The organism is Leisingera sp. ANG49 (assembly GCF_059694505.1).
In genome coordinates this window covers 837,317-891,525 of record NZ_JCATZN010000001.1, presented here as the reverse complement: position 1 = coordinate 891,525, position 54,209 = coordinate 837,317, and the positions used below count along the sequence as shown (strand labels likewise).

Annotated in this window: 55 protein-coding genes and 1 tRNA gene (2 of these 56 running past the window's edge); 18 read left to right on the top strand and 38 right to left on the bottom strand. The window is 63.7% G+C overall.

What is annotated here, in order from left to right; translation table 11 throughout:
* Positions 1-902, bottom strand: the 5' end (the start) of a protein-coding gene (gene thrS, locus AC58NV_RS04410) for a threonine--tRNA ligase (protein WP_497226041.1). Its footprint begins 1,045 nt before the window's first position; the window shows 902 of its 1,947 coding nt (coding positions 1-902); the start codon lies at positions 900-902; the stop codon falls past the left edge of the window.
* Between the two features lie 279 nt (positions 903-1,181).
* Between thrS and AC58NV_RS04405 the strand changes: the two genes are divergently transcribed.
* Positions 1,182-1,430: a hypothetical protein gene (locus AC58NV_RS04405; RefSeq protein WP_497226040.1), complete on the top strand. Its 249-nt coding sequence runs from the start codon at positions 1,182-1,184 to the stop codon at positions 1,428-1,430.
* A gap of 86 nt (positions 1,431-1,516) precedes the next feature.
* Here AC58NV_RS04405 and AC58NV_RS04400 read toward each other — a convergent pair whose 3' ends face one another.
* Positions 1,517-2,521: an Lnb N-terminal periplasmic domain-containing protein gene (locus AC58NV_RS04400; protein ID WP_497226039.1), complete on the bottom strand. Its 1,005-nt coding sequence runs from the start codon at positions 2,519-2,521 to the stop codon at positions 1,517-1,519.
* A 132-nt stretch (positions 2,522-2,653) separates the two neighbouring features.
* On the opposite strand from AC58NV_RS04400, the gene AC58NV_RS04395 reads away from it, so the two are divergent.
* The 4 genes from AC58NV_RS04395 to AC58NV_RS04380 all read left to right on the top strand — a co-directional run bounded on the left by AC58NV_RS04395 (position 2,654) and on the right by AC58NV_RS04380 (position 5,700).
* Positions 2,654-3,403 carry an alpha/beta hydrolase gene (locus tag AC58NV_RS04395; protein ID WP_497226038.1) on the top strand — a complete coding sequence of 250 codons (750 nt, stop codon included), beginning with the start codon at positions 2,654-2,656 and terminating at the stop codon, positions 3,401-3,403.
* The gene (locus tag AC58NV_RS04390; RefSeq protein WP_497226037.1) at positions 3,403-4,392 is read left to right on the top strand and encodes an alpha/beta hydrolase; all 990 of its coding nucleotides are present in this window, start codon (positions 3,403-3,405) and stop codon (positions 4,390-4,392) included. The genes AC58NV_RS04395 and AC58NV_RS04390 overlap by 1 nt, the downstream gene beginning before the upstream one ends.
* Entirely contained in the window at positions 4,392-4,817 is a 426-nt protein-coding gene (locus AC58NV_RS04385) for a VOC family protein (protein WP_497226036.1), read from the top strand. Before AC58NV_RS04390 ends, AC58NV_RS04385 begins: the two co-directional genes overlap by 1 nt.
* A gap of 121 nt (positions 4,818-4,938) precedes the next feature.
* On the top strand, positions 4,939-5,700 hold the full coding sequence (locus tag AC58NV_RS04380) for an alpha/beta fold hydrolase (protein WP_497226035.1): 762 nt from the start codon (positions 4,939-4,941) through the stop codon (positions 5,698-5,700).
* Here AC58NV_RS04380 and AC58NV_RS04375 read toward each other — a convergent pair.
* Positions 5,691-6,263: a DUF6151 family protein gene (locus AC58NV_RS04375; protein ID WP_497226034.1), complete on the bottom strand. Its 573-nt coding sequence runs from the start codon at positions 6,261-6,263 to the stop codon at positions 5,691-5,693. The genes AC58NV_RS04380 and AC58NV_RS04375 overlap by 10 nt on opposite strands.
* A 4-nt stretch (positions 6,264-6,267) precedes the next feature.
* The gene (gene phaZ / locus AC58NV_RS04370; protein ID WP_497226033.1) at positions 6,268-7,545 is read right to left on the bottom strand and encodes a polyhydroxyalkanoate depolymerase; all 1,278 of its coding nucleotides are present in this window, start codon (positions 7,543-7,545) and stop codon (positions 6,268-6,270) included.
* A 133-nt stretch (positions 7,546-7,678) separates the two neighbouring features.
* On the opposite strand from phaZ, the gene AC58NV_RS04365 reads away from it, so the two are divergent.
* Both AC58NV_RS04365 and AC58NV_RS04360 read left to right on the top strand, forming a co-directional pair.
* The gene (locus AC58NV_RS04365; RefSeq protein ID WP_497226032.1) at positions 7,679-9,481 is read left to right on the top strand and encodes a PHA/PHB synthase family protein; all 1,803 of its coding nucleotides are present in this window, start codon (positions 7,679-7,681) and stop codon (positions 9,479-9,481) included.
* Positions 9,482-9,613: 132 nt separating this feature from the next.
* Positions 9,614-10,063, top strand: a complete 450-nt coding sequence (locus AC58NV_RS04360; RefSeq protein WP_497226031.1) for a phasin, PhaP — start codon at positions 9,614-9,616, stop codon at positions 10,061-10,063.
* A 95-nt stretch (positions 10,064-10,158) separates the two neighbouring features.
* Here the strand turns inward: AC58NV_RS04360 and AC58NV_RS04355 are convergent, their stop codons facing one another.
* The gene (locus tag AC58NV_RS04355) at positions 10,159-11,907 is read right to left on the bottom strand and encodes an adenylate/guanylate cyclase domain-containing protein (RefSeq protein ID WP_497226030.1); all 1,749 of its coding nucleotides are present in this window, start codon (positions 11,905-11,907) and stop codon (positions 10,159-10,161) included.
* A gap of 114 nt (positions 11,908-12,021) precedes the next feature.
* Positions 12,022-12,891: an NAD-dependent epimerase/dehydratase family protein gene (locus AC58NV_RS04350; protein ID WP_497226029.1), complete on the bottom strand. Its 870-nt coding sequence runs from the start codon at positions 12,889-12,891 to the stop codon at positions 12,022-12,024.
* A 195-nt stretch (positions 12,892-13,086) separates the two neighbouring features.
* On the opposite strand from AC58NV_RS04350, the gene phaR reads away from it, so the two are divergent.
* Positions 13,087-13,644, top strand: a complete 558-nt coding sequence (phaR, locus tag AC58NV_RS04345; protein ID WP_497226028.1) for a polyhydroxyalkanoate synthesis repressor PhaR — start codon at positions 13,087-13,089, stop codon at positions 13,642-13,644.
* A gap of 95 nt (positions 13,645-13,739) precedes the next feature.
* On the opposite strand, the gene AC58NV_RS04340 is transcribed toward phaR, so the two are convergent.
* The 18 genes from AC58NV_RS04340 to AC58NV_RS04255 form a co-directional block, all read right to left on the bottom strand.
* On the bottom strand, positions 13,740-13,934 hold the full coding sequence (locus tag AC58NV_RS04340) for a hypothetical protein (protein ID WP_497226027.1): 195 nt from the start codon (positions 13,932-13,934) through the stop codon (positions 13,740-13,742).
* Between the two features lie 53 nt (positions 13,935-13,987).
* Complete coding sequence (locus tag AC58NV_RS04335) at positions 13,988-14,509, bottom strand: hypothetical protein (protein ID WP_497226026.1); 522 nt, start codon at positions 14,507-14,509, stop codon at positions 13,988-13,990.
* Between the two features lie 93 nt (positions 14,510-14,602).
* Positions 14,603-15,808, bottom strand: a complete 1,206-nt coding sequence (locus AC58NV_RS04330) for a DegT/DnrJ/EryC1/StrS family aminotransferase (protein ID WP_497226025.1) — start codon at positions 15,806-15,808, stop codon at positions 14,603-14,605.
* Positions 15,809-15,956: 148 nt separating this feature from the next.
* Positions 15,957-17,267 carry an NAD(P)/FAD-dependent oxidoreductase gene (locus AC58NV_RS04325; protein WP_497226024.1) on the bottom strand — a complete coding sequence of 437 codons (1,311 nt, stop codon included), beginning with the start codon at positions 17,265-17,267 and terminating at the stop codon, positions 15,957-15,959.
* 105 nt (positions 17,268-17,372) lie between these two features.
* Complete coding sequence (locus tag AC58NV_RS04320) at positions 17,373-18,731, bottom strand: glutamine synthetase family protein (protein ID WP_497226023.1); 1,359 nt, start codon at positions 18,729-18,731, stop codon at positions 17,373-17,375.
* Positions 18,731-19,411: a type 1 glutamine amidotransferase gene (locus AC58NV_RS04315; RefSeq protein ID WP_497226022.1), complete on the bottom strand. Its 681-nt coding sequence runs from the start codon at positions 19,409-19,411 to the stop codon at positions 18,731-18,733. Before AC58NV_RS04315 ends, AC58NV_RS04320 begins: the two co-directional genes overlap by 1 nt.
* Before the next feature lie 85 nt (positions 19,412-19,496).
* Positions 19,497-20,816 (bottom strand): glutamine synthetase family protein, encoded by a 1,320-nt coding sequence (locus tag AC58NV_RS04310; RefSeq protein ID WP_497226021.1) that lies wholly within the window; start codon positions 20,814-20,816, stop codon positions 19,497-19,499.
* A gap of 194 nt (positions 20,817-21,010) precedes the next feature.
* Positions 21,011-21,817 (bottom strand): ABC transporter permease, encoded by an 807-nt coding sequence (locus AC58NV_RS04305; RefSeq protein WP_366662074.1) that lies wholly within the window; start codon positions 21,815-21,817, stop codon positions 21,011-21,013.
* Positions 21,814-22,698: an ABC transporter permease gene (locus AC58NV_RS04300; protein ID WP_497226020.1), complete on the bottom strand. Its 885-nt coding sequence runs from the start codon at positions 22,696-22,698 to the stop codon at positions 21,814-21,816. Before AC58NV_RS04300 ends, AC58NV_RS04305 begins: the two co-directional genes overlap by 4 nt.
* Positions 22,699-22,809: 111 nt before the next feature.
* Positions 22,810-23,517 carry a transporter substrate-binding domain-containing protein gene (locus AC58NV_RS04295; RefSeq protein ID WP_366662076.1) on the bottom strand — a complete coding sequence of 236 codons (708 nt, stop codon included), beginning with the start codon at positions 23,515-23,517 and terminating at the stop codon, positions 22,810-22,812.
* Between the two features lie 38 nt (positions 23,518-23,555).
* Complete coding sequence (locus AC58NV_RS04290; RefSeq protein ID WP_174146657.1) at positions 23,556-24,335, bottom strand: ABC transporter ATP-binding protein; 780 nt, start codon at positions 24,333-24,335, stop codon at positions 23,556-23,558.
* Positions 24,336-24,470: 135 nt separating this feature from the next.
* Positions 24,471-25,244, bottom strand: coding sequence for a phosphate/phosphite/phosphonate ABC transporter substrate-binding protein (locus AC58NV_RS04285; protein WP_497226019.1), 774 nt, complete (start codon positions 25,242-25,244; stop codon positions 24,471-24,473).
* Entirely contained in the window at positions 25,241-25,681 is a 441-nt protein-coding gene (locus AC58NV_RS04280; RefSeq protein WP_497226018.1) for a tellurite resistance TerB family protein, read from the bottom strand. Before AC58NV_RS04280 ends, AC58NV_RS04285 begins: the two co-directional genes overlap by 4 nt.
* Entirely contained in the window at positions 25,681-26,142 is a 462-nt protein-coding gene (locus AC58NV_RS04275; protein WP_366662109.1) for a tellurite resistance TerB family protein, read from the bottom strand. The genes AC58NV_RS04280 and AC58NV_RS04275 overlap by 1 nt, the downstream gene beginning before the upstream one ends.
* A 41-nt stretch (positions 26,143-26,183) precedes the next feature.
* On the bottom strand, positions 26,184-26,492 hold the full coding sequence (locus tag AC58NV_RS04270) for a DUF1330 domain-containing protein (protein WP_366662079.1): 309 nt from the start codon (positions 26,490-26,492) through the stop codon (positions 26,184-26,186).
* Positions 26,493-26,676: 184 nt separating this feature from the next.
* Complete coding sequence (locus AC58NV_RS04265) at positions 26,677-29,748, bottom strand: valine--tRNA ligase (protein ID WP_497226017.1); 3,072 nt, start codon at positions 29,746-29,748, stop codon at positions 26,677-26,679.
* A gap of 321 nt (positions 29,749-30,069) precedes the next feature.
* Complete coding sequence (locus AC58NV_RS04260; protein ID WP_497226016.1) at positions 30,070-30,894, bottom strand: 3-methyl-2-oxobutanoate hydroxymethyltransferase; 825 nt, start codon at positions 30,892-30,894, stop codon at positions 30,070-30,072.
* Between the two features lie 69 nt (positions 30,895-30,963).
* On the bottom strand, positions 30,964-31,965 hold the full coding sequence (locus AC58NV_RS04255; RefSeq protein ID WP_497226015.1) for a sterol desaturase family protein: 1,002 nt from the start codon (positions 31,963-31,965) through the stop codon (positions 30,964-30,966).
* Positions 31,966-32,101: 136 nt separating this feature from the next.
* Between AC58NV_RS04255 and AC58NV_RS04250 the strand changes: the two genes are divergently transcribed.
* Positions 32,102-32,983, top strand: coding sequence for a LysR substrate-binding domain-containing protein (locus tag AC58NV_RS04250; RefSeq protein WP_497226014.1), 882 nt, complete (start codon positions 32,102-32,104; stop codon positions 32,981-32,983).
* A 3-nt stretch (positions 32,984-32,986) separates the two neighbouring features.
* Here AC58NV_RS04250 and AC58NV_RS04245 read toward each other — a convergent pair whose 3' ends face one another.
* Positions 32,987-33,424 (bottom strand): Lrp/AsnC family transcriptional regulator, encoded by a 438-nt coding sequence (locus tag AC58NV_RS04245; RefSeq protein WP_366662084.1) that lies wholly within the window; start codon positions 33,422-33,424, stop codon positions 32,987-32,989.
* A gap of 105 nt (positions 33,425-33,529) precedes the next feature.
* Between AC58NV_RS04245 and AC58NV_RS04240 the strand changes: the two genes are divergently transcribed.
* From AC58NV_RS04240 to AC58NV_RS04230, 3 genes are read left to right on the top strand one after another with little or no spacing between them, the layout of a single operon-like run.
* Positions 33,530-34,681 (top strand): type III PLP-dependent enzyme, encoded by a 1,152-nt coding sequence (locus AC58NV_RS04240; RefSeq protein WP_497226013.1) that lies wholly within the window; start codon positions 33,530-33,532, stop codon positions 34,679-34,681.
* A 48-nt stretch (positions 34,682-34,729) separates the two neighbouring features.
* Positions 34,730-37,027: a xanthine dehydrogenase family protein molybdopterin-binding subunit gene (locus AC58NV_RS04235; RefSeq protein WP_497226012.1), complete on the top strand. Its 2,298-nt coding sequence runs from the start codon at positions 34,730-34,732 to the stop codon at positions 37,025-37,027.
* Entirely contained in the window at positions 37,005-38,081 is a 1,077-nt protein-coding gene (locus AC58NV_RS04230; protein ID WP_497226011.1) for a T6SS phospholipase effector Tle1-like catalytic domain-containing protein, read from the top strand. The genes AC58NV_RS04235 and AC58NV_RS04230 overlap by 23 nt, the downstream gene beginning before the upstream one ends.
* A 64-nt stretch (positions 38,082-38,145) precedes the next feature.
* On the opposite strand, the gene AC58NV_RS04225 is transcribed toward AC58NV_RS04230, so the two are convergent.
* The 3 genes from AC58NV_RS04225 to metF all read right to left on the bottom strand — a co-directional run bounded on the left by AC58NV_RS04225 (position 38,146) and on the right by metF (position 40,170).
* Positions 38,146-38,664 carry a DUF2867 domain-containing protein gene (locus AC58NV_RS04225; RefSeq protein WP_497226010.1) on the bottom strand — a complete coding sequence of 173 codons (519 nt, stop codon included), beginning with the start codon at positions 38,662-38,664 and terminating at the stop codon, positions 38,146-38,148.
* A gap of 87 nt (positions 38,665-38,751) precedes the next feature.
* Positions 38,752-39,237 carry a PaaI family thioesterase gene (locus tag AC58NV_RS04220; protein ID WP_497226009.1) on the bottom strand — a complete coding sequence of 162 codons (486 nt, stop codon included), beginning with the start codon at positions 39,235-39,237 and terminating at the stop codon, positions 38,752-38,754.
* Positions 39,238-39,300: 63 nt separating this feature from the next.
* Positions 39,301-40,170: a methylenetetrahydrofolate reductase [NAD(P)H] gene (gene metF, locus AC58NV_RS04215; protein WP_497226008.1), complete on the bottom strand. Its 870-nt coding sequence runs from the start codon at positions 40,168-40,170 to the stop codon at positions 39,301-39,303.
* A gap of 98 nt (positions 40,171-40,268) precedes the next feature.
* On the opposite strand from metF, the gene AC58NV_RS04210 reads away from it, so the two are divergent.
* Positions 40,269-41,174, top strand: coding sequence for a LysR family transcriptional regulator (locus tag AC58NV_RS04210; protein WP_497226007.1), 906 nt, complete (start codon positions 40,269-40,271; stop codon positions 41,172-41,174).
* Between the two features lie 96 nt (positions 41,175-41,270).
* On the opposite strand, the gene curA is transcribed toward AC58NV_RS04210, so the two are convergent.
* On the bottom strand, positions 41,271-42,290 hold the full coding sequence (curA, locus tag AC58NV_RS04205) for an NADPH-dependent curcumin/dihydrocurcumin reductase (RefSeq protein WP_497226006.1): 1,020 nt from the start codon (positions 42,288-42,290) through the stop codon (positions 41,271-41,273).
* A 191-nt stretch (positions 42,291-42,481) separates the two neighbouring features.
* On the opposite strand from curA, the gene AC58NV_RS04200 reads away from it, so the two are divergent.
* A complete protein-coding gene (locus AC58NV_RS04200) occupies positions 42,482-43,267 on the top strand; it encodes an inositol monophosphatase family protein (protein ID WP_065266592.1) in 786 nt (261 codons plus the stop codon).
* 94 nt (positions 43,268-43,361) lie between these two features.
* Here AC58NV_RS04200 and AC58NV_RS04195 read toward each other — a convergent pair whose 3' ends face one another.
* The 3 genes from AC58NV_RS04195 to putA all read right to left on the bottom strand — a co-directional run bounded on the left by AC58NV_RS04195 (position 43,362) and on the right by putA (position 48,300).
* Entirely contained in the window at positions 43,362-43,739 is a 378-nt protein-coding gene (locus tag AC58NV_RS04195; RefSeq protein ID WP_497226005.1) for a GFA family protein, read from the bottom strand.
* Positions 43,740-44,062: 323 nt separating this feature from the next.
* Entirely contained in the window at positions 44,063-44,833 is a 771-nt protein-coding gene (locus AC58NV_RS04190; RefSeq protein WP_497226004.1) for a rhomboid family intramembrane serine protease, read from the bottom strand.
* A gap of 53 nt (positions 44,834-44,886) precedes the next feature.
* Entirely contained in the window at positions 44,887-48,300 is a 3,414-nt protein-coding gene (putA, locus tag AC58NV_RS04185) for a bifunctional proline dehydrogenase/L-glutamate gamma-semialdehyde dehydrogenase PutA (protein WP_497226003.1), read from the bottom strand.
* 126 nt (positions 48,301-48,426) lie between these two features.
* Here putA and AC58NV_RS04180 point away from each other — a divergent pair, with 126 nt between their 5' ends.
* From AC58NV_RS04180 to AC58NV_RS04165, 4 genes are all read left to right on the top strand, one after another.
* Positions 48,427-48,897, top strand: a complete 471-nt coding sequence (locus AC58NV_RS04180; protein ID WP_497226002.1) for an Lrp/AsnC family transcriptional regulator — start codon at positions 48,427-48,429, stop codon at positions 48,895-48,897.
* 54 nt (positions 48,898-48,951) lie between these two features.
* Positions 48,952-49,551, top strand: coding sequence for a tetratricopeptide repeat protein (locus tag AC58NV_RS04175; protein WP_497226001.1), 600 nt, complete (start codon positions 48,952-48,954; stop codon positions 49,549-49,551).
* 105 nt (positions 49,552-49,656) lie between these two features.
* A tRNA-Leu gene (locus tag AC58NV_RS04170) sits at positions 49,657-49,742 on the top strand.
* Between the two features lie 181 nt (positions 49,743-49,923).
* The gene (locus AC58NV_RS04165) at positions 49,924-50,655 is read left to right on the top strand and encodes a helix-turn-helix domain-containing protein (protein ID WP_497226000.1); all 732 of its coding nucleotides are present in this window, start codon (positions 49,924-49,926) and stop codon (positions 50,653-50,655) included.
* Here AC58NV_RS04165 and AC58NV_RS04160 read toward each other — a convergent pair.
* The 6 genes from AC58NV_RS04160 to AC58NV_RS04135 form a co-directional block, all read right to left on the bottom strand.
* The gene (locus tag AC58NV_RS04160) at positions 50,632-51,318 is read right to left on the bottom strand and encodes a hypothetical protein (protein ID WP_497225999.1); all 687 of its coding nucleotides are present in this window, start codon (positions 51,316-51,318) and stop codon (positions 50,632-50,634) included. The two genes, AC58NV_RS04165 and AC58NV_RS04160, sit on opposite strands and share 24 nt — an antisense overlap.
* 237 nt (positions 51,319-51,555) lie before the next feature.
* Positions 51,556-52,020 (bottom strand): preQ(1) synthase, encoded by a 465-nt coding sequence (queF, locus tag AC58NV_RS04155; protein ID WP_019295560.1) that lies wholly within the window; start codon positions 52,018-52,020, stop codon positions 51,556-51,558.
* A 17-nt stretch (positions 52,021-52,037) separates the two neighbouring features.
* Positions 52,038-52,745, bottom strand: coding sequence for a 7-carboxy-7-deazaguanine synthase QueE (gene queE, locus AC58NV_RS04150; protein ID WP_497225998.1), 708 nt, complete (start codon positions 52,743-52,745; stop codon positions 52,038-52,040).
* Positions 52,742-53,095, bottom strand: coding sequence for a 6-carboxytetrahydropterin synthase QueD (queD, locus tag AC58NV_RS04145; RefSeq protein ID WP_497225997.1), 354 nt, complete (start codon positions 53,093-53,095; stop codon positions 52,742-52,744). The genes queE and queD overlap by 4 nt, the downstream gene beginning before the upstream one ends.
* A complete protein-coding gene (queC, locus tag AC58NV_RS04140) occupies positions 53,095-53,796 on the bottom strand; it encodes a 7-cyano-7-deazaguanine synthase QueC (RefSeq protein WP_497225996.1) in 702 nt (233 codons plus the stop codon). Before queC ends, queD begins: the two co-directional genes overlap by 1 nt.
* Before the next feature lie 163 nt (positions 53,797-53,959).
* Positions 53,960-54,209, bottom strand: partial view of a LysR family transcriptional regulator gene (locus AC58NV_RS04135; protein ID WP_497225995.1) — the 3' end only. 641 nt of this gene lie beyond the right edge of the window; the window shows 250 of its 891 coding nt (coding positions 642-891); its start codon lies off the right edge, out of view; the stop codon is at positions 53,960-53,962.

Sequence of the window (54,209 nt, the reverse complement as noted above, 5' to 3'; positions counted from 1 at the left end):
TGCGGGGTGTTCACCTCGACGTAGCCGCCCTTGCGCTGCTGGCGGCGCATGTAGTCCTGCAGCTGGGTGTAGACGGTCCAGCCGTTCGGGTGCCAGAAGATCTGGCCCGGCGCCTCTTCCTGCATGTGGAACAGGTCCATCTCGCGGCCCAGCTTGCGGTGGTCGCGCTTGGCGGCCTCTTCCAGCATGGTGAGATGCGCTTTCAGCTTTTCCTTGCCGGTGAAGGCAACGCCGTAGATCCGCTGCAGCATGGCGCGGGAGCTGTCGCCGCGCCAGTAGGCGCCGGCAATCGACATCAGCTTGAAGGCATCCCCCGGCAGCTGGCCGGTGTGCTGCAGGTGCGGGCCGCGGCAGAGGTCCTGCCAGTCGCCGTGCCAGTACATCCGCAGCGGCTCATCGCCGGGGATGCTCTCGATCAGCTCGACCTTATAGGGCTCATTGTTGTCGGTGTAATGCTGGATCGCGCGGTCGCGCTCCCACACCTCGGTCCGGACCTCATCACGCTTGTTGATGATTTCCTTCATCTTTTTCTCGATGGCGCCGAGGTCCTCCGGGGTGAAGGGCTCAGCCCGGTCGAAGTCGTAATACCAGCCGTTTTCGATCACCGGACCGATGGTGACCTTGGTGTCGGGCCAGATTTCCTGCACCGCGCGCGCCATGACATGCGCCAGGTCGTGGCGGATCAGCTCGTTGGCCTGAATCTCGTCCTTCATGGTGTGGATGGCGATGGTGGCGTCGCCGTCAATCGGCCACTGCAGGTCCCAGTGCTGATCGTTGACGGTGGCAGAGATGGCTTTTTTGGCCAGCGAGGTGGAAATGCTGGAAGCCACCTGCGCGGGCGTGACGCCTGCGTCATAGGATCGTGCATTGCCATCAGGGAAGGTGAGAGAGATTTGGGCCATGGTCTGGCTGCTCCTCGTCGGTTTGGCGCCCACAGAACGCCCGGTTGCGGGTATGTGTTTGGTCCGCGCGTTTTGCGGTCAAAGCCGTGCCAAGTCAAGGCGGCTTTGCATGTGATTGTTATTGCGCCGGAAAATCCGATTGTGTGCCTGCGCATGCGATTGCACATATGTGTATACTGGTAAGCATTTGAAAAATAACAAAAAAATAGTTGCCATGGATGGCGATCCGGGGCAGGGTGACCGAAACCTGAGACCCAAGGACATACCAGGAGTGTTCCGATGACCCGCCCGAACCCGAACTTTGACCTGACGGTTGAAGATGTGGATCTGATTGAAACCGCGCTGTGCCAGTCGCAAAAGATCCTGTCGCATCGCCATCTGTCTTATGAGCATGGCGCGCAGATCGAAGGCGGGGCAAATGCGGAGAAGGCGGTGCAGACCGGGGAGACGCTGAGCCGGATCCGGAACTTGCTGGGCCGTTTGCAGATGCAGAAGGCCGGCAGGACAGCGGCTGCCGGCCTTTCCTGACCGAATTGGGGGGGTGGGGGGGGGGGGGGGGGTCTGTCCCCTCTCGCTCCCCGGGAATTTTCCGACCAGATGAAAAGGATCCCGGACTATTGGGCCGGTGACGGCACGCCTTCACGGATCATTGCGGAGTAGTCCGGTGTCACCCCATGCGCCTGTGCAATCGGGGTGATGCTGCCAAGCGCGCGCAATTCGCCCACGCTGCGGCTCTGGTCCAGCACGCCCTGTTCCCAGGCAAATTCCGGCAGATAGCCGTTGGCCAGCACCCGCCAGTCCAGCGGCACCTCATCCGCGAAACTGCGGATCAGGTCCATCACAACGGTGGTGCAATTGGTGGTCAGTGAATTGTACCATTCAGGCCGGGCCGCCAGGCTGTTGGCGGTCTCGACATATTTCAGCAGCAGTTCCCGGCCGGTGTCGGGGCCGACACCGATGCGGAACAGCTGCACGTCCTCGCCGCGGGCGTTGGTGCGGGTGCCGACCACGTCGCGCTCATCCGCAGCGACCAGCACCAGGGTGTTGGACTTGAACAGATCGGCAACCGGGGAGAAGCCGCCGCCCTGCTGGCGCCGCACCTCGACCGACCAGGCGATATGTTCGCCGCCTTCAAAGCCGAAGCTGACGATCATGTGCGCCATCTGCGGCCCGGCCCAGTAGGACAGGAACAGGTCGGTGGATTGGAGCTTGGTCAGGTCGTAGCTGCGGGTTTCCCAGTTTTCGGTGAAGTCTTCCGGCGTTTCCCAGGCGAAATTGCGCACGTCCCTAAGGGTGAGGATGTCGCCCTCGACCTTGCCGGTCACCTGGCGGGCCACGTCGGGCGCCCAGTTGCGGTCCGCGGGCGGGGTAAGGGTGGACCACCACAGGATGACCGCGGCCAGGGCCAGGGTGAAGGTGGTAAGAGCACGCAAGGCCCGGCGGCGGAACAGTCCGGCGCTGACTGCAAGGCCCAGAAGGGCAAAGCCGCCGGCCAGGGCACTGCGCCCCAGCGCCTCGAACGGCAGCCGGTACCACAGGGCGAGCACGGCCCAGGCCGTGGCCAGCGCCACCGCGAGAATGGCGGCGCCTGTGAAAATGCCCTTGATGAGTCTGAACATGCCCCGGGTCCTTCAAAAAATTTTTGCGGACCATAAGGAAGCCGGCGGGGGTGTTGCAAGCAGGCAGTGCTGCCGCTTGCGGGGCGGGCGGAGCCGTGCCACATCTTGGGAAAAGCACAGGAGAGCAAAGACATGCCAGCCGCATCTTACCTTGAGACCGCCCAGGGCCGCCGGATTGCCTATCACAAGAGCGAGGGGCAGGGGCCGTGCGTGGTGTTCCTGGGCGGGCTGAAGTCGGATATGGAGGGCACCAAGGCGGTGCATCTGGAGGCTTGGGCCAAGTCGCGGGGCCAGGCGTTTCTGCGGTTCGACTATTCCGGCCACGGCGAAAGTTCCGGCACCTTCGAGGAAGGCTGCATCGGCGACTGGCACGAGGACACTCTGGCGGCGGTGGCGCAGCTGACCGAAGGGGAGATCGTGCCGGTGGGGTCGTCCATGGGCGGCTGGCAGGCATTGCTGCTGGCGCGGGAGATGCCGGAGCGGATCAAGGGCCTGGTGACCATCGCCGCGGCGCCGGATTTCACCGAGGACGGCTATTGGGCCAATTTCTCGGACGCGCAGAAGGCGGAGCTGGACGCCAAGGGCTATGTGGAGCTGCCGAGCGATTACATGGAGCCCTACCATATCTCCAAGCGGATGATCGAGGACGGGCGCAAGCGTCTGGTGCTGCGCTCGCCGCTGTTCCTGCCCTTCAAGGTGCGCTGCCTGCAGGGGACGGCGGATACGGCTGTTTCCACCGAGACCGCACTGCGGCTGCTGGACCATGCGACCTGCCCGGACATGCGGCTGAACCTGGTGAAGGACGCCGATCACCGGTTTTCGGATGAGGCCTGCCTGAAGATGATCGAAGACGCGGTGCTGGACGTTCTGGGCGGCGCCTGATGCGCAGGTTCGGACGCGCCCTGGGGCGGGGTCTGCTGGCGCTGGCGGTGCCGGCGGCGGCGCTGTGGACCTTTGGCCCCTATGAAGATGTGGACCTGAGCGCCAGCTTTGACACCCGCAAGTTCGGCGAAGGCGTGCAGGTCTACTTCGAGAGCGTCGAGAGCCGGTTCGAGGACATCACTCCCGGTGCAGAAAAGCGTTTGGTCTGGGCGGGGCAGGCGGAGACGCGGACGGCGGTTTCAGTCCTGTACATCCACGGCTTTTCCGCGACCTCCGAAGAAATCCGCCCGGTGCCGGACCGGGTGGCGCAGGCCCTGGGGGCCAATCTGGTCTTTACCCGGCTGACCGGCCACGGACGCTCCGGCGCGGCGATGCTGGAGGGCTCGCCCAAGGCCTGGATGCAGGACACTGCTGAGGCGCTGGCGGCGGCGGCGCAGGTGGGGGAGCGGGTTGTGGTGATCGCCAATTCCACCGGTGCCACCCTGGCCACGGTGGCGGCGCTGGATGCGGACCTGGCGCCGGCCATCGATGCGATGGTGCTGATGTCGCCGAACTACGGGCTGAACACGGCTTTTGCGCCGCTGCTGACCTGGCCCGCCGCGCGCTACTGGCTGCCGCCGCTGGCCGGGCAGGAGATAGTGCTGCCGGTGCGCAGCGAGGCCTATGGCCGGTTCTGGACCACGCGATACCCGTCGCTGGCCGTGCTGCCGATGGCTGCGATGCTGCAAACGGTCCGGGGCATGGATTTCAGTCTTGCAAATGTTCCTGTATTGTTCTGGTATTCGGATGGCGATAAGGTGGTGCGGCCGGACATCACTGCCGGGATCGCCGCGCGATGGGGCGGCCCGGTGGCGGTGAACCTGGTGCCGCCGGGGCTGGCCGATGACGAGCATGGCCACATTCTGGCCGGTGACGTGGTGTCGCCCAGCCAGACGCAGGCAACGGTGAATGGCATCTTGAAGTGGTTGAGGGCACAAGGGTTTGAGTGATGGAACAAAGGGTGAGCCTGATTACGCTGGGCGTGCCGGACATGGAGAAGGCCGCGGCTTTTTATGAGGCCCTGGGCTGGAAGCGGGCGGAAAGCCCGGACGGAGTGATTGCCTTCGACCTGATTTCGCAGACGCTCGGCCTCTATCCGCTGGCGGCGCTGGCAGAGGATATCGGCCTGCCGCCGGAGACGCTGGGAACCGGTGCCATGACGCTGAGCCACAACAGCCGGACCAAAGAAGAGGTGGCGGAACTGCTGGCCGCGGCCGAGGCCGCCGGGGCAGAGGTGCTGAAGCCCGCGCAGGATGTGTTTTGGGGCGGCCATCACGGCTATTTCCGCAGCCCGGACGGGCATGTCTGGGAGATCGCCTTCAACCCGTTTTCGCCGCTGGCAGAGGACGGCGCGTTCCGCTGGAACGGCTACTGAGCGTGGCGCGGCGGCGGCAGCTTCTCCGTAAATTGCCGCCGCCGGAAGGTTTTTCTTGATCCAGGTCTTTGCCGCCCGCAGAGTTGACGAACGGGTGGGAGGCAAACCGCGAGGGCAGGACATGCCTTATGATCAGCAACCGTGCCGCGAACCCCTGGTTCTGCTGCCGGGCATGATGTGCGACGGCCGGATATTTTACGCTCAGGTCAGGACGTTTTCCGGAAGCATGCCGGTGATGGTGCTGCCGCTGGCAGGCGGCGACACGGTGGAGAAGATTGCCGCCCGGATGCTGAGCCACCTGCCGCCGCGATTCGCCCTGGCGGGGGTCTCGATGGGCGGTATCCTGGCGATGGAACTGATGCGCCGGGCGCCGGAGCGGATCAGCCGCCTGTGCATCATCGGGGCCGGCCCGCTGGCCGACACTCCGGACCAGGCCGCCGGCCGGGAGCCGCAGATCGTCGCGGCGCGCGCCGGGCGGCTGGAGGACGTGCTGCGCGAGACGCTGCCGATGGACGCTCTCGCACCCGGCCCATTGCGGCTAGAGGTACACAAGCTGTTCTGCCGGATGGGGATGGAACTGGGACCGGAGATGTATGTGGCGCAGGCGCGCGCCCTGCAGCGGCGGCCGGATCAGCAGGCGACGATGCGGCGGGTGCATGTGCCCACGCTGGTTCTGGGCGGGGAGCATGACACGATCGTGCCGCCGGCAAAGCTGGACCTGCTGGCGCAGCTGATTCCGGATGCGCGGCTGGTCATCCTGCCGGATGCCGGGCATTTCCCCGTGCTGGAGCAGCCGGACGCATTGAACCGGGCGCTGCTGCACTGGCTGGCAGCACCTGCTGCTGAACCTGCTCCTTCGCCTGCGCTTTGCGCTCAGGGATAAAGCCGGGCGCGCTCTGCTTTGCTGATCAGATGAGGCTCCGCCACCGGCTTGCCGGTTTCAGGATCAAAGAACGGCGTGTCCTTCCAGCGGCCTGACAGCCGCGCGGTGATCATCCGGCTGAGAATGCCCCAGGCCATGGCGCCGCCGCCCTTGGTGCGGGCTTGCTTGCCCGGGGCGGGGATGAAGGCCCTGGCACGGATCTTGCCCAGGGCGGATTTGTCCTGAAACAGATCGGAGCGCATCCCGGCAAAGGGCAGGCCGGGCTTGGCCAGCGTATTGGCGAACGGGGTGCCGCAGCAGGATGCGTACCAGCGCAACGGGCCGCGGGGACCGAGGCGGAGCGCCTTCAGATGCTCGGCGCCCTGGGTGATGGTGATGGCATCGGGTGACAGCTGGAACAGGTCCACCGGATCGGGGGCCGGGTCGGGCTGGCCGTGGTACAGCTCATTGGCGCGGCAGTCGGCGCAATGGCAGACGACACGTGTGCCGGTCTTGATGCCTTGCACAGCAACTTCGCCGCGCAAGGCCCCGCAATTGCAGGAAAACGCCAGCCCGTCCGCCATGCGGTCAGGCAGCCGTGTTTTTGTTGGCGGGTTTGCGGGCCGCCGGTTTCTTGCGGCTGTTGGCGTTCATGAAGTCGATCACCAGCGGCCGGATGTTGTTGCGCCAGCTGCGGCCCGCAAAGATGCCGTAGTGACCGGCGCCGGGCTCCACATGGCTGGCCTTCTTCTCTTCCGGCAGGCCGGTGCAGAGATCCAGCGCGGCGATGCATTGGCCGGGGGCAGAAATGTCATCCTTGGCGCCTTCGACGGTTTTGACCGCCACGTCGGTGATCTTGGAGAAATCGACCTTGTGGCCGTTCACCACGAACGCGTTGCGGGCGATCTCGCGCTTCTTGAAGATGCGTTCGACCGTCGACAGGTAGAATTCCGCGGTCATGTCCATCACCGCCAGGTATTCGTCATAAAAGCGGTTGTGCGCATCGTGGTCCGAGGCTTCGCCGCGGGAAACACGCTGGATCTGGTCCATGAAGGCCTTGGAGTGGCGTTCGCCGTTCATCGACATGAAAGAAGCGAGCTGCAGCAGGCCCGGGTAGACCTTGCGTCCCACACCGGGATACTTGAAGCCGACGCGCTGGATCATGGTTTCCTCGAGCTGGCCCATGGTGACGCGGCGGCCGAAATCTGTGACTTCGGTCGGGGTGGCATCGGGGTCCACCGGGCCGCCGATCAGCGTCAGCGAGGAGGGCTGCGCCTTGGGGTCCTGTTCCGCCAGATAGGCGGTGGCGGCCAGCGTCAGCGGCACCGGCTGGCAGACCGCGACCACATGGGTGTCGGGGCCCAGCTCGCGCATGAAATCGACGAGGTAGAGCGTGTAGTCCTCGACGTCGAATTTCCCTGCGGAAACAGGAATGTCGCGGGCGTTGTGCCAGTCCGTCACATAGACTTCACAGTTCACCAGCAAGCTCTTGACGGTAGAGCGGAGAAGGGTGGCGTAATGGCCGGACATCGGGGCAACCAGCAGCACCTTGCGCGGCTGTTCCTCGCGTCCGTTGACCTTGAAGTGGATGAGGTCGCCGAACGGGCGCTCCACCACGGTGGTGATGTCCACCAGGTGGTCCTTGCCGTCCTCGCAGGTGAAGGTGCGGATGCCCCAGGCCGGTTTCACAACCATGCGCTGGTAAGTACGTTCCGTCACTTCGCCCCAGGCGGCCATCCAGCTGAGCGCAGGGTTTGGCAAGGCGGAAAAGACCGGGTAAGATGCCATGGAGAGGGCGGTGGCGCCCAACCATTGGTTGGTGTTCCGGACGGTCTCCATCAGATCGTAGGTCATCATGTAACGCATGCCTGCCTCCTTCGCGATCCGTCCCGGCGTAACGTCACCGGAAATTCCGGAACATTGGACCAATCGCCGCTTTGCCCTAATTTTTGCAGAATAGTATTCTGCACAGCAGAAAGCCTATGAGGGATTCTTTTTTATGACAACTAGTGACGAATTATCCGCAGCGGCCAATTCCGAGAGCATTGAAAAGCTTAAGGAAAACATGACTCGCGTGGAGGAGTTAAGCAAGCGTCTGGCCGATGTCATGTCCCGGAAGGTGCCGCACAACCCGGCTTTGGACGGTCCGAATCAAGAGCTTTATGCGCGCGCAGCAACCGCCTATTGGGCGGAGGCGATGCAGAACCCGGCCAAGATCCTGGAGCAACAGGTCGAATACTGGAGCAAGTCTGTGCTGAATTTCGCCGAAGCGCAGAAAGCCCTGGCTGGAAAACAGGAGAGCACGGATGACGGCGGCCCGAAGGACCGCCGTTTTTCGAATCCGCTGTGGGAGAGCAATCCCTACTTCAACTTCGTGAAGCAGCAGTACATGACCAACGCGGATGCGATCCGCAAAGCGGTGCATGAGGCGGTGGACCTGGACCGCAGGGACAAGCAGCGGCTGACCTACTTTGCCGATCAGATCATCGAGATGATGGCGCCGACCAATTTCCTGCCAACCAATCCGGACGCGCTGGAGAAGGCGGTGGAGACCGAAGGCCAATCGCTGATCGACGGGCTGGAGAACCTGGTCACCGATCTGGAGGCCAACAACGGCGAACTGGTGGTGCGGCTGGCGGATGAGAGCGCCTTTGAGCTGGGCGGCAACATCGCCACCACGCCGGGCGACGTGGTCTACCGCAACCGGATGATGGAGCTGATCCAGTACAAGCCGGTGACGGACACCGTGCATGAAACTCCGATCGTGCTGTTCCCGCCCTGGATCAACAAGTTCTACATCCTGGACCTGAAGGCGCAGAACAGCCTGATCAAATGGGTGACCGAGCAGGGCTACACCCTGTTTGTGGTGTCCTGGGTCAATGCCGATGCCAGCCACGCCGACGTGGGGATGGAGGATTACATCCAGGAGGGCTTCCTGACCGCGATCGAGACCGCCAAGGAGATCTGCAAGGTGGATCAGGTCAATGCGGTCGGCTATTGCATCGCCGGCACCACGCTGAGCCTGACCCTGTCGCTTTTGAAGCAGCGGGGCGACAAATCGGTGAAATCGGCGACTTTCTTTACCACGCTGACGGATTTCGGCGACCAAGGCGAGTTCACGCCGTTCCTGCAGAACGATTTCGTCGACGGGATCGAGGCGCAGGTGGAAGAAGAGGGGCTGCTGCGGTCCTGGGTGATTGCGCGGACCATGTCATTCCTGCGCTCCAAGGACCTGATTTATGGCCCCGCCGTCAAAAGCTACATGATGGGCGAGACGCCGCCGGCCTTCGATCTGCTCTACTGGAACGGTGACGGCGCCAACCTGCCGGGCCGGATGGCGGTGCAGTATCTGCGCGGCCTGTGCCAGAACAACGAGTTTGTCGGTGACGGGTTCGAGCTGATGGGCCACAAGCTGCATATCAAGGAAGTGGATGTGCCGCTGATGGCGATCACCTGCGAGACCGATCACATCGCCCGCTGGAAGGATTGCTATCACGGCGTGCAGCAGATGGGCTCGCGCAGCAAGAGCTTCATCGTGTCGGAGTCCGGCCATATCGCCGGCATCGTCAACCCGCCGAGCAAGAAGAAGTACGGCCATTACACCAACGAGGACCTGAAGGGCGACTGCGAGGCCTGGATGGAGGGCGCAGAATACCACGAGGGTTCCTGGTGGCCGCGCTGGAACGACTGGCTGAAGAAGCGCTCCGGCAAGCAGGTTCCCGCCCGCGAGGTGGGGGATTCGGGCTATCCCTCTTTGATGCCGGCGCCCGGATCCTATGTGAAGGTGAAGGCAAACCGTTGATTTTGCAGGTGCAGAAAGAATTTTTCTGCACTGCAGCAGAAAACCCTTGAAATGCTGCGGTGCAGAAAGTATATTCCTCTCATGCTAAGAGCGCAGGATGGTCCTGCTGCAGCTTTCTGAGGAATTAGAACTATGGCAAAGACCCAAGACTTCACCGCGATGATGAAAGACTTCATGGGCGCCTTCCCGGTTGACACCAAAGCGATGGAAGACGTCTTCAAGAACACCGCAGCTCTGAACGAGAAGCTGTCCGCCGTTGCGCTGGACGCTGCCGGCAAATCCGCCGAGATCTCCAACAAGTGGACCAAAGAAACCATCGCCAAGCTGGGCGACGTTTCCAAAGTCAAGGCAGAGCCGGCCGACTACGCCAAAGCCGCAACCGACTTCGCTTCCGCTTCCGCTGAAGTGGCTGCCGAAAACATGGCTGCCTTTGCCGAAGTGGCAAAGAAAGTCCAGATGGACACCGTTGAGCTGCTGATGGCTGCTGGCAAAGACGCAACCGAAGAAGCAACCGCTGCCGTGAAAAAGGCCACCGAAGAGGTGACCTCCGCAGCGAAGAAAGCTTCGGCAGCTGCCAAGTAAGAACGTCCACGATCCGGCCCTCGCTCTCCTCCCTGACGGAGCCGGACCGTGAAGAAGGGCAGGCCGCAAGGCCTGTCCTTTTGCATTTCGGGGGGTCAGTCCGGCAGCCCGGCGCGGCGCAAACCCTCGCAGTAATGCTCCAGATCCTCGGTGCGGGCAAAGGGCAGGGTCTCGCTGATCCGGGACACGGAAAACCCGGGCTCCAGTTCCAGAATGCGCCCCGCCTCCAGCGCGGCGGCCTCTTCATCGCCCAGCTGCCCGTAGCAGGCGGCCAGATGGCGGCGCGGGGCCGGGAATCCGGGAAACAGCCCGACGGCCTTGTTCACTTCTTCGGCGCCGGGCTGGTATTCCCGGCACATGTAAAGCGCCAGGCCCTTGAACCAGTGAAAATATGTCGGGTGGAACGGGTTGCGGGATGTGGCCTGGTCCAGTTCGGCCAGCGCCTTCTGATGCTCGCCCTGATAGACATAGGAGAGGCCGCGGAAAGCGATGGCGTCGGTGTCGTTGGGATTCAGAGCCAGAGCGCGCTGGAAATGATCCTCTGCCAGGGCGAATTCCCCCTTGAACAGATGCATCACAGCCAGGCGCCGCTGGGCGACGCTGTCCAAGGGATCGATGCGTGCTGCGCGGCGCAGCAGAGGAAACGCCTTGTCCAGGGTTGCTTCCGGGGACAGGCCCCAGCCGCTCATCCATTCCACCAGATAGGTCAGCGCCAGCCCGCAGCAGGCGGAAGCATTGCCAGGGTCGCTGTCACAGGCCTGCTGGTAGAGCGTCCGGCACTCAAGCAACGCCTCCCGCGTGTCCAGCAGCAGGGCTTTGGCTTGCAGCACTAGCTCCCGCGCAGTCAAAGGTTCGCCGCGGGTGCTCATATTGGCGGAGTTGCGTTTGGCGGTGGCTTGAAGCTGGCCGGCCAGAGTTTGCGTGATCTGTGCGGCCAGTGCGTCCTCCTGGCTGAAGCTGGCGGCCTCGGCCCGGTCGTATTGTTCGCTGAGCAGTGACGTTCCCCTGACGCCATCGGCCAGGGACACGGTGACCCGCGTCTTGCCGGCCAGCTGCCGCACCGTGCCCTCGACAAGATACCTGACCCCCAGTTCCACTGCCGCGAGAGATGTTTCCGATGCGCTGGCGGCAAAGCGGAGCGCGGTGGTGCGGGAAATCACGCGCAAGTCGCGGAAGCGGGAGAGACCGATGGTGACATCCTCGGTCAGCGCGTCTGCCAGGCTGCCAGCTGCTGCCGATCCGGAGGATTTGTTCAGGAAGGGCAGGACCGCGACGGAGATGTCGTAGGCCGGGCCTTCCGGTTCCAGCCGCGGCATGGCGTTTTCGCAGATGCGGAATATCCGCACCGGGTCGGAGATGTTGCGGATGACCTGCAGGCCAAGATCGTCAAAGGAAGCGTTAATGCGGCCGCGCACCTGCGCCTGCACCTTGCCGGAGACGCAGATTTCGCCGGGACCGGCAAGGCTCTCGAGGCGGGCGGCAATATTGACGCAATTGCCGAACAGATCGCCGCCGGACGCGATGACGTTGCCTGTGTGAACGCCCATCCGCAGGCTCAGGTGCGGGCCGGCCCGGCTGGCGCTGCTGGCAGCGGTTTTCTTTGAAATCAGCAGGGCGGCTTTCACAGCTTGCAGGGAGGTGGGGAACTCCAGCAGAAAGCCGTCCCCGAGTGTTTTTACAAGCTCGCCTGAATACTGCTGCGCCGCGGGTGCAATGATCTGGTCAGCCAGATTGCGGACCGCGGCAACGGCCTCGGTCTCTCCGGTTTCGACCAGCGCTGAAAACCCGGCCACGTCAGCGATCAATATGGCAGCTTGTCTTTGTCTGTCCCCTTGGTCAGCCATTTTTCCTGCACCACAGACTCAAAGACCTGACCTCTATTATATCATATTGAGGATTTTTTGGTGGTTTTATGGTTGGGGGAAGCGCATTTTCTTTCAGCGGTTTATGACTTTCCTTCAGAACTGCGCATCGCGGAAGCTGGCATATTGCGGCCGCCAGCCGGTCAGTCGCCGCAGTTTCGAGGAGCCCATCTGCTGGTCCAGTGCAGGCCCTTCGGCCCAGGCTCCGTATTTGATCAGCACGTGCTTCAGGCTGCGCACCACGTAGCCGCCGTCGTGACCATGGCGGCGGGCGATTTCGCCGGTGATTTCCGCCACCGGGACGCCGTCTTCGGAACTGACGTTGAAATGGCCGGTGAGGTCCGGGTCCTCCAGCAGCAGACGGTAGGCGCGGGCCAGGTCATCGCGCTGGATCAGCGGCCAGCGGGTAGAGATGCTGCCCCAGATCTCGAACGGCTGGCCGTTGCGGGCGGCGTCGAGGTAGCTTGAAAACGCGCCGCCCCCGGCGTGGTAGACCATCGCCGGGTGGATCACCGCGGCTGAGACGGCGGGCGAGGACAGAACCGAGCGGGCGTTCCTCTCCATCCAGGCAAAGGGTTTGATCGGCCGCATCGGGCTGGCCTCATCCGCGATGCGGCTGCCGGTCGCGCCATAGAGCCAGCAGCCGCCGGTGTAGATCATCCGCAGCGGCTCCGGGCGCAGGGCGGCTTGCTGCAGGATGGCGGCAATGGCCGTGGTATCGGCCTCGGCCATGTCGTCATCGAAGGTTGCGGCGAGCTGGATCAGCCCGTCCGCGCGGGCCGCTTCGCGGACCCAGGCGCCGGGGCTGCGCAGATCGCCGCGCAGGGGGCGGGCGCCCATCGCTTCCAGCTTGCGGTCCGAAGCTTGCGACCGGCTGAGGCCAGTGACGCCGTGGCCGTGGCGGATCAGTTCTTGGGTGACTGCGGTGCCGATGGAGCCGGTTCCGCCCAGGATCAGGATGTTCATAGCTGTGTGCTCCCGCTGCAAATTCTGGTGCGGGGGTACTGATAAAAGCTCAAGCCAGGTTCAGGTCAAGCGCTTTCGATGCAGATGCAGCAGCTCTGTACAGAACAATTGTTGCGGAAAACACGCCAAGGCTTCCCTTTTGTTCTGCACTGGCATAGGCTTCGCTGCAATGCGTCATGACCGGGGAGGGAACACATGGCAGATCAGGACAAACCCTTGCTGATCAAACGGTATGCGAGCCGGCGGCTCTATAACACCGAGACCAGCGATTATGTCACGCTGGAGGACATCGCGGGGTTCATCCGGGAAGGCCGCGAGGTGCAGATTGTCGACCTGAAGACCGGTGACGACCTGACCCGCCAGTACCTGCTGCAGATCATTGCCGAGCACGAGAGCCGCGGCGAGAATGTGCTGCCGGTGAACGTGCTGAACGACCTGGTGCGCAGCTATATGGTGCCCGGCGGCGGGGTGATGCCGCAGTTCCTGCAGACCTCCTTTGACATGCTGCGCGAGAGCCAGTCGAAGATGATGGAAAACATGAACGCGATGAACCCGATGTCCAAGATGCCGGGGTTCGAGGCGATGAAGGCGCAGCAGGAGGCTTTCCTGAAGGCGATGACCGGCGGCTTTGGCACGTCAGGCTGGACCGGCGGCGTGCAGGAGGACGAGAAATCCGAGAACGGTGGCGAGGACCTGGACGACATCAAGAAACAGCTGGCGGCGCTGCAGGAAAAATTGTCCAAGATGAAATAAAGCCCAGCGCCCGGCGCTGACAGCAAAGCCCCAGATAAGCCCCCTGTCCGGTTCGGCGGGGGCTTTTTTGATGCGCAGTCAAATGCGGGTAAAGATCAGGATCCGGCCTCGACCTTCAGCACGTTGTGCAGCCGGTGGTAGGGGGCGTTCTTCACGATCTTGTCCAGATCCTTCGCCTCCGCTGCGGGGCGCGCGCGCATGAACAGATAGGCGCTGGCGCCAAAAGACAGGGCGCAGGCGCCGACGATCGTGCTGACGATGACAGTCTCAAGTCCCATGGCTTCAAACATGCGTTGCTCCGGTTGCACTGCCAATATAGGGGAGGAAAGCTGAAAATTCCATATCACTTCCCGTCTGCGCTGAGTTTGCCGGCTTCCAGGACGTGGCGGGCCAGGGAAACGGCGCTTTCACGCTCCTGCGCCCGGCGGCGCATTTTCACCCGGCCGCCGATCCGCGAGGCAGTGGCAAAGACAAAACCTGAAAATGACAGCAGGGTGAGACCGAAGGCGAGACCGCCGGTCACCGTGCCGGCAATGGCCGCGCCAAAGCTTGCCAGCAGCGCGCCTGCCGCCAGCCGCTGCGCCCATTGGCCAATGACCTGATCCGCGTCGCGGGCCTGGGCCTCAGCCTCAGCCGCCTCGGTGGCAAAGGCGGTCAGCAGGTCGGCCACGGCCAGGCCGCAGTCCGGGTCGTTGGAGGCGCGGATGGCGGCCAGCAGCGCGGCCCGTTCCGCCCGGTTCGTCACCACTGCGCCAATGATCTGGCTCAGTTCGTCCTCGGGGACGGCATCCCCCATGCTCAGGGAGTTTGCCATGGCAACCAGCGCGGTTGCCGGGCGCCGCTTGAATTTCAGTGGGCCTTTCATGGGCGGCACCGTGGACGGCACAAGCCAGGATTGCAATCACGAAAAGCCCCGGCGCAGGGCCGGGGCAGTAACGCGCTGAAGCGCCGGGTGTTCTCAGGCAGCTGCCAGACCCATGGTTTCCTCGGCCGCGGCCAGCAGGATGTCCGCAATCACGTCCAGCTCAGCCCGGGTCAGGCGCACCGGGAGCCGCACATCGCAGGCTTTCATCAGCATCGCGCGGGTTTGCGGAAGGTCGGGAACGTCGCGCAGGAACTGCCAGTTCCAGAAGGCGCGGGCGTTGTCGGTGGAGAGGCCGAAGACCTGCACCTTGACGCCCTTGGCCTCAGCCGCGGCGGCAAAAGCGCGGGTCTGCGCCTCGCTGAGATCCACCAAGTTGAATTGGATCGAATCCGGCGCCCGGCGTTCCGGGGCCAGCGGTGCCGGAACGTCAAAGTAGGGCGAGGCGTTCAGCCGTTCGGCCACATAGTCGTGGTTGGCGAGCCCGTCGCGTACCCGGCGCGCCAGCTCCGGCAGCTGCGGGCGGATCACGGCGGCGGAGAGGTTGCTCATCCGCAGGTTATAGAGCGGCAGCTGGTTCTGCCACTTGGCAAAGGCCTGCTCAAGGTCCGGGGTGTTTTCCCCGTGCGGGCCCTTGTGCTTTTTCCAGTTGTGCTCATAGGCGCCGGACATGATCACGGCGCGGGCGATCAGGTCGGCGTCGTCGGTGATCAGGATGCCGCCTTCGCCGGCGTTGACCATCTTGTAGGACTGGAAGGAAAAGCAGCCCACCTTGCCGATGGTGCCGATGTTCCGGCCGTGCCAGGTGGTGCCCAGCGAATGGGCCGCGTCTTCGACCACCGGGATGCCGCGGGCGTCGCACAGCGCCATGATCGCGTCCATGTCGGAGGTATGGCCGCGCATATGGCTGATGATCACAGCCTGCACGCTGTCCAGCTTGGCTTCGAAATCGCCCATGTCGATGCGGTAGTTCTCGCCCACCTCGCACAGCACCGGCACGCAGTCGGCATGCACCACCGAGGAGGGCACGGCGGCAAAGGTGAAGGCCGGGATCAGAACCCGCGCGTCGCGGGGCAGGCCAAGCGCCTTCAGCGACAGGAACAGCGCCGCCGAGCAGGAGGACACCGCCAGCGCGTATTTGCTGCCCAGAAGCGCCGCGTATTCCTGTTCCAGCAGCGTCACTGGCGCATCTTCCGGCGCGGTGTAGCGGAACAGGTCGCCCGATTGCATCAGGGCGTCGATGGCATCGCGGGCGGCTGCGGGGATGGGTTCAGCGTCATGAACGTTGGGCGGCAGGGCCATATTTCAAAATCCTGAATAGTTTCTTTGGGAAATTTAAAACTAAGTTTCCGGGATGCCAAGCCCGGACGCGGCGGAATTTCCCGCGCCCGGCGAAATTTCACAGAACTGTTGCGGAGTTGCGCGGAAACCAGCCGGCCCGGCGGGGGCGTCAGACCCCCAGCCGGTCGCGCATGGCAAACCAGGTCATGGCCAGCGCCAGAAGCGGCGAACGCATCCGCGGCCCGCCGGGGAAGCGCGGGGCGGGGACGCGGGCCATAGTATCAAACCCTTCGGCCTGCCCCTGAATGGCCTGCGCCATCAGCTGGCCCGCATGGGTGGCGGTGCCGACGCCGTGGCCGGAGTAGCCGGAGGCGGTCAGCACATTGGGCGCCAGCCGCGCCAGGTACGGCATCCGCTTCATGGTGATGCCCAGGGTGCCGCCCCAGGCGTAGTCGATCTTCACGTCTTTCAAGTGCGGGAAGATCTCCGTCATCGGCTTGCGCACGGTGGCGGAGATGTCTGCCGGGAACCGGTAGCCATAGCTTTCGCCGCCGCCGAACAGCAGCCGCTTGTCGTGGCTGAGGCGGAAGTAGTTCACCACGAATTTGGTATCCGCAACAGCGACGTCGCGGGTCAGCACCCGGGCAGCGTCCTCTCCCAGCGGTTCGGTGGCCACAACGAAGTTGTTGATCGGCATCACCCGCGCTGCGACCTGGCCATTCAGCCCGCCGAGATAGCCGTTGCAGGCAAGGATCAGGTGATCCGTGGTGACGGTGCCGCCTGCAGTGCGGATGCGCAGCCTGGCGCCTTCCTCAATATCCAGAACCTCGCTGCCCTCGTGGATTGCGGCGCCGGCAGTGGCTGCTGCGCGGGCCAGGCCCAGCACATAGGCCAGCGGGTGCAGATGGCCCGCCCCCATGTCCAGGGAACCGCCGACATAGGCCGGGGAGGGGCAGAGGGCCTGCATCGCGTCCCGGTCCAGCAGTTCGATCTGGTCATATCCGTAACGGTTTTGCAGATGTTCCGCATAGGCGTGCTCATGCGCCGTTTCGCCCCTGGAGAAACAGGCGTGGGCGATGCCGGGCTTCAGGTGACATTCGATCTCGTGGCGGGCAACAAGGTCCTTCACCAGGTCCTTGGCGCCTTCGGCGAGGTCCCAGAGCTTACGGGCATCATCCTGGCCGACCAGCTTTTCCAGGCCGTCCTGCTCCATCCGCTGTCCGCTGCCCAGCTGGCCGCCGTTGCGGCCAGAGGCGCCAAAACCCACCCGCTGCGCTTCCAGCAGAACGACGGACAAGCCTGCCTCTGCCAGATGCAGGGCTGCTGACAGGCCAGTATAGCCGCCGCCAACGATGCAGACGTCCGCCTTTACATCGCCTTTCAGCGCTGGAAACCGCTCCAGCGGCGCGGCGGTCGCCGCATACCAGCTGTTTGGATACTCGCCCTTGCGGTCATTGGAATAGAGCAGGTTCATCGCCATCCCGCACCTCACCTGTTGGCGGGAGGCTCGCTCAGAGTCCCGCTGTTCTTCTTTGCCCAAATACTCAATTGCACTGGCGCTGCACCGGGGCGCAGCGCCGGAGTTTTACACGTTCATCAGCAGATGCTCGCGCTCCCAGGGGGAGATAACTTGCAGGAACTCCTCATACTCTGCGCGCTTCACGATCGAGTAGACGCGGGCGAAGTCCGGGCCCAGCACCTCGTGCAGTTCCTTGGCCTCGTCGAACAGGTCCAGCGCCTGGCCCATCACTTGCGGGATATCGCCGTCGCCCTCATAGGCGTCGCCCTTGAACTGCTTGCGTGGGCGCTCCTCGTTGATCAGGCCGAGATAGCCGCAGGCCAGCGACAGGGCGATGCCCAGATAGGGATTGCAGTCCATGCCGGCGATGCGGTTTTCCACCCGCCGGGCCTCAGGCCCCGACAGCGGAATACGGATGCCGGTGGTGCGGTTGTCGCGCGCCCATTCCAGGTTGATCGGCGCGGCGTGGTCCTTCACATAGCGGCGGTAGGAGTTCACATAGGGCGCCATCACTGCAATGCCCGCGGGCAGATGGTTCTGCAAGCCGGCAATGAAGTTGTAGAACGCATCCGTCTCGCCGCCCTGCGGGCCGGAGAAGATGTTTTGGCCGGTCTCAACATCCAGGATCGAATGGTGGATGTGCATGGCCGAACCCGGCTCATCCTCGATCGGCTTGGCCATGAAGGTGGCAAAGCAGTCGTGACGCAGCGCCGCCTCGCGGATCAGCCGTTTGAAGTAGAACACCTCGTCCGCCAGCTTGACCGGGTCGCCGTGGCGCAGGTTGATCTCCAGCTGGCCGGCGCCGCCCTCCTGGGTGATGCCGTCGATCTCAAAGCCCTGATGCTCGGCAAAGTCGTAGATGTCGTCGATCACCGGGCCGAATTCGTCTACCGCGGTCATCGAATAGGCTTGGCGGGCTGCGGCTGGGCGGCCGGAGCGGCCCATCATCGGCTCGATTTCCTTCGCCGGGTCGATATTGCGGGCGACCAGGAAGAATTCCATCTCCGGCGCCACAACCGGCTTCCAGCCTCTGTCGTGGTACAGCTGCACCACGCGCTTCAGCACGTTGCGCGGGCTGTAGGGGATCGGCTGATCGTGCCGGTCATAAGCATCGTGGATCACCTGCAGGGTCCAGTCGCCGGTCCAGGGCGCAGCGGTTGCCGTCGACATGTCCGGCTTCAGGGTCATGTCCTTTTCGATCCAGCCGTCCTCGTCCGCCGCATCGGCCCAGTCCCCGGTGATGGTCTGGTAGAAGATGCTGTCGGGCAGGTGAAAATAGTCGGTCTTTGCGAATTTGGATGCCGGTACCGCCTTGCCACGGGCGATACCGGGAAGGTCCGAGATAACGCATTCGACTTCGTCGAGACGACGCCCCTCCAGATAGGCTTGTGCTGCTTCGGGAAGGGTGTCGAGCCAGGCTGACATTAGGTCCTCTCTTTCCTGTAAAACTCTGCGAGGAAGGTTGCGATTTCTTGGTTGTCCACGGGTGCATCCAGCTGTCCGGCTGCACGGTCCAGAAGGTCGTCGGGCACCACGCCGCGGCCGCGTTTTTCGATTAGGCCGCCGACAAAGGCATTGGGAAATTCCGGGTGGGGCTGCCAGGAGATGATGTGGTCGCCATAGGCGAGGACGCCGTTCTGGCAGAAGTCATTGCCGCCCAGCACCCGTGCGTCTTCGGGCAGCTTAACAACCTGGTCCTGGTGCCAGGCGTTCAGCGTCAGGTCCTTGCCGCCCACCTGATAGGTGACGGGACCCACGGCCCAGCCGCCCTCGAACTTCTCGACCTTGCCGCCGAGCGCCTGCGCGATGATCTGGTGGCCGAAGCAGATCCCGGCCAGCGGCTGCTTGCGCGCATGGATGGCGCGGATCAGTTCCTCCAGCGGCGGGATCCACGCGTGGTCTTCATAGGCGCCGTGCTTGGAGCCGGTGATCAGCCAGGCGTCGGCATCCTGAGGCCCGCCGGGCAGGATGCCGTCCACCACCGCCCAGGTCTGAAACTCGAACCCGTGGCCGTCCAGCATGTCGCGGAACATGGCGTCGTAGTCGCCGAACGGGCCGAACAGGTCTTCGGGGGAATGGCCGGTTTGCAGGATGCCGATTTTCATGAGTCACCAAATTTGATCAAATTAAGCCTAGCCGAGGACGCCTGAGCGGGCAAGAGCCTTGCCTGGCGCCTCGGGCAAAGCGGTTCTATACCGCTTCCAGCCAGGACAGCCAATGGCTCTCCTTAGGGCGCTCCGCAAAGCCTTTCAGCTCCTGCCGCTTGGTCATCACCAGGTTCCGGATGGCCAGATCGGGCAGAATGCGGGCGATCAGCGGGTCGGTGTCGAACCAGTTGATCGCGGTCTCCCAGTCGGAGGCTAGCTGCGGCAGGCCCTCGATCTCGTAGATGTTGCCGTCAGAGGGGGCGGGCGGCTGCATCTTGTCCTCGATCCCGGCCAAGGCCGCACCCAGCACCGTGGCCAGCATCAGATAGGGGTTGATGTCGCCGCCTGCGACCCGGTGCTCGATCCGGCGCGCCTTGGGGCTGCCGCCGGGAATGCGGATGGCGGCAGTGCGGTTTTCATACGCCCAGGCGGCAGTGACCGGGGCGTGGGCGCCCGGCACCAGCCGGTCATAGGAATTGCCATGCGGGGCAAAGATCAGCGAGCTGGCAGGCATCGCCGCCAGACAGCCGGCCACCGCGTGCAGCAGCAGGTCGGAGCCTCTTTCGCTGCCGTCATTGAAGATGTTGTTGCCGTTCTGATCCTCGACCGAGAAATGCACATGCATGCCGTTCCCGGCCTCTTCGGCATAGGGTTTGGCCATGAAGGTCGCGGCAAATCCGTGTTTCCGTGCAAGCCCTTTAACCAAAGCCTTGAACAGCCAGGCATCATCCGCGGCGCGCATCGCTTCCTGGTGGTGGAGGTTGATTTCGAACTGGCCCAGGCCGGCCTCGGAAATGGCGTCCTGGGCGGGAATGCCCATCGCCTCGGCGCCGTCGTAGAGATCGGAGAAGAACTCGTCAAAGGCGTCCAGTTCGGCAATCGACAGCACCGATTGCTGATCCAGTTCGCGCCCGGTGAGCGGGTCGATCGGCGGTGCCGGGCGGGCGCCGGCGTCATCCAGCAGGCTGAACTCCATCTCTGTTGCGGCGACAACGGTCCAGCCGCGGGCGGTGTAGCGCGACAGCACGTCGGCCAGCACATGGCGCGGATCGCCCAGGAACGGGGAGCCGTCTTCCCAGTACATCGCCATCGGCACCAGCGCCGAGGCGGTCTTGAGCCAGGGCATCGGCACCGGGCCGCGGTCGGTGGGCAGCATCACGCCATCCGCGTCGCCGGTTTCAAAGACCAGCGGGCTGTCTTCGACGTCGCGGCCCCACAGATCGACGTTGAGGGCGGACACAGGCATCCGTGCGCCGCCGCTTTCCAGTTTGCCGGCCTGGCTCGCGGGCAGCCGCTTGCCGCGCATCTGGCCGTTCATGTCACAGGCGGCAATGCGGATTGTCTTCAGTCCGGGCAGGTCCATTGGGGGCTCCATGAATTCGTTGCGCCAACCCTAGCCTAAGGAAATCCATTCGCCAAGATAATTTGATCAAAAGCTTGAAGTGAAGGTTGCGAGAGAGGTTTTCCGAGGGAAAAGCCGGACGCATCACGGCGCGGCATACTTGCTGGCAGTCCGCCCGCTCAAAGAAAATGGCTCCCGAGGGAGCCATTCTGCCTTTAGCGGATCAGGTTGGGGCGCCAGCGGAACTTCTTGCGCCGCTCCTGCGGCAGGTGCCTGTTCAGCCGCCGGTTCACAAAGCCGAACAGGGAGATGATCACCAGCGTCAGCAGGATGAAGTAGAAGGCCAGGATCGGGTAGGGGACAAACGGGTTGAAGGTCTTGTCCGCGAAATAGCTGGCATAATACAGGGCGTCGCCCTGCTGGCGCCAGGCCGGGAAACCGGAGAAGAACACCAGCGTGGTGGCGTGGAACAGGAAGATCGCCTCGTTGGTGTAGGCGGGCCAGGCCAGCCGCAGCATGGTCGGGAAGGTGATGCGGCGGAACCGGTTCCAGCCGGTCATGCCATAGGCATCGGCGGCCTCGATGTCGCCCTTGGGGATCGACAGCAGCGCGCCGTAGAAAATCTCGCCCGAGTAGGCCGCGGTGTTGCAGAACAGCACGATCAGCGCCCCCAGCCAGGCGGAGGTGAAGGGATCGAAGAAGCCGGACACGCCCTTCAGGCTTAGGAAGCAGGCGTAGGCGAAGAAGAACTGGATGAACAGCGGGCTGCCGCGGAACACGAAGATGAACCACTCCGCGGGCTTGCGGAACATAGGGTTCGGGCTGGATTTTCCGACTGCCAGGGCGACCGCCAGAAAGAAGCCGGTCATCAGCGCCAGCGCGCCGAAATAGACGTTCCAGAGCAGGCCGGAGCCGATCAGGGTGAAATGCTCGCACAGGGTATATTCGCCGCGCGGCAGCAGCCGCTCGCCAAAGCCGAGGGAGCGGAAGGCATAGGCCTGGATGGTTTCAACGCAACTCATGCCGCTGCCTTTCGTTGTGCTTCACCGGCTGCAGTGGCCTGGCCCCTGGTCAGGCGGGCCATGATCCGGTCCAGCACAACCTCGGAGACTTTGGTGAAGCAGAGGTAGAACACCAGAAGCGCGGCAAAGTACCAGACGTGCCAGTTCGGGTGCGGGTAGTCGGTGAAGCGTGCGGTCTTGGTGCCGCCGAGTTCGCGTGCCCAATAAACGATGTCCTCGACCCCCAGCAGGAACAGGAGCGGCGTGGACTTGATCAGCACCATCCACAGGTTCGACAGGCCGGGCAGCGCATAGACCCACATCTGCGGCACCAGGATGCGCCAGAACGCCTGGCGGTGAGTCATGCCGTATGCCTCAGCGGTTTCGATCTGGGCGCGCGGCACCGCGCGCATGGCGCCGTAAAGGACATTGGCAGCAAAGGCGCCAAAGACGATGGAGAAGGTCAGCACCGCCAGGAAGAACCCGTAGGTTTCATGCACCCATTGCGGCGCGGTGGACAGCGGCAGCTTGGCCGCGTCGCAAACCACAAAGTCGATGCCCTGGCGGATCGGCTGGTCCCAGTCCGGGCATTTCACCTTGTGGCGCATCCATTCGAACGCCTGGTCCAGCGCGATGACGAAAAACAGGAAGAAGGCAATGTCCGGCACGCCGCGCACGATGCTGGTGTAGCCCTTGCCGAACCAGCGCAGCGGCAGGAACTTGGAGCGGGCGGCGCTGGCGGCGCCGAAGCCGAACAAGAGCGCAACCGGGGCGGTGATGGCCAGCAGGGTCAGCACCACGAAAACCGAGATGTAGAGGTTCACATGCTTGCCGGTGGTCAGGTAGCAGCTGAGCCAGCTCAGCCCCTCAAGCGTTGATGGGTCCGTGCAGTAGGAAAACATGTTTGAGCCTGTCTTTCTCCGGTCGTGCCCGGCGCAATTCGCACCGGAAGAGAATGAATGAGGCCCGCGCGCCGCGGCGGCGGGCCTGCAAGATCCTGAAACAGGATCAGATTACCACTGGGAGGACACTTCCCACTTGGCGATCAGTTCGTTCAGCGAGCCGTCGTCTTTCATCGACTGGATTGCCGCGTCGAACTTGCCGCGCAGCTCAGCGTCCGATTCCCGGAAGCCCATGCCAACGCCGCCGCCCAGGGATTCGGATTTCTCCAGCATCACCAGGCCGTCGCCGATCACGGTGTCGAGGAAGCTCTTGTCGGCCAGAACCGCGTCGGCTTCGCCGTTGCGCACGGCTGCGACGGTTTCTTCCGGGGTCGCGAACTCGACCAGGGTCCAGCCCTGCTCAGCGATGAAGGCGGCCTGGATGGTGGTGGCCTGGGCTGCGATCACGCCGCCTTCCAGGTCGACGTCAGCGGACTGCGCCACATAGGCCGACGGATCCGGCGGCGTGTAGGGCTGGGTGAAGTCGATGACTTCGTCACGCTCGTCGGTGATCGACATGCCGGCGATGATGGTGTCGTAGTTACCGGAGACCAGGTTCGGAATGATCGAATCCCAGTCGTTCTTGACCCATTCGCAGGTCAGTTCGGCGCGTTTGCACAGCTCATCGCCCAGTTCGCGCTCAAAGCCGTCGATCTCGCCGGCGTCGTTGACGAAGTTCCACGGCGCATAGGCGCCCTCGGTGCCCAGGCGCACGGTGTCCGCCAGGCCCATGCCCGCGGTCAGCGCCAGGGCGGCGGTGCCAAGGATCAGTGATTTCATCAAGTTACTCCCATTTTGGTTGGTTATTGATTTCATTATTATTGCTCGTGGCGGGTCGATGACAAGAACGCCCGCAGCCGTTCGGAGCGGGTGCCGCCAAAGACTTCGTCCGGGGTGCCCTCTTCTTCGATCAGGCCCTGGTGCAGGAAGACCACATGGCTGGACACATCGGCCGCCATTTTCATGTCGTGCGTCACGATCAGCATGGTGCGGCCTTCGGCGGCCAGATCCTTGATCACCTTGACCACTTCCTGCTCCAGCTCCGGGTCCAGCGCGGAGGTGGGCTCGTCGAACAGCAGCGCTTCAGGCTCCATGCACAGGCCGCGGGCGATGGCCGCGCGCTGCTGCTGGCCGCCGGACAGCTGCGCCGGGTAGACATCGCATTTGTCGCCGATGCCGACCTTGGTCAGGTAATAGCGGGCCTTCTCCTCGACCTCAGCCTTGTCGCGGCCAAGCACGGTGACCGGCGCCTCCATCACATTTTGCAGGATGGTCATATGGGCCCACAGGTTGAACTGCTGGAACACCATTGACAGGTTGGTGCGGATGCGCAGCACCTGCTTGGCGTCGGCAGGGCGGCGGGCCAGCCCCTGGCCGGTCCAGGTGATCGGCTCACCCTTGAACAGGATTTCCCCCTGCTGGCTGTCTTCCAGAAGGTTGCAGCAGCGCAGCAGCGTGGACTTGCCCGATCCCGAAGATCCGATCAGCGACACCACATCGCCCTTCTTGGCGGTGATGTCGACGCCTTTGATCACTTCCAGCTCGCCATAGGATTTATGCAGGCCGCGGATTTGCAGAACGGGCGTAGTATCGGTCAAGGTGTCTTTGTCCCTGTGAGTGGAAATTCGTTCTTATTGGACCGAAAAAAAGAACGAATGCAACGTTCAAACCGCACAAGCTGGCACCTCAGGTGTCAAAATGGCGGGGTAAGAGGCCCAAATCGGAAGGGGGCGTTACGTCAGCTCCGTTGCGCGGATGCGTTGTTCGGTCAGCACCGGGCCGGGCGGGGTCGGCACCGCCAGATAATCACTGGGGGTGAACCGTACCAGTCCCTTCAGGTGCAGGCGGGCTCTGGTGTCCTCATCCAGGCTGCGGATGGCCGCCTCAATGGCTGTGAAAAGTTCATCCGCATCCCTGCCGAGGGCGGTGATATAGGGCAGGGTGGGGGTCGGCACGGTGCGCTCGATTTCGCACAATCCGGCGGCGAAACCATCATACTGCTTGATCATTTCCCAGGTCAGCGCGTCGAGGGAGGCAAAGTCGGCGCGGCCCTCTGCGACGGCTTCGGCAGACAGCCGGTGGCCGCCGGTCTCCACCAGTGCGCCGGGCAGGATGGAGCGCTCATGCAGATGCACCATCGGCGCGGCCCAGCCCGACTGCGACAGCGCTTCGTTGTAGGCAAAGCGGCGTCCGGCAAAGGCAGAGAGCGGCTGGCCCGTGTCTTCCCTGCGGGCGACAAATACGCTGTTGTAGTAGCCGGGCTCGCAGCCGGGCAGGCCGTAATCGGGGGTGCCCACCAGCTCCACTTCGCCATACAGCCGGGTGCGGTAGGGGCAGCCGCAGGTTTGCGACAGCAAGAGGTCCGGGGATTTCCACACTTCCCAGAAATCGGCGCCGCGGGTCAGCTGATCCGGCCCGCCGCTCAGGTTTTTGCGGATCCCTGCCCAGAACGTGTCATTGGCCGCTGCGGTTTCCGGGCGGTCGTACATGCCTAGATGTGCAGTCATTTCGCAGCCTCTGCCCGTTTGCGCGCCATGGCGCTGTCCACGTCCGAAACCCCAAGCAGGCTGGAGGACAGCCGCAGCAGGGCGTCCTCGTTGGCGTCCCGGCGGCCGTCGGCCAGCGCCACCTGCCACAGGGCCTCGATCACGCCGGTGCGGTCCTCATAGGCCACCGCGTCCTTGATCGCGCGGGTAAAGCGCACGGTATCGGGGGCCTCGGCCTCCATCGCCTCTGCCTGTTCGCGCAGGATCAGAGCGCCGCCGGTGTCCAGCCCGTAGCGGGTGGCCAGGATGCGGTCGATGCGGTCCTTCTCCACCTCGGAATAGTTGTGGTCGGAGCGGGCAATCCGCACCAGCAGGGCCGTCAGCGCCAGCCGGGCGCCTTCGTTATCCAGCTGCGCCGGTGCCGGCACGAGCAGCCGGTTCAGCAGTTCCTTGAACATCAGCTGTCCTCCGCCGTGGGGCTGAATTTCTTCATCGCGCGGGCGCGGGCTTTTTCGCTGTCGGCATAGGACAGGCCCATGGCCTTGCGCGCATCCTCGATGATGGTGACTTCGCCCTCGTGCTCGTTGCCATCGGCCAGCACCACCTCCCACAGCGCATCCAGCGCCGCCAGCCGTTCCTCAAGACCGGTGGTCTCGCGGATCAGGCGGCCGAAGGTGTCGGTCTCCGGCGCGGCGGCATGCAGTTTCTCGCATGTGGCGCGGACCTTGGCGGCCTCGATCGCATTGTGCTGGTAGAGGCGCGCCAGGATCCGGTCGATCAGGCTGATTTCCTCCAGCTGGTATTCGCGGTCGGATTTCGCCACCCGCACCAGCAACGCCCCCAGCGCCAGCTCGGCATCCGGGTCCGGCAGGGCAGGCGGTTCGGAGGGGCGGAAAGCTTGGAAGAACTTCTTGAGCAAGGGCATCAGCAGACCTCAGGCAGAGCAGCGGGCAGGCGGGGTCAGCCGCCGTATCCTTCGATGATGTGCATATCACCCGTCGAGACCAGATCGCGAAAGGCCTTGGCGTTTTGATAAGCCACGGAATCATAGCAGGCTTTTGCGGTTTCGAAATCCTTGAATTCAAGGACCACGGTGCGGGACCGGAAGGCGCCTTCGCGGACTTCCCGCTCACCGCCGCGGATCAGGAACTTTGCATCGTATTCCGCCAGCACCGGGCGCGCGGCTTCGATATAGGCCTGATAGCGTTCCATGTCGCGCACATCCACGTGGGCGACCCAGTATCCTTTGGGCTTGTTTCCATCGGGCATGGGCTGCAGCCTCCCTTGTTCTTATGGTTGCGGGCAGGCTGATACAAAAGCGCGGCAAAGACAATGGGGCGGTTACCAGGAAATTCCCCGTATTGCCGGAAAATATAATGGTTTCAAAGCGCTGCGGCAGAAAGCAAAACGCCCGCCGGAGGGGCGGGCGTTTCAAGGATGCTTGCAGGTAGGGTCAGGCGATCTCGGCCAGGCGCGCAAGCGCCTCCTTGACCATGGCTTCTTCCTCCTCGCGCGCGGCGAGGTTCTCGCGGGCTTCCGCCACAACCTCTTCCGGTGCGGAGGCCGCGAACTTCGGGTTGTTCAGCCGCCCGCGAAGCCCCCCCAGCTCCTTGGCCAGCTTGCCCAGGGTTTTCTCCAGACGTGCCTTTTCTGCGTCCACGTCGATCACATCCGCCAGCGGCAGGCCGAAGGACGCACCGGGGGCGGCGACCGAAGCGCAGCCCTTGGGGAAGCTCTCCACCTGCTCCAGCGAGGTGATGCGGGCGAGCTTCTGGATCATCGCCTCGTTCTTCTCCCAGGCCGTGCGGGCCTGATCGGAGAACTCGGTCACCACCATCGGGATCTTGGCGCCGGCCGGCACATGCATCTGCGCGCGGGTGGAGCGGATGTTTTCAATCGCGGTGATCACCCAGTTCATCTCGGCGTCGGCATCCGCATTGACCAGCTCGGTGCCGTAGGTGGGCCACTCAGCATGCACCAGCATCTTCTCGCGCTTGGCGGTGTTGCCCCACAGCTCCTCAGTGATGAAGGGCATGATCGGATGCAGCAGGATCATGCACTGGTCCAGCACCCAGCCCAGGGTTTGGCGGGTTTCTGCGATCACCGCCTCATCATCGGAGTTGAACAGGGGCTTCGACAGCTCAATGTACCAGTCGCAGACCTTGCCCCAGACAAAGGCATAAAGCGCATTGGCCGCATCGTTGAAACGGTAGGCTTCCAGCGCCGCGTCCACTTCCACGCGCACCTTGGCGGTCTCGCCGATGATCCACTGGTTCACCGCGGCCTTGGCGTCCGGGCAGGCATAGGCCGGGACGGTTTCGTCATAGACGTTGTTGAAATGGGCAAAGTTCACCGCATTCCACAGCTTGGTGCCAAAGTTCCGGTAGCCTTTGAGCCGCTCCATATCCAGCTTCAGAACGCCGCCAAGCGCCGCCATCGCCGCGGAGGAGAAGCGCAGCGCGTCGGCGCCGAACTCTTCGATGATCTCCAGCGGGTCCACCACGTTACCGGTGGATTTCGACATCTTCTTGCCCTTGGCGTCGCGCACCAGGCCATGCAGATAGACGGTGTCGAAGGGGATGCGCTCCTTGACCGGCAGGTTCTCGTCCAGCACCGCCAGCTGCATCATCATCATCCGGGCTACCCAGAAGAACAGGATGTCCTGACCGGTGACCAGGGTCGAGGTCGGGAAATACTTCTGCATTTCCGGAGTGACGTCCGGCCAGCCCAGCGTGCCGATCGGCCACAGGCCGGAGGAAAACCAGGTGTCCAGAACGTCAGGGTCACGAGAAATCGGCATTTTCTTTGTACCGTTTTCCGCAATCCACGTTTGGAGTTCCTCTGGCGACAGCTTTTGCTCGCAGAGCACCAGTTCGGTATCAAAACCATTCCGCTTGTAATACTCGTTGGCTTTTTCCAAGGCTTCGTCTTGAGACGCCGCGCAGATGATTTCGTGCGCCGCGAGGGCAATTGTCCCATTGCCTACTGCCGGAACATACCAAACCGGGATCTGATGGCCCCACCACAGCTGGCGCGAGATGCACCAGGGTTCGATGTTTTCCAGCCAGTGGTAATAGGTCTTCTCACCGGATTCCGGCAGGATCTTCACATCGCCGTTGCGCACTGCATCCAGCGCCGGGCCGACAACCTTTTCCGCATCCACGAACCACTGGTCGGTCAGCATCGGCTCGATCACGACCTTGGAGCGGTCGCCAAAGGGCTGCATGATCGGCTTGTTCTCGACGTAAGGAACAGTCTCGGTGACCTGCGTCTCTTCGCCGTCCTCGCCCTTGACGGTCTTGGTCTCGCTGACCATCACCGCCAGGCCTTCGCTGGTGATCTGCTCGACCACCAGCTTGCGCGCCTCGAACCGGTCCAGACCGCGCAGGTCGTCCGGCACCAGGTTGACGGCATCGGCCTCGTTCTCACTCAGGGTCTGCTCGCCCTTGGCCACCGCCATGGCAATGCCTGCGCCCTCGTCATAAGGCGCGCCGTCGGCCCGCATCTGGCCCTTGGTGTCCATCAGGCGGTACATCGGAATGCCGCCGCGCTTGGCGACCTGGTAGTCGTTGAAATCATGCGCGCCGGTGATCTTCACCGCACCGGAGCCGAAGTCCTTGTCCGGGTATTCATCGGTGATGATCGGGATCAGGCGGCGGTGCTCCTTGGGGCCCACCGGGATTTCACACAGCTTGCCGACGATGGGGGCGTAACGCTCATCCGAGGGGTGCACGGCCACAGCGCCGTCGCCCAGCATGGTCTCGGGCCGGGTGGTGGCGATGGAGATATAGTCGCGCTCTTCCTCGAGGATCACGTTGCCGTCCGCGTCCTTCTCCACATAGGTGTAGGTGGCGCCGTTCGCGAGCGGGTATTTGAAGTGCCACATGTGGCCCGCGACCTCGATGTTCTCGACTTCGAGGTCAGAGATCGCGGTCTCGAAATGCGGGTCCCAGTTGACCAGCCGCTTGCCGCGGTAGATCAGCCCCTTGTTGTACATCTCCACAAACACCTTGATCACGGCATCGTGGAAGTTGGGGGAGTTCTCGTGGCCCACGCGGGTGTCGCCATGGGCGCCCGCCATGGTGAAGGCGGTGCGCGAGAAGTCGCAGGAGGCGCCAAGGCGCTTCAGCTGCTCGACGATGGTGCCGCCGGATTTCTCCTTCCACTCCCAGACCTTCTCCAGGAATTTCTCGCGGCCCAGCTCGCGGCGCGACGGCTGCTGGGATTTGGCCAGCTCACGCTCCACCACCATCTGCGTCGCGATGCCTGCGTGGTCGGTGCCCGGCTGCCACAGGGTGTCGTAGCCCTGCATCCGCTTCCAGCGGATCAGGATGTCCTGCAGGGTGTTGTTGAAGGCATGGCCCATGTGCAGCACGCCGGTGACGTTCGGCGGCGGGATCATGATGCAGTAAGTGGAGGCCTCCGGCTTGGCATTTGCGCCTGCCTTGAAACAGCCTGCTTCTTCCCAGGCCTTGTAAAGGCGGCTCTCGGCTTCGGCCGCGTTGAATGTCTTTTCCATCGCCATGCGCTCGATCCTGCGTGCGTGTTATTTCGGGTCGCGCTATCCCTTACCGAAAGGGGCGGCAAAGGGAAAGTCCCAGCCGTGCAGCTGCAGGCAGGCTGCGTGCCAAAGCGAATTTTCCCGGAACCTGGGGCGGGCGGATGCGTTTTACCGTCACCATGCGCCGCGCGGCACCGCGGGGCGCATCAGGCTTTCAGGCGTCCCGCTGCGGCGCCGCAGACAAAGACGCCCGGCCCCTGCTGACGCGCATTCCGCGGTACGGGCCGGGCGCACGATTTTTCCGGCTGGGCAAAGGGTTGCCCGGCGCTGTTCGCGCAGCGGCGGTTAAAGCTTGTCCAGTGCCTCGTGCAGTTTTTCCAGTTCGCCCTCATGCATGGAGATCGCCTGCGCCTTGTAGGGGAAGTTCCTGGCGCGCACTTCCGACTGGAACATTTGCAGCGCCTCGACCCGTTCCTGGTACATCTGCCTGTGCAGGCGCCCGAGGTCGCCGAAGGCATGGGCGTGGCGCGGCGGGCTTTCCGCTTCGCCGCAGATATCGGCCATGAACAGGAAGATCACGTCGCCTGCATTGCCGGAGCCCAGGGATATGGTCACGATGGATGTGCGGCCGTTCAAGAGCCGCAGGGTGTCCTCGGCCACGCATTCAATCTCGCAGGCAAAGGCGCCGGCATTCTCGTAGCGTTTGAAGGTATCGTGGATCTGCATCGCCTCGTCCGCGGTGCGCCCGAATGCGCGCAGGCCGCCGCACCAGTGGCTGAGCGAGGGCACCAGCCCCATGTGCACCTGCACCGGGATGCCTTCCTTGGCCAGCATTTCCACCACGTCGCAGGAGCGGTTGGTGAAATACATGTCGGCGCCGTTTTCCATGCACTGGATGGCGTGGCGCATGATCTCGTCATTGGTGGCGAACTGGCCCCAGTTCATCGCGGTGCCTGCGAAATGGGTGGGGGCGATTTCGCGCGCCATCTCCAGATGCACGTCCCACAGCGTCAGCAGGTCGATGCCCGCGTCAACGCAGGCCCGGATCTCGGCCTCGTTGGCCGGGTTGCACATGGTCAGGCGCTCGCCGGTTTTCTTCAGGTCGATCAGATCCTTGACCGTGTAGTTGCGCTGCGCCGGGCGGCGGCCGAAGGTGTAGATGTTCTTCATGGGTTTCCCCTGTCGTTCAAATGGGAAAGCCGGGCCGCTGCGGGCCCGGCGGTTTGTTTTGATTTCTGGTTACTCGGCTGCCCAGATTTTGCGGCGGCGTTCCTTGACCATCTCGTTGCCTTCGTCGGTGCCATCGTGGAAGGTGTTGAACCACTCGTCCCAGGGGGTCTCCCAGGTGCCGTAGTTGCAGTCGAAGAACCGGTGGTGCAGCTGGTGGAAGAAATCCCCGACCAGGAACTTGGCCTTGTTGCCGAACTTCAGATGCTCGAACCCCGCGTGCGAGGTCGGGGCGCCGATGCCGTGGTGGAACAGCAGGAAGATCGCGTGCACCGGGTGCGAGGGCAGCAGGAAGAAAATCATCGTGTCGAACATCAGAAAGAAGCTCTCCACCGGGTGCATCGCCAGGCCGGACCAGGGGCCGGTGTTGATGTTGCGGTGATGCCACGCGTGCACCTTAGTATAGAGCACGCCCACATGCAGCAGCCGGTGCAGCCAGTAAAAGTGGAAGCCCGCCCAGATCGGGATGATGACGGTCATCACCGTGAACCAGACCGGGTTGCTCTCCAGCGTGATCATCGTCACCCAGCCGTTGGCATAGGCATAAAGGATGAAGCTCTCCCAGAAGGTCCAGAAGGTGAGTGCGGGGCCTAGCGTCCAGAACATGTTGTCCCAGACCTGATTCTTGAAGGTGAAGACCTTGGCGCCCTTCATCATCGGGCGCATGTCATAGCGATACTCATCCGCTTGCGTCCGGAACCTCCAAAGCGCCAGATGCAGCCCGCCTGCCACCACCATCAGGATGCAGAAGTTGCGGAACCAGATCTCGAACACCCAGTCCCAGCTGAAGGTGGCGATGCGGTCCAGCGAAGGGGTGAAGAAGGTCCAGGTGATGATCGCAAACACCAGGAGCAGCGCCCTGAGTGCGAGCGGGTTCCAGCTTTGCAGCAGGTATCTGATCGAGGCCAGCGGTTTCATCGGCCAATCCCAATAGGGGGAGGTCTGGATTGGAAGCTGGGGGGTGAAGTTCCAAATCTTCCGCTTGGGGCGCGGGGCGTTGGCGGGACTTGTCATGTCTCGTGTCTCATATTGCTGGTGAATTTGCCGCCGAAGCAGCGGGTGTTCGCTGCAGAGAACCCTATGTGAGGGGCGGTTATTCCCAGCACGGTATGTCTTGCCGGTTAGGCTAAGTTCTGCTTAGCCTCCTTCCATGGCGACCCGGATCCCCTCCCTGAACTGGCTGCGAGTGTTTGAGGCCGCGGCACGCACCGAAAGCTTTGCCCGTGCAGCGGCGCAGCTGAACATGTCGGCGGCAGCCGTCAGTCAACAGGTGAAGGCGCTGGAAACGCAGCTCGGAACACCGCTGTTTCATCGCCACGCCCATGCGGTGACGCTGACAGAGGCCGGGCGGGCCTATCTGCCCTCTGTGCAGCAGTCGCTTCTGATGCTGGAAACCGCCACCACCGGCCTGTTCGGCGAAAGCCGGGAGCAACGGCTGTTTGTGCAGTCAGTATTGCTGTTTGCCCACGGGGTGCTGGCGCGGGGGCTGCCGCAGTTCCAAGCCGCGCATCCGCAGGTCAGCCTGGCGCTCAGCACCGGCAATATGGCGGCGGACTTCGCCAACCAGTTCACCGACTTGCAGATCGTCTTTGGCAACCCGTCGCTGTTCGGGACCGAAGGCGACGAGCTGCTGCGGGAGGTGCTCTATCCGGCGGCCCCGCCGGAGATTGCTGCACAAATCCAGTCTCCGCATGACCTCTTCCGCTTTCCCCTGATCGAAGTCTCGACCCACCGGGCCAGCTGGGTGCAGCTGTTTGAGAACCTGCGCCTGTCCCATGGGCAAGCGCGCTATTTCTTTGCCGACAACTCGCTGATGGCGGCGGAACTGTCGGCGCAGGGCATGGGGATTGCATTGGCGCGGGCGCCTGCGTCGGATGCGGTGGTCAGGGCCAGCGGACTGGTGCGCTGCCTGCCGGACGTCGACGTGCCGGGGCAGGAGGCTTATCACCTGATCTATCCTGACCGCGGCGCCATGCGTCCCGCAGCAAAACTGTTCCGGGACTGGCTGCTGGATTACGTGAAAACTGTCTGACCCTTATTGCCCGGTCCGGTCCAGCTTGGTGGCCAGGTGGATCAGGCTCTCGGAAGATCGCACGCCGCGGGCCTCTGCGATCCTGTCGATGGTGTCGTCCAGTTCCGCCGTGCTTTGCGCAACCACCTGCGCCAGCAGATCGAACCGGCCGGAGGTCGTGTGCACCACCTCCACCCCCGGCAGGCTGCGCAGGCGGGCCAGCACCTCAGGCCCTGACCGCGGTTCAATCGACATCAGCACCGTGGCCTGCAGCGGCGGGCGGGCAGCGGCGGAGGACTTGAGCGTGTAGCCGGTAATGACGCCGGAGGTTTCGAGCCGCTCTATCCGGGCCTGCACGGTGGTGCGGGCGAGGCCCAGATGGCGGGCAAGCTCAGCCACCGGGCGGCGGGCGTTTTCCCGCAGCAGGGTGACAAGGCGCTGATCTGTGTCGTCGGTTTGCATGAATGGCCTACGATGTGACGGTTGTTTTCGTCACTATAGGCAAAGTGCCAACCGGAATCGACGAAGAATGCGCGGAAAATATGCAAAACGAATGAGGATTACCCGATGCAGCAGATTCCCCCGCTATGGCTTTCGCCTGAGTCCCACCTGGCCCGCAGCACGCCGGATCATCCGATCCTGTATTTCTCGCCGCGGGTCCTGCACGAGGTGGCGCGGCGGTTCCGCGAGGGGTTTCCGGGGCTGGTGACCTACGCGGTGAAGGCAAACCCGCATCCGGCGGTTCTGTCCAATCTTGTGGCCGCGGGAATCACGGCGTTTGACGTGGCCTCGCCCGCGGAAATGGAGGCGGTGCGCGCCGCCAGCCCTGATGCGGTGATGCATTACAACAACCCAATGCGCTCCGAGGCAGAGATAGAAGCCGGCATCGAACACGGCGTCGCCAGCTGGTCGGTGGATGAGCTGAGCGAGCTTGAGAAGCTGGACGCGGTGCCGCGCGACTGCGAGATCGCGGTGCGCTTTGCCCTGCCGGTGGCGGGCGCGGCCTATGATTTCGGCAGCAAGTTCGGCGCTGCACCGGAGGAGGCAGTAGACCTGCTGAAGCAGGTGGCCGCCCGCGGCTGGACCCCGGCACTGTGCTTCCACCCCGGCACCCAGTGCGAGGACGAAAGCGCCTGGGTCGAATATGTCCATGCGGCCAAGCGGATCATTGATCAGGCCGGTGTGAAGGTTGCCCGGCTGAACGTCGGCGGCGGCTTTGCTGCCAACCGCGACGGCGTGGCGCCGGATCTGGAAAGGGTTTTTGCCGCTATCGGACAGGCGGCGGATGCGGCCTTTGGTGCAGACAAGCCCAGGCTGATCTGCGAGCCGGGGCGGGCCATGGTCTCTGAGAGCTTTACCCTGGCCGCCCGCATCAAAGGGATGCGCAAGGAAGGCGAGGTGGTGTTCCTCAACGACGGTATCTATGGCGGGCTGGTCGACATCCGCGACATGGGCCTGCCGGGCCGGGTCGAGGTTGTCGGCTACGACGGCAAGCATCGCGGAGGCAAGCGCAAGCCGCGGGTGGTGTTCGGCCCAACTTGCGACAGTCTCGACCGGCTGCCGGACGGGCTGCCGCTGCCTTGTGATGCGGCGACAGGCGACTATGTTCTGTTCCCGGGGCTGGGCGCCTATTCCTCCGCCATGAGCACGCAGTTCAACGGCTACGGCCTGTCTGACGTGGCGACGGTGATCGAGCTGGCTGGACAACCGGCCAGCTAAAGGTACTCTCGCCCCCTTGAGATCAGTCAGCACGGACAGGGGGCGAGCATGGACAAGTTCGGGAAAAGCCAGCCGGTAAAACGGGTCGAGGACGTCAGGTTCCTGACCGGGCAGGGCAACTACATCGAAGACGCTGCCCCGGCAGGCGCCCTGCGCGCCTGGGTGCTGCGCAGCCCGGTTGCGCATGGGGTGATCACAGCGCTGCACACCGAAGACGCGCTGGAAGCCGACGGCGTCCATGCGGTGATCACACTGGCAGAGCTGGAGGCGGCGGGTATCGACGTCTCAATGGACAGCACCACGGTGAAGAACCGCGACGGCTCAGACGGGGCGTCGCCGGAACGGCCGATGCTGGCGCGCGACCGGGTGCGCTATGTCGGCGAACCCGTGGCCGTTGTTGTCGCCGAAACGCTGGAGCAGGCCCGCGACGCGGGTGAGCTGATCGAGCTGGAAATTGACGACCTGCCGGTCAAGCTGGACCTGATGCCCGGCGGCGAGCCGCTGCACGGCAGCGTGCCGGACAACAAGGCCTTCGACTGGGGCATGGGGGATGAGGCCGCCACGGCCGAGGCCTTCAGTGCCGCTGCCCATACGGTGGCGCTGCAGGTTGAGGACAACCGGATCATGGTCAGCACCATGGAGCCGCGCGGCTGCTTTGCCGAATGGCAGGAGGGGCGGCTGCATTTCACCTTTGGCGGCCAAGGGGTCTGGGGCATGAAAAGCCAGCTGGCCGCCAAGCTGCGGCTGAACGAGGAGGACATCAGGGTCACCACGCCGGATGTCGGCGGCGGCTTCGGAATGAAGGCCTTTGCCTATCCGGAGTATTTTGCGGTTGCCCATGCTGCCACCGTGCTGAGCCGCCCGGTGTTCTGGATGTCGGACCGCAGCGAGGCAATGCTGAGCGATAATGGCGGGCGCGATCTGACCTCGCTGGCGGAGCTGGCCTTTGATGCGGACTTGAAGATCACCGCCTACCGCGTCAGCACCCGATGCAACCTTGGCGCTTACAACGCGCATTTCGGGCAGCCGATCCAGACCCAGCTGTTCAGCCGGGTGCTGGCCGGTGTCTATGACATCCGGACCGCCTGGCTGCAGGTGGAGGGGATCTATACCAACACCACCCAGGTCGATGCATACCGGGGCGCCGGGCGGCCCGAAGCGATCTATGTGCTGGAACGGGTGATGGACCGCGCTGCGCGGGAGCTGGGGGTTGATCCGCTGGAGCTGCGCCGGCGGAATTTCATCAAGCCTGCGGCGTTTCCCTATGGCACCGTGACCGGGGAGACCTATGACGTGGGCGACTTCGATAAAGTGCTGAGCCGGGCTGCCGAGGAGGCGGATCTGAAGGGATTCGCCGCCCGCCGCGCGGAAAATGGTAACCGCGGCAAGTACCGGGGCGTCGGGGTCTGTTACTATATCGAAAGCATTTTGGGAGATCCTTCAGAAGGCGCAGCAGTGGAGTTTCTGGAGGATGGCCGGGTGAACATCTATGTCGGCACGCAAAGCAACGGGCAGGGGCACGAAACCGTCTATGCCCAGTTCCTGGCCGACCAGAGCGGCATTCCGTCCGAAAACATCCAGGTGATCCAGGGCGACAGCGACCGCATTGCCCAGGGCGGCGGCACCGGCGGCTCGCGCTCTGTCACCACCCAGGCCAACGCGACGCTGGCCGCGGTGGAGACCATGATTGCCGCCTTTACCCCCTTCCTGGCGGACGAGATGGGGGCGGAAGAAGACGCCGTGGAGTTTGACGGAGAGACCTTCCGGGCACCGGGATCGAACCTGACTCCCACCATGCTGGAAGCGGCAGAGATGGCCCGCGCGAAAGGCCGCGCTGACCTGCAGCGCCACGCGGCGCGGGCCCGGCTGCCGGGGCGTTCGTTTCCGAACGGTGCACATATTGCCGAAATTGTTATCGACCCGGAGACTGGGCAAGCCGATGTGGAGCGCTACACTGTAGTTGACGATTTCGGTAATCTGATCAACCCGATGCTGGCCGAAGGCCAAGTGCATGGCGGGGTGGCGCAGGGGCTGGGACAGGCCATGCTGGAGCGCGTTGTCTACGATGAGGACGGACAGCTGCTCACGGCTTCGTTCATGGACTATGCCTTGCCGCGGGCCAGCGGCGTCCCCATGATTGGGTTTACCTCCGAGCCGGTGCCTTCGACACAGAACCCGATGGGGATGAAGGGCTGCGGCGAGGCGGGCACCGTCGGTGCGCTGGCAGCAGTGGCAAACGCGGTGCAGGACGCGGTCTGGGACCGCGGCGTGCGGCAGGTGGACATGCCGTTCACCCCGCTGAGGATTTGGGAAGTGCTTAGGGATGTTTCTGAAGCAGCTGAGTAAGAGGGTTTTAGGCTGGCTTGGACGGCCGCTGCGCTCGGAGCATTCCGGGGAAACCAAGCTGCGCGGGCCGCAGGCCCATGTGATCATCCTGGACGGAACCATGTCGACGCTGGAAGCCGGCCGCGAAACCCATCCCGGCCAGCTGTACCGCCTGTGCCGGGAAATGAGCGGGCAGGTTTCGGTCTTCTATGAATCCGGGGTGCAGTGGAAAGGCTGGGGCAGTGCGCCGGACGTGATGATGGGGCGCGGCATCAATCGGCAGATCCGCCGCGCCTATGGCTATCTGGCGTCGCGCTACCGGCCAGGCGACAGGATCTACCTGTTCGGATACTCCCGCGGCGCCTATGCGGTGCGCTCGCTGGCAGGGGTGATCGACCGGGTCGGATTGCTGAAGCCCGAACATGCCACCGTCCGCCATATCCGCACCGCCTACCGGCACTACCGTCTGAACGGGCGCTCCAAATCCGGGGCGGCCTTTACCGCCGCTCACTGCCATGATGAGGTGGAAATCGAGATGGTCGGCGTCTGGGATACTGTGAAGGCGCTGGGCCTGCGCCTGCCGCTGCTGTGGCGCTGGGCGGAACGGCAGCATAATTTCCACAACCATACGCTGGGTCCGCATATCAAGAGCGGCTACCACGCCTTGGCGCTGGATGAGACGCGCGATGTCTTCAGACCGGTGCTGTGGGACTGCCCCAAGGGCTGGAGCGGCCATGTCGAACAGGTCTGGTTCCGCGGCGCGCATGGCGATGTGGGTGGTCAGCTTGGCGGGTTTGAAGACGCGCGGCCGTTGGCCAATGTCTCGCTGATCTGGATGCTGGAGAAGGCAGAGGAGCGCGGCCTGCCGCTGCCCAGCGACTGGCGCATGCGTTTTCCGGTGGACCCCAAGGCGCCCTCGGTCGGCACCTGGCAGGGGTGGGCCAAGATTTTCCTGCTGCGCAGCCGCCGCCGGGTCGGGCTGGATGCCAGCGAACGGCTGCACAGCAGTGTCGATAGCGGCCTCCAGGGGACGCCGGCGGCTGGCGGCTGGCTGGCCAGATTCTCAAAAACCTGACGGGGACTGACGCTGGCAGTCCGGAGACCTCCGATCCGGTTTTCAGTTTCGGGATGCGGCGGCGTTACTGACCGGCCGCTATGCGCTGCTGCAGTTCTTTCTGCAGCCGTTTCAGCGACCGCGACACGATCAGCTTGTGCGCCGGGCGGACCGGCAGCATGTAGAGGCGGCCGAACAGGTTACGGGTTTTCACGGACGAGGTGATGCTCAGCACCCCGCTGCTGCTGGTGACGCAGGTCATCACATCCAGATGCCGGTCCCGGACCGTCAGGGTCAGAACCTCGTCCGATACGGCCTCCACCAGAAAAAAGTCGAGCTTGCTGCCAACCGCCACATCCTCGTGCCGGCGGCCGGAGAAGCCGCCGATCCGCTTGACCCCGAACAGGGCGGAGATGGCGTCGCGCAGACGGAAGGCCAGCTTCAGGCCGGGCAGGGGCTGGGAATGCATGATGTTCCAGGCCTCCAGCGGCGTGACCTGAACCGGCAGAACCAGTGATTGGGTGTCCAGAAAGTCCAGCTCGCTGACAGGCGCCAGAACCTGGATGCGGGCGGTTGCGGCCCGGGCGAGGCTGTTTGGCGGCATGATCAGCCTTTCTGCTGTTTTTCATATGCTTGCACATACTTAGGCGGAAAGCCGCAGCAGACAAGGCCGCACCCGGCGGCCTCGTGCTCAGCCCCGTGCGATCTGCATCACGATACAGGTGGTGGAGCCGGTGGCGTAGAGCTTTCCGTCCTCCAGCCCGCGGATCTCGCCATGGGCCACACCGGTGGAGCGGCCGACATGGTCGATGCTGCCGGTGCAGTCGATCGTGGTGCCCAGCGGGATCGGCCGCAGGATGTTGATCTTGTATTCCAGCGTTGTGTAGACCGCACCCAGCGGCACCTTGGTCATCACCGCGCAGGCCATCGCGCTGTCCAGGAGCGTGCCGTACCAGCCGCCATGCACGGTGCCCATCGGGTTGCAGACATGGAAGTCCGGCGTGCCGCGGAACACCACTTGGCCGTCTTCGACACTGTGCAGGTGATAGCCCAGTGTCTCGGCAATCGGCGGGCCGGGCAGGCGGCCGTCGAGAATGCCCTGCATGAAATCGAGGCCGGAAACCTGGGATATCTGATCGATTGTCAGCAGATCAGAGGGCTGTTTGGCATAGAACATGGCGCGCGGGTCCTTGGCGGGAAGTCCCGGCCATTAGAAACCGCACGCCGTTTTGCGCAATGCTTACGCCACGTTCTGCAGCGACACCTTGGGGGTGACACCCAGGGCAAAGCAGACGTCGCGGGTCAGTTCCGGCCGGTTCAGCGTGTAGAAGTGCAGCTTGTCCACGCCGCCCTCCAGCAGGTCTGAGCACAATTCGGTGCACAGCGCGGTCGCCAGCAGTTCCTCGCGGCCGTCCCGCAGCGCCTTGTCAAAGGCGTCCTCGACCCAGTCCGGAATGATGGTGCCGCAGCGCTTGGCGAAATTGCGGGCGCCTTTCCAGTTTTCGATCGGCAGGATGCCGGGGGTCAGCTTGCTGCCGTCGATCCCGGCCTTCTCGCAGGCGTCGCGGAAGCGGAAGAAGGTCTCAGCCTCGAAGAAGAACTGGGTCAGCGCCTCATTGGCACCGGCATCCAGCTTGCGCTTCAGCCACTCCACATCCGCAGCCTGATCGGCAGCATCCGGGTGGCGGTCCGGATAGGCGCCGACCTTGATGTTGAAGTTGCCGCGCGCCGACAGCCCCTTGATCAGCTCGACGGAGTTGGCAAAGCCGTCCGGGTGCGGCGTGAACTTGCCTTCACCTTTGGGCGGGTCGCCGCGCAGGGCGACGATTTCGGTGACGCCAGCCTCGGCGAACTGGTCTGCGATCTCCAGTGTTTCCGCCTTGGAGGCGTTCACGCAGGTCAGATGCGCGGCCACGTTCAGGCCGGAAGACTTGTGCAGCGTCGACACTGCGTCGCGGGTCAGGGTGCGGGTGGTGCCGCCGGCACCATAGGTCACCGAAACAAAGCGCGGGTCCATCGGGGCGAGGACCTGCACGGTGTCCCAAAGCCGGAAGGAGGCTTCGAGATTTTGCGGCGGGAAGAATTCGAAGGAAATCTTGGGCGTCGTCATCTCAGGTCTCTCGCTAGGTTGATGTCAGCTCTTGTTGCATGCGCAGCAATGTGAGACAATTTCATAATACTCAAGATTAACATGAGCGATCTGATAAGATGCATATCGAATTCCGCCATCTCCGCACCATCAAGGCCATCCATGAGGCCGGCGGTCTGGCCCGCGCTGCCGAGCAGCTGAACATCACGCAAAGCGCGTTGAGCCATCAGGTGAAGGGGCTGGAGGATCAGGCAGGCGTGGAGCTGTTCATCCGCCGGTCCAAACCAATGAAGCTGTCGCCCGCAGGTCTGCGGCTGCTTCGTCTGGCGGAACAGGTGTTGCCGCAAGTCGAAGCCGCGCAAGCGGAGTTTTCCTCTCTGCGCGATGGCAACACGGGCCGGATGCACATTGCCATCGAATGCCACGCCTGTTTTGAATGGTTGTTCCCGGTGCTGGAGGGGTTCCGCAAGAACTGGGGCGATGTGGATGTGGATATCCGTCCGGGCCTGGCCTTTGACGCGCTGCCCGCGCTGCTGAAGGAAGAGGTGGATCTGGTGGTGTCCTCCGATCCGGAAGACATCAACGGCGTCGATTTCATCGAGCTGTTTGACTACAACGCCGTCTTCGTTGCTTCGGCACAGCATCCCCTGGCAGAAAAACCCTTTGTGGAGGCAGAGGATTTCATCGGCCAGAACCTGATCACCTACCCGGTGGACAAGGTCCGGCTGGATGTGTTCAGCCAGCTGCTGATTCCTGCGGGGGTGGAGCCAGCCTCGATCCGGCAGGTGGAGCTGACAGCGGTGATCCTGCTGCTGGTGGCCTCCAACCGCGGTGTGTCGGTGCTGCCGGACTGGGTGGTGCGGGAGGTGAAATATTCCTCCGACTATGTGACCCGGCCGCTGACCAAATCCGGCATCACCCGCAGCCTCTATGCGGCAATCCGGACGGAGGACCGCGAGAAGCCCTTCATGCAGGAGCTGATCCGGCTGGCCAAGGTCGAGGCGCGCAAGCTGCAGCATCAATAGATACCGCCGCCTGAAAGGGCGCGGAGCGGCCTGCGCCGTTCCGGCGCCTGTGCCCGCTCCGCGCGGTTGCGTGATCCGGCGGGGTCGGCGCGCGGCTCAGACCAGCTTGACGATCTGCTTGCCGGTATTGCCGCCCTGCATCATCGACAGGAAGGTCTTGGGGGCGTTTTCAAGCCCCTCGGCGATGTCTTCCAGGTAGTTGATGTCCCCGCTGGCGATCTTGGGCGCGACCTCCTGCAGGAAGTCGCCATAGCGGTCGTAGTGGTTGAAGATGATGAAGCCATTGACCGACAGGAATTTGGTCAGCACCGAGCGCCAGATCGCCGGAGCCGTCAGCCCGGTTTCGGCGCTGTTGTACCAGGCAATCATGCCGCAGACCGGGATGCGGCCGAAATTGTTCATCAGCGGCAGCACCGCCTCCAGCACCTTGCCGCCGACATTTTCGTAGTAGATGTCGATGCCGTCAGGGCATTCTGCGGCCAGGGCCTCGCTCAGCGCGTCGGCGCTGGCGTAGGCGCGGTGGTCGAGGCAGGCGTCAAAGCCGAAGGTCTCCACGGCCAGCTTGCACTTGTCCGCACCGCCCGCGATGCCGACGACGCGCAGGCCCTTCTGCTTGGCAAGTTGCCCCACCATGGACCCGACCGGGCCGGTGGCCGCGGCAACCACCAGGGTTTCGCCCGCCTGCGGGCGGCCATAGGCGTCCAAGCCATGCCATGCGGTAAACCCCGGCATGCCGAGAACGCCAAGCGCGGTGGTGAGCGGTGCCATATCCGGGTCCAGCTTGCGGATCTCGGAGGCCTTGGCGCAGGCATGGCTGGCCCAGCCGAACATACCCAGGGCGAAGTCGCCGGGCTGGTACTCCGGGCTGCCGGAGGCGATCACCTCACCAACCCCGCCTGCGGTCATGGTCTCGCCGATTTCCACCGGCGGTGCATAGGATTTGCCTGCGTTCATGCGCCCGCGCATATAGGGGTCCAGCGACATATAGTGAACTTTTACAACCACTTCTCCGTCGCCGGGCTGGGGCAGGTCTACAGCTTCAAGGCGGAAGTTTTGCTCGCTGGCCTGGCCTTCGGGGCGGCTGGCCAGCACGATACGCTGCATCTGGTCGGGCATGGGGCACTCCTTGATCTATTTGCAGCAAACACTGGGCGCGGCGGCGGCGGATTTCAACCGCTTGCGCGCCCGGCGCCGCGGCGTCAGCCCGGATCAGCAGTTTACGGCATAACCCCTTGGCATTCGGGGGCAGGGCGCGTATAGGCACGCATTGACCCGGCATCTCCCCGACCTGACAGGATTCTGCAGACATGATTGGCAGCGCAAACCTCAATGTGATGATCAAGGCCGCCCGCAAGGCAGGCCGTTCCCTGGTGAAGGACTTCCGCGAGGTGGAAAACCTGCAGGTCTCGATGAAAGGTGCAGGCGACTTCGTCTCCAAGGCCGACATCGCCGCCGAGAAGATCATCAAGGAAGAGCTGCGCAACGCCCGCCCGACCTATGGCTGGATCGCGGAAGAGGGCGGCGAGATCGAGGGCGAAGACCCCACCCGCCGCTGGATCGTCGACCCGCTGGACGGCACCACCAACTTCCTGCACGGGCTGCCGCACTGGGCGATCTCCATCGCGCTGGAGCACAAGGGCAAGATCGTTGCGGGCGTGGTCTATGACGCCGCCAAGGACGAGATGTTTTTTGCCGAGAAGGGCGCGGGCGCCTGGATGAACGACACCCGCATCCGCGTCTCCGGCCGTCACCGGATGATCGAGTCGATCTTTGCCACCGGCGTGCCGTTCGGCGGCCGCGCCGACCTGCCGCTGACGCTGCAGGACCTGGCCCGCCTGATGCCCGCCTGTGCCGGCGTGCGCCGCTGGGGCTCCGCCGCGCTGGACATGGCCTATGTGGCCGCAGGCCGCTACGAGGGCTTCTGGGAACGCCGCCTGAACGCATGGGATCTGGCCGCAGGCATCATCATCGTGAAAGAGGCCGGCGGGTTGGCCGAGGCAATCGACCCCGAAGCGGGCATCATCGACAGCGGGTCGGTGGTTTGCTCCAACGAGCCGATCTTCGAGAACTTCGCCAAGGTGATCCGCGGGTGAATTCACCCGGAACTTTGAGTATCGGAAACGCGGCCATTGAGCCGCGTTTTTTGATTTTATGGAAGCTGTTGCAGAGTGAGGGCTGTCTGCAGGGTCACTGATCCGACGGATGGTTCACCCCGTCGTTCCAGGGAATCTCGCCATAGGTCTCCGGATGAGTCCGCGGATTGGCGCCCTCGATGCAGCCCAGATTGACGCCGCATTCCTTCGGATCGGAGCGGCGCTGGTGGTGGGTGTAGATGCCGCAGGTCTTGCAGAAATAGTGTTTCGCCGTGTGGCTGCCCCAGGTGTAGAGGCTGAGGTTCTCCGCCCCTTTCAGCACCTTGAGGCTGGCGGTGATGGCGGTTACAGCAGCCGCCCCGCGGCGGCGGCAGAAGGAACAGTCGCAGCGCGCGGCAGAGGCGAGGCCTTCCGGAAACTCCGCCTCGATTTCTACGGCGCCGCAGTGGCAGGTGGCTTTGAAGTGAGGCATGGGACTCTAACCAATCTTTGGCTTTTCTAAGTTGTCTGCAGGACTTCCTGATTCTACCGGCGTCGAGTTTTCCTAATTCCTTGAATAACAACTTGAATCAAAACGATCGGAAATCCGTAATAAATGTAGAATAATACCGGTAGACGGTATCCGGAGTCAGGTGAGCTTAGGGGAACGTAACTCACCCCGTAAAAAATACTGCCCACAAGCTCGTCGCAAGTAGAAAATCGTTCTTAATCTCGGCCCAAAACCTACTGAGAAAAGGTTTTTGATGCCCCTCCTGGGCGGTGTCTTTCTTCATTTATCGACTTCCAGTTTTAACACTACTTCCCCCACGGCCCCGGATCGCGCTTCTTGCGCGGCAGCTTCGGAATGCGGCTGGTGGAATACTCATACTCGTTCTCCGGATGCGGAGGCGCCCCATGCGTCCGGTCCCAGAACGCCGGGCCGCCGCGGCGCAGCCACAGGGGCAGGCACAGGACCAGCCCAACCGCAAAGCCGCCAGCATGGGCCCAATAGGCGACGCCGCCCTGGTTTGGGTCAGAGCCAAGCCCGCCGAAGAACTGCATCGCCAGCCACACGCCCAGCATGACAAAGGCGGGGATGGTGAAGATGCGGAAGTAGATGATCAGCACCAGCAGGATATCGACCCGCGCCTTGGGGTACATCAGCAGGTAGCCGCCCATCACACCGGCGATGGCACCGGAGGCACCGACGGTGGGCACCATCGAACCCGGCGCCGACATAACATGGATCAGCCCGGCGCCTAACCCGCTGAGGAGGTAGAACAGCAGGAAGGGCAGGTGGCCCATCTCCTCCTCCAGGTTGTCGCCGAAAATCCACAGGAACAGCATGTTGCCGCCCAGATGCATCAGCCCGCCGTGGATGAACAGGGAGGTAAACAGCGTCCCGTACCCGTAGCCGTGGCTGATCTCGGCCGGCACCACCGCATAGACGTCATAGAAATAGGCCAGCGCCCGGGGGGAGGCGTAGCTGGCCGTGTAATAGATATAGGCTAGGACATTCGCGGCAATCAGCGCGTAGACGACATAGGGCCGGCGGCCGGACGGGTTGTGGTCGCGGATCGGAAACATGGGGGAACGCTGGGCCGGAAATAGCCCAGCGTCAAGTGCTTAGCGCGGAAAGCTCAGGCCATGCCGCCCAGCAATTGCGCGTTGCCGCCGGAGGCGGTGGTGTCGACGCAGACATGGCGCTCGGCCAGCACCCGGGCGCGGTCCGGCTTGCCCGGGATCAGCGGCACAATTGCGCCGTCGCGCTTGGCCAGGCTCTGTTCGATCTCGCGGCCGGTGGCTTCGTCACCCCACCACAGGACGCCTGCGATGCCGTGGATGCTCTCCAGCTGGCTTAGGTCCAGCAGGCCATGCGCCTCAATTGCGGTGCCGCCAAGACTGATCACCTCCTTGGCCTGCGCAGCAGCGGCCTCGGCCCCCGGACCCATGCACAGCAGCGGCGGGCGGGCAGAGACGGTCAGGCGGTTCGACTCGCCGGTCGGGCCGGGCAGGGAGGTGGTGACCGGCTGGCTGGGCACGCCGCTGGGTGCTTTCAGCTCAGTGATATTCTGCTCCCAGCCGCTGGCGCTGGACCGGCGGTCGGGCGCGCAGAACCGGCTGAGGTAGAGCGGACCGCCTGCCTTGGGGCCGGTGCCCGACAATCCCTCGCCGCCGAACGGCTGGCTGCCGACAATCGCGCCGATCTGGTTACGGTTCACATAGATGTTGCCCGCATGCACCCGGTCGCAGACATGCTGCACCCGGTCATCAATCCGGGTGTGCAGGCCGAAGGTGAGGCCATAGCCGGTTGCATTGATGTCGGAAATCACTTGATCCAGCTGCTGCGACTTGAACCGCGCGACATGCAGGACCGGGCCGAAGATTTCCTCTTCCAGTGCCGCGATACCGGGCACCTCGATCATCGTGGGCGCCACGAAGGTGCCGCCCTGCGGCGCGCGCATTTCCTTCAGCACCCGGCCCTCGGCGCGGGCCTTGTCGATATGCGCGAGGATGCCTGCGCGGGCGCCCTCGTCGATCACCGGGCCGCTGTCGGTGGACAGGTGCCAGGGGTCGTCCAGCTGCAGGCAGTCCATCGCGCCCTTCAGCATTCTCAGCACGTTGTCGGCAACGTCGTCCTGCAGGTAGAGGCAGCGCAGCGCCGAGCAGCGCTGGCCGGCCGACTGGAAGGCGCTTTCGATCACCGCCTGCACCGCCTGTTCCGGCAGCGCGGTGGAGTCGACGATCATCGCGTTCAGCCCGCCGGTTTCCGCAATCAGCGGCGCACCTGGCTGCAGGTTTTCGGCCATCGCCTTGCGGATGCGCTTGGCGGTGGCGGTGGAGCCGGTGAAGGCGACGCCATTGACGCGCGGATCTGAAGTGATGGCGGCCCCGACCACGCTGCCGCGGCCCGGCACCAGCTGCAGGGCGCTGCGCGGCACACCGGCCTCATGCAACAGCTGCACGGCGCGGTGGGCAATCAGTGGCGTCTGGTCGGCGGGTTTCGCCAGCACGGCGTTGCCCGCGGCCAATGCGGCCGAGACCTGGCCGGTGAAGATCGCCAGCGGGAAGTTCCAGGGCGAGATGCAGGAGAAGATGCCTGCGGGCGGCGCATCGGGAATGCGGGCCGCATAATAGCGCAGGAAATCCACCGCCTCGCGCAGTTCGGCCACTGCATCGGGAATGGTCTTGCCGGCCTCGCGGGCGAGGATGGCGAACAGCTCGCCGAAGTTTTCCTCATAGAGGTCGGCTGCCTTGTTCAGGACCGCGGCGCGCTCCGCTGCAGGGGCGTCCCAGGGATCTGCCAGCGCCAGCGCCAGTTCGATATCCTCCGGGCTGCACTGGGCGACGGTGCCAACGACGCTCTGGTCGGTGGGGCTGGTCACATCCTTGGCGTCTTCCGGCTGGGCATCGCCTGCCAGCAGCGGCGCGGCCTGCCACTGCTGATTGCGCCAGGGAGCGCGGGCCTCTTCGATCTTTGCCAGGGTCGGCGCGTGGCCCAGGTCGAAGCCCTTGGAGTTCGGGCGCTCCGGCGCGTACAGCTCCGGCCCGGCCGGGATCTTGCGGGTCACATCCGTGATGGCAGCAAACGGGTCCGCGGCGACCACTTCCGGCGGCACGTTTTCATCAACGATCTGGTTCACGAAGGAGGAGTTGGCGCCGTTTTCCAGCAGGCGGCGCACCAGATAGGCCAACAGGTCGCGGTGGGCGCCGACGGGCGCGTAGATCCGGCAGTTGGTCTTGTTCTGCTCCAGCACCATCTGGTGCAGGGTTTCGCCCATGCCGTGCAGGCGCTGGAATTCATAGCGCTCACTGCCGACGCCTTCGGCCATGTGCAGGATGGCGGCAACGGTGTGGGCGTTGTGGGTGGCGAACTGCGGATAGATCCGGTTCGTCATGCCCAGCAGCTTGCGGGCGTTGGAGATGTAGGAAACATCGGTCAGCGGCTTGGAGGTGAAGACCGGAAAGCCATCGACGCCCTCGACCTGGGCGCGCTTGATCTCGGTGTCCCAATAGGCGCCTTTGACCAGCCGCACCATAAAGCGGCGGTCGTATTTCTCTGCCATTTCGTGCAGCGCATCAATCGCCAGCCCGGTGCGCGGCCCATAGGCCTGCACCACCACGCCAAAGCCGTCCCAGCCCGCCAGCGCCGGGTCAGAGACCACGGCCTCGATCACTTCCAGCGACAGCGACAGGCGGTCGGCTTCCTCAGCATCGACATTCAGGCCCATCTTGGCCGCCTTGGCGAGCAGCACCAGCGCCTTCAGGCGCGGCACCAGCGCTTCCATCACGCTGTGCTCATGCGCCAGCTCATAACGCGGATGCAGCGCCGACAGTTTCACCGAAATGCCGGGGTTCTTGCGGATGTCGTCGCTGTTGCATGCGGCAGCAATGGCGGAAATCGCCTTGGAATAGGCCAGGTGATAGCGCGAGGCGTCGGCCTCGGTCCGGGCGGCCTCGCCCAGCATGTCGTAGGAATAGGTGTAGCCCTTGGCCTCCATGCCGGCGGCGCGGTTCATGGCGCTTTCGATGGTTTCGCCCAGCACGAACTGGCGGCCCATTTCCTTCATCGCGCGGCTGACGGCGGTACGGATCACCGGCTCGCCCAAGCGCTTGATGGCGCCGCGCAGGGCGCCGATCGGGCTGCGCTCCTCGTCCAGCACCTTGCCGGTCAGCATCAAGGCCCAGGTCGAGGCATTGACCAGCGAGGAAGTCGATTTGCCCAGGTGCTTGCCCCAGTCGGAAGGCGCGATCTTGTCTTCGATCAGCGCGTCGATGGTGTCCGCATCCGGCACCCGCAAGAGCGCCTCGGCCAGGCACATCAGAGCCACGCCCTCATCGGTCGACAATCCGTATTCGGCCAGGAACACCTCCATCAGCCCCGGCGCCGAATGGCCGCGGATGTCGCGCACCATTGCGGCGGCGTTGGAACAGATGCGGCTGCGGTCGGCCTCGGACAAGGCCGCCTGGGCAATCAGCAGGTCGCGGATTGCGGTCTGGTCGGCATAGGTTCCGGCATCGATCCGGTGGCGCAGTTTGGCTTTGGTGGTCATGCAGGGTACTCCACAGAAGATGTGCAGGGCTTTTGCTTAGGATACACCCTTTCTGGCGGGACAATTGCCTAAAGGTGCGCTATACGTAGTTCGAACCCGTAAAAATTCCAGCAACTGGCAGTCCAAATGAACTCTGCAGATCTTGACCGGTCCGACCGTGCGATTCTGAATGTCCTGGCCGAGGACGGCCGGATCTCCATTGCCGACCTCGCCCGCAGGATCGGCCTGTCCAAGACCCCCACCCAGACCCGGCTGCGGCGGCTGGAGGCGGAGGGCATCATTACCGGCTACCGGGCGCTGGTGGATCCGATCCGGCTGGGGCTCGATCACGTGGCCTTTGTCGAGGTGAAGCTGAACGACACCCGCGAGGCCGCGCTGGCCAAGTTCAACGCCGCGGTGGCGAAACTGCCGGAGATCGAACAGGCCCATATGATGGCCTCGCATTTCGACTACCTGCTGAAAGTGCGCACAAGGTCGATGACCGACTACCGGGCGGTGCTGGGCGAGAAGATCTCCTCGCTGCCGCATGTCGCCTCCACCTCCACCTATGTGGCGATGCAGGCGGTGAAAGAAGACGGCGCCCTGGGGCCGCTTTAACGCTGCGCACGCGCAGTTGACTTGATTGAAACCGGAATTGTGCGAGCATGGGGCATGTTGTTTGCCTTTCTTCGCGCCCCGTTTTCCTTCGCCGCCTGTGCTGCGGTTCTTGCTGCTGCTTCTTTCCCGGTGCAGGCGTCGGAATGCCCTGACGCCCCCGACCACAGCACACCTTTGGAGGCGCTGCTGACCGAGGTGCAGGAGGCCGAAACCGAATTCCAGGCACTGGAAATCGCCAACCGCATGTGGGAATACTGGGCCGATGCGCCCAATGCACAGGCGCAGGCCATTCTCGACCGCGGCATGACCAAACGCTCCGCCTTCGATTTCCTCGGCGCGCTGGCGGACTTCGACCAGCTGATCGCCTATTGCCCGGACTATGCCGAGGGCTACAACCAGCGCGCTTTCGTGCATTACCTGCGCCGGGATTTCGCGTCTGCCCTGACGGACTTGGATCGCGCTTTGGAGCTGTCGCCCCGCCATATCGCCGCGATGAGCGGGCGGGCGCTGTCGCTTTACGGCCTGTCCCGGCTGGAGGAAGCCCGCACCGCGCTGGCAGAGGCGCTGGCGCTGAACCCGTGGCTGCCGGAGCGCTACCTGGCGGACCCGGGCGGACCGCTGGCACCGCCGGGCGCAGGGGATGTGGAGCTGTAGCGCCCGCATCGCGGGAAAAACTGCCTGCAAATTCCGAAAACCGATTGCCGGCGCAAAACCGGGAGGTTAGACCTGCGGCAAGGGCAATGCTAGGCAATGCCCGGCGCGGACGTGGTGGAATGGTAGACACCGGAGACTTAAAATCTCCTGGCCTAATGGCCGTGCGGGTTCGAGTCCCGCCGTCCGCACCAATTTTCTCAATTCAGTTTGACTTCTGTCGCGACCGCAGCCCGCCGCGGTAACCTTTGCTTTGAACACTGGTCCGAGAGACCCCAATGTCGGGAAGTGTTTTGCCGGATCGCGCAGAGATTGCGTTGCTGTGACGGTAAATTTGTGCAACATGTTGCGCGAAATGTGAAAGATCCTGCACATATGGCGCTAATCCACGAGAAAATTTCGGCCCTCTTGGAAGACATGAACCTGTCCAACCGGCAGGCGGCTCTGAAATGCGGCATCCCCTATGGCACCTTCAACAGCGCGCTGAAACATCAGCGCGAAATCGGCTGGAGCACGCTGGATGCGCTGGCGCGGGGGCTGGGGGTGTCGTTCCAGTATTTCTCATCTGACACCGCGGGGCTGGAGCTGCTGCCGGAAGCCCGTGCCGATGCGGATGCCGCCAGGGCCTTTGATATTCTCAATGCCCGCATGCAGGCCGCCGCGCGGTCCCGCCAATACAGCGGCTGCGATGTGTCGTTGCAGGACTTCCTGGACTGGTGGTTTGCCAACAGCGGCCGGCTGGAAAGTTTCGACCGGCTGCAGCACGCGGTCGACATGTTCGATCCGCCGGATGCTGAACAGAACCGCATCCAGCCGATCCGCTCCGGCCCGGCCAGCCTGGCGTCGATCTGTTTCGAGATCTCGGACAGCGACCAGCTGCGCGGCACGCTGAACGGGTTCAGCGACAAGCTGAACGCGGATCTGGTGATGGCCCACAGCGAGGCGATCAGCCGGGGCGAGCCGGTGATCACGCATCCCTCCATCGACGTGAAGCTGCTGAACGGGCGCCGCTTCACCCGCCAGTACCGCCGGGTGCTGGCACCGGTCTATCTGCCCGATGGCAAGCTGCTGGTGGTCAACTTTTCACAGGACATCAAAACCGGCTAAGTCGCTCTGCAGCATATGCTCCATCTCCAGCCGCGAGGCGCCGACGAACCATTCGGTGCTGCTGCGCACCTCCGGTTCCGGGGCCCGCCACTTTTGCGCTCTCGGGATGGCGCGGGTGAAGCCATAGACCAGATCCAGCCGGGCCTGCATGTGGCGGTCCGGGATGAAGGCATAAATCCAGTCCACATCCCATTTCTGGATCGCCAGGATATGCAGAATCCGCATGAAGGGCGCCAGCCGCTCCGCCCGGCGGCCGCGGTGGCCGGGCAGGAAAGTCAGTTCGCCGACATAGGCCAGCCGCCCGCGGACCTCGCGGGCCAGCGGTGCGGCGACGCTTTCGACCCCGCCGCCGGCGCCGTTGGGAAACTGGTGGCGAGAGGTGCGCAGAAGGTAGTCCGCCAGCGTTTCCCGGCCCAGGTCCTGCAGCATCGAGGCCGCACCGCCGATGTAGGCATCGCCCTCCTTGAGGAACAGCCAGAAGGCGGAGTTTTCGGTGTGGTCCGCCCGCTCGATCGCGAATCCGGGCATCTGGAACAGGCGTCCGGTGGCGGCGGCGGTTTCGGGCACTTTCTCGAAATCGGTGAACATTTCGACCTGCAGCCCGGTCTCCGCAAGCGCACTTAAATACCCCGAAAGCGTTTTCCCCAAGTCCAATGAGTTCATTAAGGTCCCCCGTCACAAATTCTTCATTCCGGGATAGCCCGGATTGCCTGCTGACGCCGCCACAGAGTGCGGAATGACTAAAATCTTAACCACTTTTACGGTAAATTTTCTATTTCCCTCAGGCGGTTTTGTTCCGCAAAGTGCCGCAGGCCGGTGGCGGTAGGGGTTGTTTTACAAAGAAAAAGCCCGGCAGCTGCGCTGCCGGGCTGAAACACGTCATGGTGTCTCAGGGTTGTATCAGCCGCGGCCGCGGTAGGGCGGCACGCCCTGATCCGGGATCCAGACGCCTTCGGGCATCGGGCCGGTCTGCCAGAACACGTCGATCGGGATGCCGCCGCGCGGATACCAGTAGCCGCCGATGCGCAGCCATTTGGGCTCCAGGAAATCCGCCAGGCGGCGGGCGATGGAGACAGTGCAGTCTTCGTGGAAGGCGCCGTGGTTGCGGAAGGAAGTGAGGAACAGCTTCAGCGATTTGCTCTCCACCAGCCATTCGCCCGGCACATAGTCGATCACCAGATGGGCAAAATCCGGCTGCCCGGTCATCGGGCAGAGCGAGGTGAACTCCGGCGCGGTGAAGCGCACGTTGTAGGCCACATCGGCCTGCGGGTTCTGCACCCGCTCCAGTTCCGCCTGTTCCGGGCTTTGCGGCACGATGGTGTCGCCGCCCAGCTGTTTCAGGTTGCTGTAGATGCTGTCGGACATGTCAGGGTTCCTTGTTGTCAGACGCCGCGCTTGTTGCCCCAGACCAGCACATGCAGCTGGGGCAGCACGCGGGGGGTGAACCAGCCATCGCCGGTCACTTTTCCGATGAGCCACAAGAGGCGCTCGGTGGCCTGGTTCAAATCGACCGGCAGGTCGGGGTCCACCTCGGGGTTGCCGGGCTGCAGGTAAAGCGGCAGCTCCGGGTGGCGTTCGGCAGCGGCCTTGGCCCAGGCGTAATCCTTGTCGTCGAAGATCACGATCTTCATCACCGCCTGGCCGCAGCCCTTGGCGGCTTCAAGGCATTGGTCAAAGGCTTTCCAGTCCACCGTTTCGCCGCTGGAGGGCGGCTTGGGGCTCAGCACCAGCGTGTCGAGATCCGCAAACCAGGGCTTGCTGACCGATCCTTGGGTCTCGCAGGCGAATCGGTAGCCCTCGGCCTTGCCGTAGGCAATCACCGGGGCGAAGTCCTGGATCGCCGGGTTGCCGCCGGAAATCGACACCGTCAGCGGCTTGCCGCCGGACAGGCGGCGGACCTCTGCCATCACGTCTTCGGGCGCCATCACCGCCCAGTCGTGGCGGTAGGCGCTGTCGACCGCGTGCATGCTGTCGCACCAGGAGCAGCGGTAATCGCAGCCGCCGGCGCGCACAAACACCGTGGGCTCCCCGATCAGGGCGCCTTCACCCTGGATCGTGGGGCCGAAGATTTCTGCAATGCGCAAGCTCATGGCCGGTATTCCGCCCAGGTTTTGGGCGTCTCCGAAACCTTCACGGCGGTGACTTCCGGCCAGCGCGCATGGCACCAGTCATAAAAATGCCTGGCCATGTTTTCCGCCGTCGAATGCCCCTCCAGCACATCGTTCAGATGCCGGTGGTCGAAGGTGCCGTCGATGTACTCCTTCAGTGGCTTCAGCTCGTGATAGTCGCGCACAAAGCCGTCCGCGTTCAGCTCTTTGGCTGCCAGCTCCACCACAACGATGTAGTTGTGCCCATGCATCCGGGCGCATTGGTGGTCGGATGGCAGATGGGTCAGCTGATGCGAGGCGGAGAAGTGGAACTCCTTGGTGATCCGGAACATCAGGCGCCGTCCTTGCTTGCAATGGCGGCTTTCCAGAAGTCCGGGTCGGCATAGTCTGTCGGGTCTTCGACACCTGCCAGATGGAAGGCCTCGCGCCGCTCCACGCAGGTGCCGCAGCGGCCGCAGTGTTTCTCGCCGCCCTTGTAGCAGGACCAGGTCTCGGCAAAGGGGGTGTTGTGCTTGGCGCCCGCGGTGACGATGTCGCCCTTGGTGCGGTGCACAAACGGCGTATACAGCCGCACGTCGGCATAGCCGTCCAGCGCCGCCCGCTGCATCGCATCAAACGCCTCGGTGAAGGCCGGGCGGCAGTCCGGATAGATGAAATGGTCGCCGCCATGCACCGCCGTTGCCACGGCGTCGTCGCCGTTTGCAGCGGCAATGCCATAGGCGATGGTCAACATGATGGCATTGCGGTTCGGCACCACGGTGACCTTCATGGTCTCTTCCTCGTAGTGGCCGTCCGGCACGTCGATGTCATCGGTCAGGGCCGAGCCGGAAAGCGCGGCGCCGATACCCCTCATGTCGATGATGTCATGCGGCACGCCCAGCCGTTCGGCAGCGGCGGCGGCATAGTCGAGTTCCTTCTTGTGGCGCTGGCCGTAGTCGAAGGAGACAAGACGGGTCAGCTGATGCTCCTCAGCGACCATATGGGCAAGCGAAACGGAATCCAGCCCGCCCGAGCAGATAACGATAGTCTTCATGTTTGAACCCTTGTTTTGGTGACCGGGTAGGCTGCGACCGGTTCCGCGCGTTTAGCAGCAAGCGGCAAATGGCGCAAGCCGCGGGCGTATTGCGAACATCCGGCAGGACTTGCTGGGGAAATTTGAAAATGCCTTATGGGTCGGGCCAAAGGCCCAGCCCGCGCTACACGGGCGGCAGCTCCGCCTCCAGCCACTCCAGAAACGCCCGCGATGCCGGGGTGCTGGCATGGCTTGGCGGCGGCATCAGGAAGTAGTTCTCCAAAAGCTCCGCCGAGTGATCGCCGGCCCTGACCAGCTGGCCGCTTTGCAGCAGCCCGCCCGCCAGCGTGTCATGCGACATGGAGATCCCGGCGCCATTCACCGCCGCGGTCATGGCAATCACGTAAGTGGAGGCCAGGTTGATCTCGTGGTTG

Excerpts from the sequence above, each read along its gene's own strand:
- AC58NV_RS04405 (WP_497226040.1), top strand. The coding sequence starts at position 1,182 with ATGACCCGCCCGAACCCGAACTTTGACCTGACGGTTGAAGATGTGGAT.
- AC58NV_RS04400 (WP_497226039.1), bottom strand. The coding sequence starts at position 2,521 with ATGTTCAGACTCATCAAGGGCATTTTCACAGGCGCCGCCATTCTCGCG.
- AC58NV_RS04395 (WP_497226038.1), top strand. The coding sequence starts at position 2,654 with ATGCCAGCCGCATCTTACCTTGAGACCGCCCAGGGCCGCCGGATTGCC.
- AC58NV_RS04390 (WP_497226037.1), top strand. The coding sequence starts at position 3,403 with ATGCGCAGGTTCGGACGCGCCCTGGGGCGGGGTCTGCTGGCGCTGGCG.
- AC58NV_RS04385 (WP_497226036.1), top strand. The coding sequence starts at position 4,392 with ATGGAACAAAGGGTGAGCCTGATTACGCTGGGCGTGCCGGACATGGAG.
- AC58NV_RS04380 (WP_497226035.1), top strand. The coding sequence starts at position 4,939 with ATGCCTTATGATCAGCAACCGTGCCGCGAACCCCTGGTTCTGCTGCCG.
- AC58NV_RS04375 (WP_497226034.1), bottom strand. The coding sequence starts at position 6,263 with ATGGCGGACGGGCTGGCGTTTTCCTGCAATTGCGGGGCCTTGCGCGGC.
- phaZ (WP_497226033.1), bottom strand. The coding sequence starts at position 7,545 with ATGCGTTACATGATGACCTACGATCTGATGGAGACCGTCCGGAACACC.
- AC58NV_RS04365 (WP_497226032.1), top strand. The coding sequence starts at position 7,679 with ATGACAACTAGTGACGAATTATCCGCAGCGGCCAATTCCGAGAGCATT.
- AC58NV_RS04360 (WP_497226031.1), top strand. The coding sequence starts at position 9,614 with ATGGCAAAGACCCAAGACTTCACCGCGATGATGAAAGACTTCATGGGC.
- AC58NV_RS04355 (WP_497226030.1), bottom strand. The coding sequence starts at position 11,907 with ATGGCTGACCAAGGGGACAGACAAAGACAAGCTGCCATATTGATCGCT.
- AC58NV_RS04350 (WP_497226029.1), bottom strand. The coding sequence starts at position 12,891 with ATGAACATCCTGATCCTGGGCGGAACCGGCTCCATCGGCACCGCAGTC.
- phaR (WP_497226028.1), top strand. The coding sequence starts at position 13,087 with ATGGCAGATCAGGACAAACCCTTGCTGATCAAACGGTATGCGAGCCGG.
- AC58NV_RS04340 (WP_497226027.1), bottom strand. The coding sequence starts at position 13,934 with ATGTTTGAAGCCATGGGACTTGAGACTGTCATCGTCAGCACGATCGTC.
- AC58NV_RS04335 (WP_497226026.1), bottom strand. The coding sequence starts at position 14,509 with ATGAAAGGCCCACTGAAATTCAAGCGGCGCCCGGCAACCGCGCTGGTT.
- AC58NV_RS04330 (WP_497226025.1), bottom strand. The coding sequence starts at position 15,808 with ATGGCCCTGCCGCCCAACGTTCATGACGCTGAACCCATCCCCGCAGCC.
- AC58NV_RS04325 (WP_497226024.1), bottom strand. The coding sequence starts at position 17,267 with ATGGCGATGAACCTGCTCTATTCCAATGACCGCAAGGGCGAGTATCCA.
- AC58NV_RS04320 (WP_497226023.1), bottom strand. The coding sequence starts at position 18,731 with ATGTCAGCCTGGCTCGACACCCTTCCCGAAGCAGCACAAGCCTATCTG.
- AC58NV_RS04315 (WP_497226022.1), bottom strand. The coding sequence starts at position 19,411 with ATGAAAATCGGCATCCTGCAAACCGGCCATTCCCCCGAAGACCTGTTC.
- AC58NV_RS04310 (WP_497226021.1), bottom strand. The coding sequence starts at position 20,816 with ATGGACCTGCCCGGACTGAAGACAATCCGCATTGCCGCCTGTGACATG.
- AC58NV_RS04305 (WP_366662074.1), bottom strand. The coding sequence starts at position 21,817 with ATGAGTTGCGTTGAAACCATCCAGGCCTATGCCTTCCGCTCCCTCGGC.
- AC58NV_RS04300 (WP_497226020.1), bottom strand. The coding sequence starts at position 22,698 with ATGTTTTCCTACTGCACGGACCCATCAACGCTTGAGGGGCTGAGCTGG.
- AC58NV_RS04295 (WP_366662076.1), bottom strand. The coding sequence starts at position 23,517 with ATGAAATCACTGATCCTTGGCACCGCCGCCCTGGCGCTGACCGCGGGC.
- AC58NV_RS04285 (WP_497226019.1), bottom strand. The coding sequence starts at position 25,244 with ATGACTGCACATCTAGGCATGTACGACCGCCCGGAAACCGCAGCGGCC.
- AC58NV_RS04280 (WP_497226018.1), bottom strand. The coding sequence starts at position 25,681 with ATGTTCAAGGAACTGCTGAACCGGCTGCTCGTGCCGGCACCGGCGCAG.
- AC58NV_RS04270 (WP_366662079.1), bottom strand. The coding sequence starts at position 26,492 with ATGCCCGATGGAAACAAGCCCAAAGGATACTGGGTCGCCCACGTGGAT.
- AC58NV_RS04265 (WP_497226017.1), bottom strand. The coding sequence starts at position 29,748 with ATGGCGATGGAAAAGACATTCAACGCGGCCGAAGCCGAGAGCCGCCTT.
- AC58NV_RS04260 (WP_497226016.1), bottom strand. The coding sequence starts at position 30,894 with ATGAAGAACATCTACACCTTCGGCCGCCGCCCGGCGCAGCGCAACTAC.
- AC58NV_RS04255 (WP_497226015.1), bottom strand. The coding sequence starts at position 31,965 with ATGACAAGTCCCGCCAACGCCCCGCGCCCCAAGCGGAAGATTTGGAAC.
- AC58NV_RS04250 (WP_497226014.1), top strand. The coding sequence starts at position 32,102 with ATGGCGACCCGGATCCCCTCCCTGAACTGGCTGCGAGTGTTTGAGGCC.
- AC58NV_RS04245 (WP_366662084.1), bottom strand. The coding sequence starts at position 33,424 with ATGCAAACCGACGACACAGATCAGCGCCTTGTCACCCTGCTGCGGGAA.
- AC58NV_RS04240 (WP_497226013.1), top strand. The coding sequence starts at position 33,530 with ATGCAGCAGATTCCCCCGCTATGGCTTTCGCCTGAGTCCCACCTGGCC.
- AC58NV_RS04235 (WP_497226012.1), top strand. The coding sequence starts at position 34,730 with ATGGACAAGTTCGGGAAAAGCCAGCCGGTAAAACGGGTCGAGGACGTC.
- AC58NV_RS04230 (WP_497226011.1), top strand. The coding sequence starts at position 37,005 with ATGTTTCTGAAGCAGCTGAGTAAGAGGGTTTTAGGCTGGCTTGGACGG.
- AC58NV_RS04225 (WP_497226010.1), bottom strand. The coding sequence starts at position 38,664 with ATGCCGCCAAACAGCCTCGCCCGGGCCGCAACCGCCCGCATCCAGGTT.
- AC58NV_RS04220 (WP_497226009.1), bottom strand. The coding sequence starts at position 39,237 with ATGTTCTATGCCAAACAGCCCTCTGATCTGCTGACAATCGATCAGATA.
- metF (WP_497226008.1), bottom strand. The coding sequence starts at position 40,170 with ATGACGACGCCCAAGATTTCCTTCGAATTCTTCCCGCCGCAAAATCTC.
- AC58NV_RS04210 (WP_497226007.1), top strand. The coding sequence starts at position 40,269 with ATGCATATCGAATTCCGCCATCTCCGCACCATCAAGGCCATCCATGAG.
- curA (WP_497226006.1), bottom strand. The coding sequence starts at position 42,290 with ATGCCCGACCAGATGCAGCGTATCGTGCTGGCCAGCCGCCCCGAAGGC.
- AC58NV_RS04200 (WP_065266592.1), top strand. The coding sequence starts at position 42,482 with ATGATTGGCAGCGCAAACCTCAATGTGATGATCAAGGCCGCCCGCAAG.
- AC58NV_RS04195 (WP_497226005.1), bottom strand. The coding sequence starts at position 43,739 with ATGCCTCACTTCAAAGCCACCTGCCACTGCGGCGCCGTAGAAATCGAG.
- AC58NV_RS04190 (WP_497226004.1), bottom strand. The coding sequence starts at position 44,833 with ATGTTTCCGATCCGCGACCACAACCCGTCCGGCCGCCGGCCCTATGTC.
- putA (WP_497226003.1), bottom strand. The coding sequence starts at position 48,300 with ATGACCACCAAAGCCAAACTGCGCCACCGGATCGATGCCGGAACCTAT.
- AC58NV_RS04180 (WP_497226002.1), top strand. The coding sequence starts at position 48,427 with ATGAACTCTGCAGATCTTGACCGGTCCGACCGTGCGATTCTGAATGTC.
- AC58NV_RS04175 (WP_497226001.1), top strand. The coding sequence starts at position 48,952 with ATGTTGTTTGCCTTTCTTCGCGCCCCGTTTTCCTTCGCCGCCTGTGCT.
- AC58NV_RS04165 (WP_497226000.1), top strand. The coding sequence starts at position 49,924 with ATGGCGCTAATCCACGAGAAAATTTCGGCCCTCTTGGAAGACATGAAC.
- AC58NV_RS04160 (WP_497225999.1), bottom strand. The coding sequence starts at position 51,318 with ATGAACTCATTGGACTTGGGGAAAACGCTTTCGGGGTATTTAAGTGCG.
- queF (WP_019295560.1), bottom strand. The coding sequence starts at position 52,020 with ATGTCCGACAGCATCTACAGCAACCTGAAACAGCTGGGCGGCGACACC.
- queE (WP_497225998.1), bottom strand. The coding sequence starts at position 52,745 with ATGAGCTTGCGCATTGCAGAAATCTTCGGCCCCACGATCCAGGGTGAA.
- queD (WP_497225997.1), bottom strand. The coding sequence starts at position 53,095 with ATGTTCCGGATCACCAAGGAGTTCCACTTCTCCGCCTCGCATCAGCTG.
- queC (WP_497225996.1), bottom strand. The coding sequence starts at position 53,796 with ATGAAGACTATCGTTATCTGCTCGGGCGGGCTGGATTCCGTTTCGCTT.